Origin of the sequence: Helicobacter sp. 12S02232-10, from assembly GCF_002272895.1 — a bacterium.
In the GTDB taxonomy this organism is placed as follows: Bacteria; Campylobacterota; Campylobacteria; order Campylobacterales; family Helicobacteraceae; genus Helicobacter_J.
In genome coordinates this window covers 57,672-103,748 of the sequence record NZ_MLAQ01000007.1, presented here as the reverse complement: position 1 = coordinate 103,748, position 46,077 = coordinate 57,672, and the positions used below count along the sequence as shown (strand labels likewise).

The window sequence follows — 46,077 nt, the reverse complement described above, 5'->3', positions numbered from 1 at the left end:
TTTTATTACTAAAGGTTTGTTGTCTTTTCAAAGTTTTGTGATTTGTTATATATAACCACTGCCTTTTGAACTTTTTCAAATTAAAAAAATGTCTATTGCACTTGAAGTTAAATCACTTTTTTTATACAAACACCCTACCGAAACCCTAAGGTCAATTTCACTTATTTTAAAAATTACCAATTATACTATTATGCCCCCCCCCCCCCCGTCAAGGCTTTAAAAGCAAAAAGGAGAAAGAAAACGACAACTATGGCTGACTAAAACATTAAAAAACCAAAAATTATATGTTTTCTATACCACTTCCTTACCTAAGATAGATTTTAAATCTTCTTTTTTCTGGGGCATTTTTGCATATTCCCCTCCTTACTCATAAATAAAAACATCAAGTTGGTATTCTTTTTTTAAGTGGCTCTCTAAAGCCCAAGCTCCATAAAAATCGCATAAAGACTCAATTTCATTATCTTCTTCATCTCTAATTTTGTATTCAAAAACTCTGCCCTGCACATAATTTCAAGATACTTTTTCAAAGTGAAGAAAAAAATAACACATATGCATTTTAAAAATTGACTGATTTGAATTTTTTCTGGATTTTTAGAAGAAAAATAGTATAATTTAATCATTAAAATAATTATATTTCTTTTATCTTGCAAGGTAGTTAAATATGAAAAAATATACTATTTTTCCGATAATACTCTTTTTAATTCATTCTATTTTGCAAGGTGCACAAGATGATCTGCCAATCAAACAAGAAAAACCTTTCGAAGGCGATAATATCAAAGGTGGCTTATTTGTAGGTCTCTCATTGGCGGGCAATACTACTTCGCTTCGCTTTCAAACTGATCAAAACATATATATTTATGATATTGGAAACGACGATAAGAAGGTTAGAGACGCTGCAGATTCTTGGAGTATTGGTTTTGAAGCCCGAATCGGTTTTATCAAAACTTTTAAAACATTCGGTATCCGTATTTATGGCTATGGTGGAAAAAATTATGGATTTTATAAAACAATCGGCTTTAAACCCACACTTTTTGATAAAGATAACTATCTTGAAAATGAGGATAAATATACTCAAAATGGCTATATAGATATGACTTATTACGGCGGGATTGCTGATTTATTGTTTGGAAACTTTAAAGACACTAACAATACAACTTATGTCTTTTTTGGAGGTGGGGTTCAAATCACAGATTACAATTTTAATGGAAATCTTACCTTTGGTGAAAAAGTCCCGAATGCTTTTTCTGCTTTTGAGAGCGTTAATTTATATAAAATTCCAAATAAATATAGGCAAATTACTAAAGGTTTAGTTTTTAATGTAGGAGCTGGAACGATGTATAAAAAACACCATCTTTTTGAAATGTCAGCTCGAGTTTTGCTCGATAGCCTTTGTTTTACTACTGAAAATAAAGCCAAATATTTAAAAACCTATTCAGTTTTTTCCGAACCAACACACAATCAATTAAAATATGAAAATGCAACAATAAAAATCAAAAATATGGATTTGGTAAATTTGGGCGTAAACTTCACCTATTCGTATATTTTTTGATCAACAATCTTTAAAAACTCTTTTAAAAATCTTATCGACATTTTTAGTGTAATAGCTGTAATCAAAGCATTCTCGAATCATTTTTTCATCCATAAATTGATGCAATTCTTCATCAAGAAGAAGATATTCCAAATACAAACTCTCTCCTTTTGCATTCAAAGCACTTTTACCCTCTCGGAGATCTTCCCAAACCTTCATCGCATTTCTTTGGATAATTTGATAGCTTTTCTCTCGACTAAGCCCTTTTTTTGGAAGTTCTAGCAATATTCTTTGAGAAAAAACTAACCCACCTGTAAGATTGAGATTTTTAAGCATATTTTCAGGATAAATAACAAGATTTTCAATCAATCCCCTTAAGCGATCAAGCATAAAATCAGTTGTGATAAAGGCATCGGGCAAAATAAATCTTTCCACAGAACTATGAGAAATATCACGCTCGTGCCAAAGTGCAACATTTTCCATAGCAGGCATTGCAAAACTTCTAATCACACGACAAAGCCCTGTAATGTTTTCACTCAACACAGGATTGCGTTTATGAGGCATTGCAGAACTCCCTTTTTGCCCAGGTGAAAAATATTCCTCTGCCTCATAGACTTCTGTGCGTTGAAAATGCCTGATGGCTACAGCTATCTTTTCGCAACTGCTTGCCAAAAGTGCAAGATCACTTATTAATCTCGCGTATCTGTCGCGTTGGATAATCTGATTGCTAATTGGGGCAGGCATAAGCCCCAACTCTTTGCAAACCAATTCTTCTAGTTCCATAGGAGTGTGTGCCATATTCCCCATTGCTCCGCTAATTGCCCCTACTGAAATAATTTTTAATGTATGGTGCAATGCCTCTAAATGCCTGCTGATTTCATCATACCAAAGTGCAAGTACTAATCCAAATGTAATAGGTTCTCCGTGAATTCCGTGGCTTCGTCCCACCATCAGGGTATCTTTATGTTCAAAAGCTCTTTTTTTGATTGCTTCTTGGAGTGCTTGCACATCTTTAATGATTATTTTTAAGCTATCACGCATTTGCAACGCCACTGCTGTATCAATGCAATCGCTTGATGTGATTCCATAATGCACAAATCTGGACTCTTCGCCCAAACTTTCGCTCACTGAGGTGGTAAAAGCAATCAAATCATGTTTAGTAACTGCTTCAATTTCATTGATTCTTTGAATGTCAAAAGCAGCATTTTGACAGATTTTCTCACAATCCTCATCATTAATCAAACCTAACTTATTCCAACCTTTTACAACAGCTTTTTCAACCTCAAGCCACGCAGAATATTTTGCCTGCATATCCCACAATTTTTTCATCTGTTCTCTTGCGTAACGTTCGACCATAATGATTCCTTAAAAGTTTATTGCATTATAAATGATGGAGTTAAAAAATAGAATAAAAAGAATGTTTTTAAAATACTTATAAAAAACCAAAGTCACACTTTGGCTTCTTCTCGACGTTGCAAATATTCCCATCTAGCATCAACGTCTTTTTGAAATTGTTCAATAATATGCTCATTTTCAGGTTTAAAAAGATGCTTGAATCTTCCTTGTGCTCCTAGATAATCCCTAACAGGAACAATATTTTTGGGTCGATAGGTGATTTTTACTTCCGTTCCATTAATAATCTCAAATAACGGGAAAACCAAGCTATCTACAGCCAAATCGCTAACTTCTACGGTTTGATTAGAATCAAATCTCCACTCGGTTGTGCAAGCACTCATTGCATTGATAAAAGTAGGACCTTGCGTGTCAATAGCCTGCTTGATTTTTTTATTCATATCTTTCCACTTATTTGGAGCAACTTGAGCGACATAAGGGGATCCGTGAGCTGCCATTACAAATAAAATATCTTTTTTTCGCTCTTTTTTACCATAGCTGACTTTACCTGCAGGAGTGGTTGAAGTGCTTGCCCCAATCGGTGTCGATCCGCTTCGTTGCCCTCCTGTATTGGCATAAACCTCATTATCCAAGCAAATATAAGTCATATCATGACCTCTCTCAAAACACCCGCTAATCCATTGAAATCCTATATCATAAGTGGCTCCATCCCCTCCAAATGCTACAAATTTTGGCTTTTGTCCATTGTATTTACCTTTTTTTGCCAAAGCCTTATACATTGCCTCCGCACCTGCAACCGCTGTTGATCCATTTTCAAAACCGATATGAATCCAAGGAACATCCCACGAAGTATAAGGATAAACAGCTGTTGAAACTTCAAGGCAACCTGTTGAGTTTCCAAGCACTACAGGACCATCAACTGCGTTTAAAACCTCCCGAACAATCATTCCATGTGCACATCCAGGACACAAGAGATGAGCGCCTTCAAATTTTTCTGCCGATTTGCTAAATTGTTTCAGATTCTTAATTTCTTTTACCATTATCTTCTCCTTAGCAAAAGCTTAATTTAGGACCTCTGAGTCCTATAAATTGCTGGGTTGGATGAGTCAATTTTCCTGCTTGTGCATTTTCTTGAAGCTCTTTAAAAATGTTTTCCAAATCAACCTGAGTTAAATCCCTCTCTCCCAAACCATAAATATAATTGGACAGAATCGGATGTTTTGAATCTTTGACTTGATAAAGAGAAGTGCCGACTTCATTAAACAAAGCTCCCATAGCACCGGCAGGCAGACTTTTATCCATAATTGCAATAGCTTTAAGATTCTTAAGAGCATTGCCAAGCTCTGCATAGGGAAAAGGTCTAAAGGAACGAATTGTTGCAACTCCTGCCTTAATCCCGCGCTTTCTGGCATTTTTAGCTGCAACACGTGCAGATTCAACCGTTGTACCCAAAGCAAATACAGCAACTTCAGCATCTTCAATATCATAGGTCTCAATCAAATTATATTTTCTCCCCGTGAGTTTGGCAAATTCACCAAAAACTTTTTCTATCACACGACTTGAATGCATTAAAGCACTATGAAGTTGTGCTTTATGCTCAAAATGCCAATCTTCCTCGGCTTGTGCTCCATAAGTTGCAGGCTTATTAAAATCAAGAAGAGAATTTTTACTTTGGTAATCTCCGATAAATTTATAAGCTACTTCATCACTCAAAGGACGAACATTTTGAGCAGTATGGGAACTCAAAAAACCATCCTGATTCACAATGGTCGGAATCCGTACTTCCATATCTTCAGCAATCCTAAAAGCCATCAAATTAAAATCATAAGCCTCTTGAGGATTACAAGTGCAAAGATTTATCCAACCTGCATCCCTTCCTAAATACATATCCGAATGATCCCCGTGGATATTCAATGGAGAGGCAAGCGCTCTATTAACCAAATTAAGAACAATAGGAAGCCTCATTCCAGAAGCTTGATACAAAACCTCTACCATCAATGCAAAACCCTGAGAACTCGTGGCTGTAGCTACTCTTCCACCTGCTGCTGCAGCTCCTACACACGCACTCATTGCAGCGTGTTCGGATTCAACCATCACAAACTCTCCATCCACATAACCGTTGCTCACAAAACTGCCATAATTTTGAACAATCGGCGTGGAAGGAGTAATCGGATAGGCTGCTACGACATCAATTTGGGCTTGCCTAAGGGCATGAGAGGCAGCCATATTTCCATCCCATACCTCAATTTCTTGCAATTCAACAGCACTTGCCATCATCATCTCCTTTAGTTTTTCTTTTTTTCTTCTTTTTGAGGCCAATTTTTCAAAGCATTTTGATTGTCTTCGTGATCACTAAACATTAATAGAGATTTTGGGTTTGTAGGACAAACATCCACGCATATCCCACATCCTTTACAATGGACATAATCAACTCCTCTAAGCTTTTCATCTCTAGCAAGTATGGCCGCATCTGGACAATAGACCCAACAATTGAAGCAATTGATACAAATTTCACTATTATGCACAGGCTTTTCCACTCTCCAATGTGCAACACTAGCCTTAAAAGAGCTTTCAGGGGTATAGTCGCGTTCGTTATTATGGGATTCTAATGCTTCCTCTCCATTATTTGCAAACGGAAATAAAATCGCTCCGATCTCAAAATCATTCCAACCTTTCATCAGCAACTCCTTATTCAACTTCATCATATGCACGCTGGATAGCAAGCATATTCGCATCAATCAGCTTTTGAGGCAATTTTTTTCCTAATACTTTTTTAAACGCATCTTTGAAAAAATCAATCTCAAGCATTCCTGAAACTTTCATAAAAGCTCCCAACATAGGAGCATTAGGAATCGGCTTGCCCAAAGTCTCGATCGATATTTTAATACAATCAAGAGTATGGACTTTCTTCCCGTGTAGATCGGGCTTTTTGCTTAAAAGTTCCTCTTTGCTTAAATGTGTTGTAATGATATATGAAGTAGTCGGCTTCTCATCAGCACAAATATCTGTAATAAAAGTAAGTCCTGGATCAATAACTAAGATGTAATCAGGACTCATAAATTTTTCATGATTTAAAATAGGTTCAGAATCTATGCGATTATAAGCCGTCATTGCCGCCCCTCGCTTTGCAGAACCATATAACGCAAAAGCTTGAACTTCTTTGCCTGTTCCAGCAACAACATCTGCTAAACCTTTTGCGCCCGTTATCGCTCCTTGACCGGCTCGTGAATGCCATCTGATTTGCAGCATATATTCTCCTTTATAATGATTGTTTAGTTTGTCCAAAATTAAAAATACGAATCATTCAAATAAAATAACAATGCGAGATATTTCAAAAAAAATAATACACCGCAATAAACGATACAATTCTAAACTTTTTGTTTTAGAATTCTACTTAACTTAACCCAACAAACAAAATATTTAAAAAATTAAAGTTTAAATAATCATTTAATTTGAGAATAATCGTAACATTTAAAGGGTTTTAATGAATTCTACTGCTTCTAAGGAATCATTAAAAATATTCTTACAAATAAGACGCATATCTTCCAATTCTCCATATCCAGTCTTAACGCCTATAGGATTAATCCCAGCATTAATAGCTGACTGAATATCTAATATTGTATCGCCTATCATAAAAGCATTAGATAACAAACCCTTAAAATCAATTTGATGCATAGCCTTTAATACAGGTTCTTTGTGGGGTTTGGGAAATTTTACATCCTCAATCCCGACAACCGTTTGAAAATATTCTAAAATACCGAAATAATGCAAAATTTGCTTAGAAAACTTTGCTGTCTTGGTAGTGACAACTCCTAGTTTTCCAATTTTACTTGCAAGTAAAATAGAATCTGTTGCATTAGGTAACATTTTTGTCTTTTGTAGATAAATATTTCTGTAGTGATTCCTATACGCATCAATACAAGAAGAGATATCCTTCTCACTCACTCCAAAATTTAAAAACATATTCTCCAGTGTATGGCCTATAGATTCCTTTACATCTTGGAAACTTGGAATTTTAAGTCCATTTTGAGCACAAGCTGCACAAAAACTCTCATAAATAGCTTCTGCAGAGTCGATAAGTGTTCCATCCAAATCAAACAAAATTATTTTTTCTTTCGCCACAGTAAGCCCTCTCTCATAAAATTTTGTGAAAAAATACCTGATTTTTTTTCATACAAAATCACAATACCAACAACCAAAAATGCCAAAAATTGCGAAATTGGATAAGTTACCCATACTCCTTCCATTTGATATCGTCTGCTCAAAACAGGCAATAAAACCACCAAAAACACTAAAGTATAAGAAATTGTAATAATAAAAGAACTTCCAGTTCTTTGAACAGACTGAAAAAATATCGCACACACAACATTAATCCCCAACAAAATATATCCCAAATAATAAACATTCATCGCTTTAACCGTATCACTTAAAAGATAGGGGTCTCTATTGGCAACATCATCTTTTAAAAATAATCTCACCAAATGCTCATCAAAAGCATAAAAAATCAAATAAATAAAAATTCCCACTCCGATTGAAACGCCAATACCAAAAAGAAAAATATTTTTAACACGCTTTAAGCTACCAGCCCCATAACTAAAACTTGCAATAGGCTGAATACCTTGAGCAATCGCAAGTAAAACCGTAAAAAAAATAATCCCGCTATACATAATAATTCCATAAATAGACACGCCTCTTTCGCCAGCAATTCCCATAATTGTTGTATTAAACATCAACATCACAATAGCTGCACTCAATTCTGAAACCGATTGAGGAATTCCACTTTTTGCCGAAGAAATAACTGCTGATAAGCTAAAACGCCTCACAAAATATAGTTTTCCCCTTTTAAACAAAAAATGTTGCAATAATACTAAAAAACCTATTCCGTGACCCATAATCGTGGCTAAAGCGCTTCCATAAATCCCAGTTTCAAAAATAAATAAAAACAAATAATTCAAAATAATATTTGCCAACGAACCTACAATCATTGCAACCATTGCTAAAATAGGTTGCTTGTCATTGATGGCAAATACATCGCTCAAAGGGTGAAGCACCATAAAAACAGATCCGATAAAAATTATCTCCAAATATTCAATTACAAGAGGTTTAAGAACATCGCTACTTCCAAGAATTAGGGCTATTTCATCAATAAATATATATAAAATTCCCCCTACTATCAATGTACTGATAACAACAAAATAAAAAACAGAACTAAAAATCAATCTAGCTCGATGAACTTCATTTCTCCCTAAAAAATATGAAATAATTGATGCAGCCCCCAAACTAAAAAGCAATTCATATGCTATCAGTACTGGAAAAACCGGCCAACAGATACTAATGGCAGCAAGTGCATCTTCGCCTAGTTTTTTGCCGACGAAAATCCCATCTACCGTGGAATAAGTCGAAAGTGCTATCATCGCGCATAATGAAGGAATAAAATAATAAAAAAATAATTTTTTTATCGAATCGTTTCTCAAATCAATATTAAACATAAAGTCACCTAGAAATTACCATTGTTTCTCAAATTATGATTTATTCAAGATTTTTAAGAATAAACTGAAAAGATCATTAAAGTAGAATGCTCAAACCGATTAAAGTTCCAAGAATTAAAGTTAAGGACAAAATGCAAAGATTATAAAAATCTTTGCGTAGCAAGAAATTATCTTTTTGAGAATTGAGGACTTCGTCTTGCCTTTCTCTTGCCATATTTTTTTCTTTCAACCACCCTAGAATCTCTAGTGAGCAATCCTTTTGGCTTTAAAATAGTGCGGAAAGATACATCATAAGCATTCAATGCTTTAGATATCCCATGCCTTAATGCTTCTGCCTGAGCAGAATAACCCCCTCCTAAAGTAACTGCACAAATATCTACGGATTTATCCTGTCTAGTAAGTACAAGAGGTTGCATCACTTTCATTTTAATTGCTTCATGACCTCCAAGCCATTCACCCAAACTCTCGCCATTGATAATTATTTTTCCGCTTCCGCTAGTAAGCCAAACCTTTGCCACTGCAGTTTTTCTTTTTCCCGTTGCATAAATTTTTGCCATCTGAAATTCCTTTTATTTGCTTTTTGTGATTTGAGCTGTATGCGGATGTTCGCTACTTTTATAGACCTTAAGCTTTTTAATCATTGCTCTGCCCAATTTTGTTTTTGGAAGCATTCCTCTTACAGCAAGATGAAAAAGTTTTTCAGGAGATTTTTCCAACATTTCTTTAAGGGTTTTACTTTTTGTGCTACCAAAATAACCTGAATGCGTAAAATATTCCTTATCTTCAAGCTTCATTCCTGAAAATTTTACTTCTGTCGCATTAACAATCACAACAAAATCTCCACAATCCACATTTGGAGTATAGCAAGGCTTATGCTTTCCTCTCAAAATCGTCGCTACTTCTGTAATCAAACGACCAAAGATCTTATCCTTGGCATCTAAAACTACCCAATCACGTCTTATTTCGCTGACTTTAGCAGTCTTTGTTATATTCATATTTTTAACACCTTTAATATTGATTTTTGGCTACGTATTATGATAAATAAAAACTTATAATATACTTAAATTAAGATTATTTTTATTTAAAAGCCTGCTCTTGGTATTCCAAAATACGTTTGTTTTCTTTGCTGATAAGATATTCTTCGTCATAAGCTTTCTGAACAACTGAACGGATAATGTCCCTTTGGGTTTCATACCCATCATTCTTTAGCATATCAAGCACAATTGAATAAAATTGAATATCCTGCACGACTGCATTAAAAGCTCTCTCTCTATCTTGCATATAAAGTTTTTCATCTTTGATATATTCTGAGACACAAATCATCACACGATCAAAAACCTTTAAGGCTAAATTTGCAGGCTTAATCGTCTTGTCAATAATCATCTTGGCCTGTTTTAATTGTTCATCCAAATGAGGTCTGCCAACATAGACTAGCACAGGCAAAATTAACATCAAAATATCAATTTTTGAACCCAAAGAACGAGTCTGCCATTTGATCAAAAATTTTTGCAAATAGGTAAATTTAGCTTTTTGTATATCATTCATTTGTTTAAAATATTTCAGTCCCAATTCCTTTGCTTGTAAAAAGTTCTAACAACAAAGAATGTTCAATTCTTCCATCAATGATATGAACTTTTTGCACGCCACTTTTAATGCATTCAAGACAAGCTTCAATTTTTGGAAGCATTCCCCCTGTAATAACTCCAAGTTTTTTCAGTTCAAGAATTTTTTCTTCATTCAAAGCAGAAAATAAATTTCCTTGCGCATCAAGAACACCCTTTGTGTCGGTCAGAAAAATGACTTTAAATGCATTTAAAGACTTAGCAATTTCACACGCAACCATATCTGCATTGATATTATAACCTGGATGATTGACTTCCGAGCTTCCTGCAACCGGAGCAATTACTGGCACAAAACCATTTTGAAGCAACGCTGTCAATAATGAAATATCAACACGAGTGATTTTACCTGTGTAGCTAAATTCTTCTTTTGATATTGCTTCAAATATCCCGCCATCTTTACCGCTAATACCCACAGCTTTTATTCCGTGATGATTCAAAAATGCAGTAAGCTCCTTATTGATACTCCCGCTTAAAACCATTTCAACAATCGGCATACTCTCTTGAGTGGTGATGCGATGCCCATCTATAAATTCACTTTTTATATTCAAGATATCAAGCATCTCAGAAATATCTTTACCCCCACCATGAACAATAATGGGCTTGATCCCAAGCATATACATCATTACGACATCTTTGGCAAACTGCTCCTTAAGTCTAGGATTAGCCTGTGCAGACCCACCGTATTTGATCACAATCATCTTGCCCCTGAAGATTTTAATAAAAGGCAATGAATCAAGCAAGATGTCAGCAATCTTTATCCTTGTTTCCACAAAACCCCTTTTTATAAAACTAAAGTATGCTATTATATAGAAAACTTCTTAAGATTTAAGGACGAAATAAATGAAAATCGTAATCCTAGACGCAAAAACACTTGGAAAGTCAGATTTAAGTCCCATCAAAGAATTCGGGGATTTTATCATCTATCAAACAACTTCACCCGATCAAACCCTTCAAAGATGTCAGGATGCTGATATTGTCTTAACCAATAAGGTTGTCCTTGATGCTCCTATCTTAAGCCAATTGCCCAAACTCAAACTAATCTGTGTCACTGCCACAGGAACCAATATCATTGATTTGGAAGCAGCCCACAATCTAGGAATCGTCGTAAAAAATGTTGCCGGATACTCTACAAACAGTGTCGCCCAACACACACTGACAATGGCCTTGAATCTGTTGTCAAAAATAAACTATTATGACCATTACTGCAAAAGCGGAGAATGGTGTAAAAGCGACATTTTTGTGCATATCAATGGCGGACTTTATGAGCTTGATGGAAAAAAATGGGGGATTATTGGGTTTGGCACCATCGGTAAAAAAGTCGCAAGCTTGGCTGAAGCCTTTGGATCTCAAATCAGTTATACATCTACTAGTGGAAAAAATTCTGATAATACCTATCCTCAAAAACCTCTTGAAACACTCTTAAGAGAAAGTGATATTATCTCTATCCACGCGCCTTTAAACGAAACAACAAAAAATCTCATTACTCAAAAAGAATTGGCTTTATTAAAAGAAAATGCCATTTTAATCAACGTCGGACGCGGTGGTATTGTCAATGAAGAAGATGTGGCTAAAATTCTAGAATCAAAAAACATTTTTTTTGGCGCTGATGTCCTTGAAATCGAACCAATGAAAGCCAACCACCCTTTTTTAAACCCTAACATTCAAGACAAAATCATCTTGACTCCCCATATTGCTTGGGCTTATGAAAATGCTCGAAAGAAACTACTTGAGATGATCATTGAGAACATCAAAAGCTTTATCTTGCAAAAATAAAGTTTTAATCTTAAGGCAACATTCTCACTCCGATCCCAAAACGATTGGATCGGATATTATATTCATACAAACTATCCCCATACCCGTAAAAATATTGTGCATAAATACCTAAAAATTTACTGACTTTAAAGGTATAGCCCAAACGTATCGCCCCACGATAATGAGCATAGTTTGTAAAAATCGAATAAATTTCGACCTCACCTAAATGCCTTTTAGATCGATAAGAAAGTTTTAAATTTCCATAGCCCATATATTGATACAAATCCGGATTATCTTTACGTTTTGGAACATAAGGCCAAACACTCAAATCAGCTACAAAACCGCTTTTTTTCCAAAAAATATGGGCAAGAAATCGATTGCCCGCAGTGCGAGAGCGGCATTTGGGACCTGAAGGGATTTTCAAACTTTCACGATAACAATCTTCTCCGCCAATACCATTTGATAAATGCTGCACGCCCGCCCAAACCTGAGTGATTTTACCTCCCCATAAATTCCATTCAAGCGGATAAGAATAAAAAAACTCAGGCTGATAATTCGTATCCCTAACCGGATTGGAATACCTGATGTTATACATTTGAAACCACATTGTCTGAGTATATGCAAAATAAATACTCCCTTTTGTCCAAAATACCCTTTCAAATACAGGTATCTTAAAACTTATTTGAATTTTGATTTCATTGGGTTGATTGATTCCATAAACGCCACTAAAACTATGATAATAAGGCAGAATATAAAATCCGTTCAGATCCATAAGGGATAAATAATCTTGCGTAAGATCTTGGAATGAAGATTTTTTAAAAGGTTTTGGATTTTTTATATTGTCTGTTTGCTCGTTTTCTTGTTCTTTGTCTTTTTTGATTTGCTTGAGATTTCCTAAAGATTGTGTATCATTCGGATATTTTTTTAGAGAATGCAGTCCGCTCGATAAGATGCATAAAAAACATAAAATCACCAAACTCTTTTTAAGAATAAAACGAAAAAACAAAGCTTTCCTTCTTGATTGGTTGCTTTAAAATTATTTCTAAAAATCCCAGCAAATAGTTTTTTTTGCAAATAAATGCAAGACTTTTGGAATCAAAATCTTTGATTTGAGATATTTTCATATTTAAAACTAAAATAATACATAAAACTTTATCAAAAAAGAGCAAAAATAAACCTGCGTACAAAAGCAATACAAAAATTGAAATAAATCTGAACATTTTTAAAAATGTAATTTTAATGCTTTTAAAGATCTGCCTGAATCCATCGAATATATTTCGCTACAATACCACAATTTGAATGCCAAAATCGAGGAAAAATGCTTACAGGTAAAATCCAATCTCTTCAAGTCGCTCGTTTTACACCATTTGGCGCTTATCTCAAAGTGGGTGAGGAAGAAGTTTTGCTCCCCAATAAATTTGTTACAGAATCTTTAAAGATCGGTGACTTCTTGGAAGTTTTTTTATATACCGATTCTTTAGATCGTCCCGTAGCCACCACTCAAAAACCTCTTGGAGAGATAGGGGAAATTCTTGCTTTAAACATCGTTTCCATTCAAGATAACGGCTGTTTTTTGGATTTAGGGATTGACAAGGATATTTTTATGCCCTCTAAAAATCCCAAAAGATTCCAAATCGGGCAATCTGTCGTAGTGGTTTTAACAAATGACAAGCAAAACAGACTGATCGCAAAACTTGGAATCAAAGAGCGTTTATTGCCATTTAAGGGTTCTTTAAAATACAAAAAAGTAACCATACTCCCATTTGAAACAACACCTCTTGGAATCGGTTGTGTTGTAAATCAAAAATATTACGGACTTCTTTATAAAAATCAGATTTATTCTCCTCTTCAAATAGGAAAACAAAGCAGTGCTTATATCCAAAAGGTTCGATCTGATGGAAAACTTGATCTTTCTTTAAAGGCATTTGAAGATTTAAATAAGGAAAAAGAGAGACTCTTGCAAATAATCAAAGATAAGCAAAACTTAGAGCTTGATTTTAACTCCCCTCCTCAAGAAATTTACACCATTTGCCAAATGAGTAAAAAAAGTTTTAAAACTCTTATTAATGCTCTTCTTAAAGAATCCAAAATTATTATCGTTCAAAGCTCGCAAGATCCCCAAAGGAAATCTATCTGCCTTTCTTGAATCTATTTTATTAACCCACATAAATCATTGATTGCCTCACTCATAGAGGGGTGGGTAAATATCATATCTCTAAGTTTTTGATATGGAAGCCCTGCATTAATGGCGAGCGAAAAAATATTAATCATTTCAGATGAATCTTCACAATAAAGAGTTGCCCCCAAAATCAAATCCGTTTTGGCATCTGTAATCAATTGAAGTAATCCTGTGGTATTTTCTAAAATCCTTGCCCTTGGAATAGCAGCAGCAGGAAGTTTAGCAACTTTAATTTCATAACCTTTTTCACGCGCCTCCCTTTCTCTCAAGCCCACGTGAGAAAGCGGGGTATCCAAAAACAATACATCAGGAACTGCAGTTCGATTATTTGTATTCCTTTTACCTTCACCAAACAAGGAATCAAAAACAATCCTAAAATCATCCAGAGAAATATAAGTAAAAAGTCTGCCTCCCTTTACATCTCCCAAAGCATAAATATTTTCGACATTGGTTTTCAAAAACTCATCGGTTATAATCTCACCTCGGGAATTCAGTGCAATCTTGGCTTTGTCTAAATCAAGACCTTTTGTATAAGCCTTTCTTCCAATCGCAATCAAAGCAGCATCTGCATTGATTTCAAAACTCTTTCCTTCTTTTTCATAAGAAATACATGCCTTCTCTACCTTGTCTTTAATGCTCTTTGCATCTGCATTAAAAATCAAATTAATACCCATTTTTTCAAAAGAATCCTGCACAGAGCGCTCAATTTCTTCATCTTCTTTTGGCATCAAAGAAGAGCTACGAATCAGAATACTTACTTTTGAACCAAAATTGGCATACATACACGCAAATTCCAATCCAATGTATCCCCCTCCAACAATCACAAATTCTTTTGGAAGTTCTTCAAGATCAAGCAATGTCGTGCTGGTATAAACCCTTTTGGAATCAATGGGAATATTTGGCATTACGCTGTCTGCACCTGTATTGATGAAGATCTTTTTTCCTTTGATGCTTTGCTTTTCTTTTCCTGCAATTTGAATCGTGGATTTATCCAAAAAAGACGCATCTCCGTTAAAAATAGTAATATTTTTATTTTGTGCCAAATTTTCATAGTTTTTTGCCCTCAAAAACTCTACTAATTGGTTTTTCTTCTGAATGCTTTGTTGATAATTTGCTTCTGATTGCTTATTGCACCGACGTGCCAAATAAGACTGTTTAATCAAGGATTTCGTCGGAATACAACCGATATTAATGCAAGTCCCCCCATACATCTTTTCAGACCTTTCAATCAAGGCAACTTTCTTTCCCATCATTGCGCTTTTTAACGCTAATGTCTTCCCTGCTTTTCCAAAACCAATTACTACAATATCAAATTCTTGCATCCGGATTCCTTAATTTTTTATATAATGACTCAACTACAAACTGAATAATAATTCTTAAAGGATAACAAATGGTAGTTTTTATTAGTGGAGCTTCTGCGGGTTTCGGAAAAGCGATTTCAAAAAAATTCGCTCAAGAAGGGCATTATGTCATTGCAACTGCTAGAAGAAAAGAAAAGCTTCAAGAATTGCAAAAAGAGCTTGGAGAAATGTGTCAAATCATTGCAAGCGATATTAACGACACTTCTATGATTGAAAACGCACTCAAAAAACTTCCTCAAGAGTTCCAACAAATTGACCTACTTATCAATAATGCAGGATTAGCCCTCGGACTCGAATCAGCCGAAAAAACATCCGTTTCTGATTGGGAAAAGATGATAGCCACAAATATCAATGCCCTCATCAAACTCACACATCTCCTGCTTCCACAAATGGTAGAACGCAAAAAAGGACACATCATCAATATCGGCTCAATTGCAGGCACTTATCCTTATCCAGGTGGGAACGTATATGGAGCTACAAAAGCCTTTGTCAAGCAATTTAGCCTCAATCTGCGCGCGGATTTGTATGATAAAAATATTCGTGTTACCAATATTGAACCCGGACTTTGCGGGGGAAGTGAATTTTCACTCGTAAGATTTAAAGGAGATGCCTTCAAAGCTCAAAAAGTTTATGAAAACACTCATCCCTTATTGCCTGAAGATATTGCAGAAACGATCTGGTGGGTAGCAAATCTTCCTGAACACATCAATATTAATCGAATCGAAATGATGCCTACAACTCAAGCCCCTGCAGCCCTCAATGTGGCTAAATTCTAGAGGTTTAAATCATTTAAAATGCAAGATTAGTATCACTAAAATAACCAATGGCGCAATAAAACGCACAATAAAAAACCAAACTTCAAACATTCTTTTTGATAAAAAATGTTTGCTACATTCATACACACGCTGCTTTCCAATCACCCAACCCACAAAGATAACTGAAAATAGTCCGCCCAAAGGCATTAACACAGAAGAAGTAATGAAATCTGTCCAACCAAAAATATCTCTGTCAAAAAAAGTCAAGCTATTTGCATAACCTTTATCCAGAGAAAAAATAACCAAAAGACCAATCACATAAACAATAAAACTCACCAAAAAAGTAGCTCCAAGACGCCCAAAGTTAAAACGATTGATCAAAAAAAGTACGAATGGCTCAAGCAAAGAAACCGTAGAGGTAATCCCTGCAAATGCAAGCGCGCAAAGAAATAGCACTGAAATTACATTTCCGGCTAATCCCATCTTCCCAAAAATTAAAGGCAAAGAAACAAACACAAGACCCGCACCTTCTTCAGGCGTGCCCCCATATTCAAAGATAAAAGTAAAAATCATCAATCCTGCGATAAGTGAAATCAAAATGCCTGGAATAACAACCCATAGAGAACTCTTTAAAAGATTCTCATTCCGTTTTGTAAAAGATGCATAAGTGATAATCGTCCCCACTCCAAGACTCAAGGAAAAAAATACCTGCCCCAAAGAAGCGATAATAACGTTTAAATCAATCTTTTCAGGATGAAATTCAAACATAAAATCAAAAGCTCTGTTAAATGAAGGCATAAACATTGCATAAATCAACAAACCGATGAAAATCACAAACAACAAAGGCATTAAAACGAAATTAAGCTTTTCAATGCCATCTTTGATACCTCTTGAAACAATCCAAGCAGTCAAAAATAAACAAATGCTAAAACCCCCTACTTGCCAGAATATACTCTGATCTCTCAAGTTGGCAAATTGAGATTTTGAATATTCAAGACTCAAAGGTAAATCAAAACTCACGACAAAAAGATAATATAGCACCCAGCCAAGAACCACCGCATAAAAAGATAAAATAATCGGACCCCCGATTAAAAAAATTCCGCTTATTTTCCAAAACTTATATCGAGTCTTATCCAATCTCTCATAACAAGACACCATATCTTTTTGACCCTGATTCCCAATAATCATATCTGCAAGCAACATTGAAACACCAACTGTGAGGGTCAAAAATAAATAAAGCATTACAAAAGCACTTCCTCCGTTACTTCCGGCCATATAAGGGAATCTCCAGATATGTCCCAACCCGATCGAACTGCCCAAAGTCGCCAATATAAAACCAAATTTTGAAAAATTAGCCAAAATAAACCTTTATGAAAAAATTTCTAAAAATTTAGCAACCCAAATCACAATCACAACCAATGGTGCAATATAGCGCACAATAAAAAACCAAATTTCAAACATTCTTTCTGACAAAAAGTGCCTGCTATATTCATACACACGTCGCTTGCCAATCACCCAGCCCACAAAAATAACCGATAAAAATCCACCTAAGGGCATTACAATTGCTGAAGAAGAAAAATCCGCCCATTCAAAAAGGTTTTTATCAAAAAAAGTCAATCCTTCCTGATAATGCTTATTTAATGACAAAATCAATAGCAATCCAACGATATATATCCCCAAAGTAATTAGCCACGTCGCACTTGATCTTTTTAGCTTAAACTTATCAATGATATACATTACCGAAGGCTCAAGCAAAGAAATTGTAGAAGTAATGCCTGCAAATGCAAGCGCGCAAAGAAAAAGAATCGAAATCGCATTGCCTGCTAAGCCCATTTTTCCAAACACTAAAGGCAAAGAAACAAACACAAGACCCGCACCTTCAGAAACTTTTGCTCCGTATTCAAAAACAAAAGTGAAAATCATTAGTCCTGCTACGATTGAAATCAAAATACCAGGGATGACAACCCAAATAGCACTTTTAAGTAAATTTTGCTTTTTATAGGTGGAAGCTGAATAAGTAATGATGATCCCCACTCCAAGACTCAAGGAAAAAAATACCTGCCCCAAAGAGGCAATCAGGACATTAGTCGTGATATCTTCAATTCTAAAAGCAAACATAAAATCAAAAGCTCTGCTAAATGAAGGCATAAACATTGCATAAATCAACAAACCGATGAAAATCACAAACAACAAAGGCATTAAAACGAAATTAAGCTTTTCAATGCCATCTTTGATACCTCTTGAAACGACCCAGCCTGTAATTCCAAGTACCCCGCTAAAACCAAAAATCTGAGCCCAAATCGAATCGCTCAACAAGCTATTAAACTGAGCTTCAGAAGTCGCAATATCTTGAGGCAAATCAAAACTTACGACAAAAAGATAATATAGCACCCATCCAAGCACGACTGAATAAAAAGTCAAAATAAAAGGACCACCAATGAGTGTAATTCCAGCATAGCCCCATCGCTTTTGAGGACTTGGATCAAGCTCTTTAAACGCTTCGGTCGTATTTTTTCGGGTAGTATGCCCGATGATCATTTCTGCAACAAGCATCGAAATCCCTATGGTCAATGAGAGAAATAAAAATAAAATAACAAAGCCCCCGCCTCCCATTACGCCTGCCATATAAGGGAATCTCCAAATATGTCCCAGCCCGATTGAACTACCCAAAGTCGCCAATATAAAACCGAATTTTGAAAAATTACTCATTTTTACTGCCCTAGACAAAATAAAATAAAACAAACAATATACTAAATTATATTTTAAAACTCACACTGATTGAGAAAAAAATAAAAATTTAGGAGTAAAAATGATACAAAAATTAAAAATCCTCGCTGTTTTTTAGATAATATTAATGATGGGAATAGTTTTTTAATATGAAAATAAAAAACGGAGAACGAAAATCTAAAACTTGATGGACGACCATAATAAATCTATTTAATTTTCATGAGGCAATATTCAAGAGAATTCTTTTTTGCTTGAATTAGGTGTTCCTAAAAAGAATTTCTGGGATAAAGTCAAGGTAATCTCCCAAGAAAACGATATGAATGAAGTTTTATCTTATATGTTTCTACATTATCCAAAAAAACAAAAAAAGCGGGAAAGACCAAAGAAATTGAGACAGATGAATTTGAAAAACATGGGAAGAAAAATATTGAATTTTTTGATAGAATCAATAAAAATACAAAAGAAAGAAACATGGAAATCGAACATTATAGTTATTTCATTTGATACAAAAGAAATGATAAATGCCACAATAATTTTAGAAAGCATTTTAAAGAATTTATATATCATCATTTAAATGCGATGATATAGGCAAATAGCCTGTTTAGCCAGCACTTACTATATAATTACACAATCAAAACCTAATTTCTCTTAGGTTCAACAAGAGAATTAAAGGCGCTTGGGACAATTCTGAAATTAACAAATATATTCCGGAAAAGGAAAAAGCAATTCCTTTTGAGAGAATGATATATTTCGGTGATGGAGAAACAGACATACCGGCAAATGAAAGCAATAAAATCCGAAGGAGGGATTTCTATAGCTGTGTATGACGATAAAATTAAGGCTGTACAAATTTTACTAAAACAAAATAAAGTTAATTATATTGCAAAAGCTGGCTATAATGAAGATAGCGATCTTGACATATTAATTAAATCTATTATCAATAAAGAATAAATATGGACGATCCTCTATATATAAAACAAAATAAAACAGAAAATAAAAAAATGACTGAATCTGATTATTTGAAAATTCTACAAACCGAAGGCTTTAAAACTAAGTTTGGAGAATCTAGTGAAAAAACCAATAGAATCCATCTCAAAAAAAAGTGAATGGGACGATTATGGATATAAGACTTCTTTTTTATGTGGCACAATGGAGTGTTTTTAGGAAAAATCAGAATAGCTTCAAAAAGTCAAGAGCTTGGTATCTATATAATTGAAAAACTTCCTGAAAAGTTTGAAAAATTACCAAAAGGATTTTTCTCTAAAATAGAAAAAACTAAAGAAAAAATGTGTCTAATGAACAAAAATAAATCCTTAAAGTTTTATTAAATGATATCAGCAATACGAATTAATTTGACTGCGAGGATGTTATTAAAAATCTTTAAAATCAATGTCACTATAAATTACAAAATTTTTGGAATCCAAATGTTGTCTCACTCCAATATCTATCCGTAAAAGACAATAAGAATCCTCACAAAAATAAATCTTGTCTTGATAGTTTTTTTTAAAGATCTAAGGTTTTTACCACTTTGCAATGCCATATTTGAGCAATATCAAACACACACAAACTATTTTTCAATACGTTGTAGTCGGTATTTGTTTATTTATTAATCTATGGCAGAATTAATAAAAATTAAAATAATCAGGAAAAATTATGAAAGCACAAGAAACAATATTATTGAATCTCATTAAAAATGTTTCTCCTGGATTCACAATACCCATTTATCAGAGATTTTACAGTTGGAAACAAGCAGAATGTTTAGAACTTTGGGAAGATATTTTACGGGCAGGATTAGACGAAAAAAATAATACTCATTTTCTAGGTTCAATAGTCTATGTGCAGGATGGCATTTATTCTGCCACAGCTAAGTCTCATTTAGTCATCATAGACGGACAACAAAGACTCACAACTATAATATTATTATTGATTGCATTATCCGAGTTACTAGACGAAAAGCAAGAAATTATAGAAGATTTCTCAAAAAATAAACTAAAAGATTGGTACCTAATCAATCATCTTGAAAAGGATGATAAAAAATATAGGCTTATCTTGTCTGAAACAGATAAAGATACCCTAATAGCCCTTATAGAAAAAAGGGAACTGCCAAAAGAATATTCTATTAGAATAAATGAAAATTATATTTTTTTTAAAAATAAACTTGAACAGCATAAACATCAGCTTGAAATTATCTGTAAAGGTATAGAAAAATTATCGGTTGTAGACATTTCACTTGATAGAGATCATGACAATCCGCAGTTAATTTTCGAAAGTATGAACTCAACAGGCAAAGATCTTACCCAGACAGATTTGATTAGAAATTATATCCTAATGGGGGTAGATCACAAAACTCAATTAACGCTATATCAAAGTTATTGGCGACCGATGGAACTTGATTTTGGACAAGAAGGTTATCAAGATTATTTTGATGCCTTTATGCGATATTACCTTGCCATAAAAACAAAAGAATTTCCCAAAATAAATCATATTTATGAAGCATTCAAAAAATATCATAAAGAAAAAAGATCAAATATTGAATCTTTGATAGCTGATATAAGAGTTTATTCTCAATATTTCTGCAAAATAGCACTAGATCAAGAAGAGAACAAAAAATTATCTTGTGCTTTCAAAGACTTTAAAGAGCTTCAAGTTGATGTTGCTTATCCTCTATTGTTACAACTCTACGATGATTATAGAAAAAAATGCTTACCTATAGAAGATTTTGAAAAAGCTGTTCGACTAATAGAAAGCTATATTATTAGAAGATCCATCTGTGGCATCCCTACAAATGGACTCAATAAAGTATTTCTAAACTTTGCAAATTCAATTGAAAAAGACAAATATTCAATTGAAAAAGACAAATATTTAGAAAGTTTTCAAGCTAAATTAATTTTAGCACCTCATCAACAAAGATTCCCAAAGGATGAAGAGTTTCAAAAAGAGTTTATATCAAGAAATTTCTATGATTTTAGAAATAGTAAATATTGCCTAGAAAGATTAGAAAACTTCGGCAGGAAAGAAAAAATAAATGTTAATAATTATACAATAGAACATATTATGCCTCAAAATGAAAAGCTATCACAAGAGTGGCAAAATGATTTGGGGGCAAATTGGAAAGATATTCAAAAGAATTGGTTACATACATTAGGCAACCTAACACTTACGGGCTACAACCAAGAATATGGCGATAAACCTTTTAAAGAAAAAAGAGACTTAGAAGGTGGGTTTGCAAAAAGTCCTCTAAAATTAAACGAATATCTAAGAGATATCAATATTTGGAATGAAGAAGCCATAATAAATAGAGCTAATATTTTATCAAACCAAGCAATTAAGATATGGATTTATCCAAAGCTTGAAGAATCTGTTTTAGAAAAATATAAAAAGTAGCAATCATGACATTAATGATCGATCAATCTTAAACTTTTAAATCTCACAATAGAAAGCTTTGAAGAATTCAAAAAATATTATCTCTATGAAAAATAGCTTAAAAAAATATTAACATAGAATTTAAATAACTTAGAAAGAAATGAGGTTTAACTATACATGCTCTAAAAAAATATTAACTTTATACAGGAAATTAATAAATGAAAATCAGAGTCTATTACGAAGATACCGATTGCGGAGGAATTGTCTATCATACCGCTTATATCAGATACTGCGAACGTGCTAGAAGTGAAGCATTTTTCGCTGCAGAAACAGATCCGCAAACAAATACGGGCGGATTTGTCGTGCGTTCTTTAAATGCCGATTTTATAGATAGTGCAATGCTAGGTGATATCATAGAAGTAAGAAATAAGCCACTTAAAATAAAAAATGTCTCCATCTTGCTCCAACAAGAAATTTATAAAATATTTGATAACACAAATAAAAGTCCTTGTAACACTAAAATATTCCAAATGATTGTAAAATTAGGCTATATTGATTTCACAACCCATCACCCAAGCGTGATACCAAAAAAATTCTTGGAGATTATCAATGGAAAATAACAATATTCAAATACTGCAAGGAAAACCCGAAATTACCTATCCTTGTGAATGGGAATACCGAATTATCGGTGAAAACGAAGACAAAATCAAAGAAGCAGTCTTTGAAATAATGCCAAGACCCTACACTTTGGAAACAAAAAATAAATCCTCCAAAGGTAGATTTGTCAGTTTCCACGCCAAAATCATCACAAACACCGAAGAAGAGCGCAATGAGATCTATACTAAACTCTCCGCCCACCCTGAAATCAAGATGGTAATCTAACCCCTGATATCTAAAAGACTCTCTTCAAACTCAAACAAAGGTTCAATGTTTTTTTCCATACAAATCTGCACAACATCAAATCCTTTCAGTCTGTCTTTATCGGCTTCCAAAATCCTTCTAATACTCTCATACGCCACATAAATTTGGGCATTAACCCCATTTTCTCTAAGATACACTCTCCCGCGTATCGGTCCTAAATTAGGATAAAGTGCATAAAACTCCAGACTTTGCTTTTTGGATTTACTTACTTTAAGCTGTACCAAAGAATCCTGATTGGAATCAGAAATAACAAAAGAAAGCACATTTTTCTGCAAAGAAAGTAACAAATTCCCCAGACTTAAAAATTCATATCGAGTTTGTGCATTTACAAATTTATCCAGTAAAAAATCCTTATAAGAGTCTTGCAAATCCCCTTCTTTAAAGATTTTTTCCAAATCACTGAAAGAAAACTTCAATGGACTATTCTGCAAGGTTTCAAGCATTTGGGGCTGGTGTATGAGATTAGAAAGCACAATCGCTCCTACTGAACTTCTAGACATTTGTGCCCAATACTTTTGCCCGATAGTAAGTTCCTTTTGGCTTCTTGTAGCAATCGTTGCATTCCCTAGTCTTAATAAATACTCCCCATCACCTTTTTTTTCAAGGACTTTTAATAATAAAGGCAATGTAGCGTTAAACTCACTCACCCCTTTACCCTTAACTCCCAACGCATTCAAATGCGCCAAAGCCCTGATTTGGTCTAACATAAAAGCCTTTGGACAAAATCTGTAATTTCAAAACTTATGCTAAGTTTATCTTTGAGAGTGGCGTGGTGTGTGGCAGTTTTAGAAAAAAACATCATTTCATTATTTGAAGAACCAAACGGATTGTGTTTCCCAATGATGTTTAAACACACCACTTTACACCCTTTACCCCCATCGTGAATATCTTGCAGCATTTTTTGAGCTGACTGGATAGCTCTTGCCTCATCGCATTCAGCCTTAAAGCCAATTTTAATAAGATTAGGAAAACAAAGCTCTTTGAGAATATCAATATTTTTAACGCATTCTATATTCCAATTCTCCCCAATATTTTCTTTTTTCAGTTTGCTTTCAAAACGCTTCTTAGGGACATAATCACTAATCGCTCCAGCCATAAACAAAAATACCCTTTCTTTTTGTGGAATATTTTCTTTGATCGTTTTGAGATAAGACGCACTATCTGTGACTTCAAAACGCTTCACTCCTAATGGCAAGATGATAGGAAAAGATGAAGCGATCAAAACAACTTTTGCTCCAAGCAAATAAAGAGCTATCGCCAAAAAGCTTGCCTGCAGTCCGCTGGAATGATTAGAAAGATAGCGTACCGAATCAATATTTTCCACGCTTCCCCCGCCTGTGATAATCACTTCCTTATCTTGCCAAAAATCATTTGAAACCAATCGCTTGCACGCCTCAAAAATGATTTCTTCAATCTCACTCATCGCACCTTTTCCATAAGTATCGCAAGCAAGCAAACCAACTCGGGGTTCAATAATACCAAATCCATAATCTTTCAAATATTTTAAACAATGGCGTGTTTGAGGTGATTCAAACATAGCCGTATTCATCGCTGGAGCGACCATTTTAGGAGCTTTACACGCCAAAAGCGTGCTTAAAACCAAATTATCTGCAATCCCCCAAGCTATTTTTGCTAAAGTATTTGCACTTGCAGGTGCTACAATAGCAATGTCTGCCCACTTGGCATAAGCGATATGGTTGCAGGAAAGCTCATCTTTTGTTTCAATCCAACTCTCAGTGTCTGCGTGCAAAACCTTTGTATGCAAAATCGCCTCAAAACACAAAGGGGTTACAAATTTCTTTGCCTCTTCACTCATCACAACGCGCACATTCGCGCCAAGCTTTTTAAATGTATTTCCAAGATCAGGCGTCTTATAAGCAGCAATCGAAGCACTTACCAAAAGTAAGATATTTTTACCTTTTATAAACTCAAGCCCTGATAAAATAGAATCTTGCATATTTCCCCCATCGACAAAGAGTGACGCTAAATAGTTATATTTGCACTCATTGTCAAAATATCTTGAGCTTCTAGCCATTTGTCATTGCCGTTACTGCTATATTCAAATCCCTCTTTTACTCTTTTCCCGCATTCATTTTTAAGCGTTTTGGTATAATCAATCGGGGTTTGAAAACTAATCGCAGGAGTCAAGATAAAAAAATCATCAAATTCTAATGCTAAATGCGAATCATCTTTAGGGATCATCACCTCGTGCAATTTTTCACCCGGACGAATTCCGATGATTTTGACAGGAATATTTGGGGCAAGCGCTCTTGCCAAATCTACAATCTTCATACTTGCAATCTTGGGGACAAAAATCTCTCCCCCGTGCATTCTCTCCAAACTATCGAGCACAAATCTCACACCATCTTCAAGTGTGATCCAAAAACGCGTCATCTTTTCATCAGTAACAGGAATCTCTTTTGCCCCCTGATGAATCAAGCGTTTAAAAAAAGGGATTACACTCCCCCTGCTCCCGACCACGTTTCCATAACGCACCACGCTGAATTTAGACTTAGAGAGTCCTTTGATATTATTTGCACTTACAAAAAGCTTATCAGAACAAAGTTTGGTTGCCCCATAGAGATTAATAGGATTGGCAGCCTTATCTGTACTCAATGCCAAAATATGCCCAACCCCGCATTCAAGAGCAACATCAATCACATTGCTTGCCCCATAAATATTGGTTTTGATACATTCCATCGGATTGTATTCAGCGATAGGCACGTGCTTAAGCGCTGCGGCGTGAATGCAAATATCTACATCCCTAAAAGCGCTTTGAAGTCTTTCTTTATCCCTAACATCCCCAATAAAATAACGCATTCTTTTATCATCAAAAATCCGTGCCATTTCGCATTGTTTGAGTTCATCGCGACTATAGACAATGATTTTTTTAGGGTTATGATTTTGTAACGCCGTTTGAACGAATTTTTTTCCAAAACTTCCCGTTCCACCCGTAATTAAAATTGTCTTCCCATCAATCATATGCGCCATATTTTTCCCTCACCAGCGATAGCCTAAACTCATCGTAGCAATTTTGAGTTGCCCAAGACCATCAGATTGATACATACTGCGCCTATTGTCCTTAAAAGTTACTGAATATGCCAATCCTAAATCAAAACCCCTGAAATTATATTTAGCACCCACACCGACCATATACCCATCAGAATCGGGAATACCGATTTTATCTTGTGGGCTAGGTGCCTCATCATAAGCCAAAGATCCCATCAAGCGCAAGCTTTTGCCCTTATAGGTAACACCCAATCGATATGTGTTGGTATCTCTCCAACCCGCTCCCATATTCATCACCCCTGCAAAATCAGCCAACCCGACCATATTTTTTAAGGTATTACTGTTAAAAACATTTTGATTTGCCACCATCCCACTAAGCCCAGTATAAGTAGCATTGGCAAAGTCAGGGGTTACTAAAAACTTACTCCCCCGACTCCAAAATGTCCTTTCATATACACCCTCGACCCGCAAACGATCCTTGAAAAACGTTTGAGCATATGCAAGCGTTAAGATCTCAGGCATCGTAACAGCGATATTAAGATCCCCCGTCGTCAAGACATTTCCAATAGCTCCCCCAATATAGGTTGTCGCAGACAAATTTCCTTTCATATCGAATTTGACAGGAGAATTATACACCACCGAAAACATTCCGTGATCAAATACCTTCAAAGAAGCAGATACGCGATATCCTGTCGATAAAGCTTTCCCATCAGATTTTTGATAAACCTTAGCAGTTCCAAAGAGATTAGTGGTTTCTGAAGCAAGAGACCCCATCAAAGATTTGATTGTACAACCAAATACTTTGCAAGCACCCAACACAAGATTTATCAATGGATTGTCTTTAGGTATCAATGCATTCAATTGATCATCAGTCAAATTCATCACTTGGTCTTTACTTAGAGAAATTCCAGCCCCACTCTTATCCAACGGCACATACACGACATTATTAAAGCTTCCCATCGCATAGAGAACCCGTGGGGCAAAACCTACCGAAAATCGATCCCCAATCGTATAGCTCACACTTGGAGCAAACTCAATCATCATAATGAATACATCTTGCAAAAACTCCCCACCTTTGCCCGCCCAATTCATCGCCAAGCCTGAAGGTGCTACAAAACTCGCCCCGAAAGTAAAGCCATTATGTGTGCGGGATTTATAAAAAAACTTCGGCAAAATAAAATTCGTATCGCCCGTTGAACCTGATACAATCTGAGAGTCGGGTGAGGAATGATAAAGGTTTATAGGTGCATTCATTATGCCAGATGCTAATTTTCCTATGACACTATCATCAAATTTTAATGTCGTACTAGAATATAGTCCCTGATTGGTCGTGGGTACATCAAACTTAAATCCTGGGATAGTGATGAGGGAAGTGGCGATTTCAAACTCGCTTTTATTTTCCCCCCAGTCATTACTAAAGCCCATATTTGCTGGGTTATAATAACTTGCATCCGCCCCTCTAGCACCTGCCACATAAGCAGAACTGAGTGCTGTGCCATTAGTGCTTTGCTCTTGGATTTTAAATCCATTTCCAAAAACAAAAGAAGACAATAACGCCAACCATAAAACTCTTTTCATTGCATCCCGATAAAAGTCATTCATTTTAATGACTGATTTTAAAAACTTATTTTATCTTTTTTTGGTTAAAATCGTATTTAATGGAACCATTAAAGTTTATCAAAAAAATAAAAACGCTTGCTGAAGCTTGTTTCAATCACAAAAACAAAGAGAATTATTGAGAGTTATCATTATAGTCATCAATGGAAATAGTAACGCCTGTACTCATATTTCGAAAAAGAATATGTCCGGGCTTGCGTTCATAAAAAATAATTTCGCCACTTTTTTGAAATCTTTGAATCATTGTATCATTCGAAACTATTTGTTTGCCAATACCGCCAAATATATCCCGTCCAAGCAAAATATCTTCAAACAAATCTCCATAACTGACTTTTCCAAAGAAATTTTTAGCGGCAGGCCATTTGGGAGCACAATCATTCAAAAAACAAATTTGAGATTTTTCTATTCGAATAGTTCCGATACTTTTCCCTAGTTTGAAAAGCTCTAAATTGATCTCTTTTTCTTTTGGTTGAATATCCAAAACACCATAATCATAAAAGCGCAACATAGGGGTTTTAATATAGATAAGTTTAAATTTGGCAGGTTTTTGCTCCGCTTTAGATTTTTCAGCTGCAGCAACTCCTGCCTCTTTTGAGGGTTTATTTAAAAAAAAATCCCCTACAGAAGCACAAGATGCAAAAAAAATAGGGATCAAAACCGCCCCAAAAGAAATGAAGGCTTTTCTCAAGGACATTTTATTTAAGAGCATTTTAGCTACGAGTACCACTCAATGCACGATACCATACTCTACCATCAAGCTTTAATTCCATACTGACTTGGCACAGACCATCTTTATAAACGGTCTCTGTGATTTCGGCATTTCGAATCAATGCTTGAACTTTTGTTTTAATCGTAGAATTCTGAAGCACCATATCCCTAACGGTATCTTGAGCATTGACACGAATTCCATACATTTTTTCGCCCAACTGCCTATAAGCATCGACGATTGCAGCGCGCTTTGCCAAAGCTAAAGCCTGTGAAGGGGATATAGTTGATTCAGGTGCTACACCCATACCCACCGCACTAAGTTCAATAATATTAGTCGGAGTGAGGAGTGGAGTATTTGGAATCATCGGCTCTGAATTTTTAGGAGCTATAGATTCATTGGAATTATCAAAACGCGTATCTGGGAGCGGAAGAGGAGGCTCACTATTGCGTCTGACTATATTTCCGGCATTTAAATTGGGATTATTAAAACCTGCCGGAGGATAAACAGGAGCTTGAACCCCGCCAGGCTGATAAACTGCAGAAGGCGGAATAAGACTCGTTTCATCTGAAGGGGTCATCAATGAATTGCACCCCACAAACGCTATGCCTACTGCTAAAAAAGCCGAACCGTTTAATAACCTTCTTGTCATAAAACATCCTTTTAAAATATTGTTTCAGATTTTTAAGCAAAAGTCGTGCCATTTTTACAACAAAACAATTGAAGGATTAAACGCTTTTGCAACAACTGCCACAGAATCGCCAACTTTGAACCCTGCAGCCTCATTGGGGTCTAAAACGATTTTAATCACTGAACCATTTATTAAAATATCAACGATAAACACTAAAGAGTTTTTTGTGATTTTAAGGATTTCACCATTGATTTGGAGTTTGGCACTGAAGCGTTCGTTTAAAAACACCTCATCAGGCGTGCCGATTTTTACAATCTCCCCATTCTGCAAGCAAATAACTCGATCAGAAAGTCTAAAAACCTCCCCCAAATCGTGACTGACCAAAAAAGTTGTCATACCAAAATGCCTGCTCAAATGTTTCAGTTCTTCTTGAAGCTTTGCCCTCATTTCTCCATCAAGAGCGCTCAAAGGTTCATCTAAAAGCAAGATTTCAGGAGAACTCACCAAAGCTCTTGCTAAGGCCACTCTTTGAGCTTGACCCCCAGAAAGAGAATCAATCTTTTTTTTACACAACCCCTCCAACTCCATCAAAAAAATCACCTCTTGAATGCGCGTCTTATCACCCCTGCATCCAAAAACGATATTTTCATAAACATTCAAATGTGGAAAAAGTGCATAGTTTTGAAAGACAAACCCGATTTTTCTTTGTTGGACGGGTAGATTGATACGATTATAAGAATCAAAATAAACCCTCCCTCCGATTGCAATTTTTCCCTTATCTGGGTTTTCCAATCCCGATAAAATGCGTAAAATCGTTGTTTTTCCTGCCCCAGATTTGCCAAATATCGAGAAAAACTTCCCTTCTTCAAGTTTAAGACTGACTTTTAAGGCAAATTTTCCCTTGCTGCCATCAAGCGTTTTTGTAAAATCAAGTTCAATCACACAATTCCCTTACCGCCTGTTTTTCTATTAATAAAAATCACTGCAAAAAGTAAGATAAAGCTCACCAAACAAAGGCTTAAAGCATACTGATTGGCTAAAGTATAATTCGTCGCCTCCGCTTGGGTGTAAATAGCGATACTAGCCACTCTAGTCTCTCCAGCAATATCCCCTCCAATCATCATCACCACGCCAAACTCCCCGACCGTATGGGCAAAAGTCGTCACCATCGCCATCAAAATAGCAGGCTTAATATTAGGCAACAAAACAAACAGCAAGGTATAAAACCTGTTTTTTCCTAAGGTATAGCTTGCTTCTTTTAAGGACTTTGGAAGAGAAATAAGCCCACTTTTAACAGGATTGACCATAAAGGGTAGAGAAAAAATCACACTCCCAAGCACCAAACCCCAAAAACTGAATGCTAGCTTAATACCAAGAATATTTTGCAAAAATTCTCCGAAAACATACTGCGGGGAAAACGCCAACAACAAATAAAATCCTAAGACAGTCGGTGGCAAAATCAAGGGCATCCAAATCAAAGTTTCCAAAAAAGTCTTAAAAACTCCCCGTCCAAATGCCAAATAATTTCCCAAAACAATCCCTATGGGTAATAAAATAAGCGTTGTGACTAAAGCTAGGGCAAAAGTCAAACGCATCGTTTGAAAAAACTCTGGATCAATCATATTCAAGCATCACTTCAGAAGATTTCACAAACCAACCAAAAACTTTTCCTATATCTATCCCAAGCTCCTTGTAAGCTTCTGCTGAAATCAAAGAGGAAATTTCTCTACCTTCAAATTCAAAAATCACTCTAGCAATTGCGCAAGAAACTTCAGTTCTTAAAACTTTTGACACAAAACGATTTCTAGCGCTAATCTTAAAATAACTCGGATCACAAACCATCACTTCACTCTCTTTAAAAACAGCATTGAGTTGAAGACCCTTATAAAATGTATGCCCTCCGTCCAAAAGCATTGCACTTAAAAAATGGTTTGCGAATGCCAATTTTATAAAGATAATTCCCTCATCATATAAAATATTTTCAACTATGCAAGGAATTTTATTCATTCACTATATAACCGAATTTTTTGAATATCGCCTTTGCATTTGGGCTTAAAATAAAAGCTTCAAACTCCTTTGCCAACTCATTGTCTTTGCCATAATTAGTAAGAACTAAAGCCTGATCAATAGGAGAATAAAGGGATTTATCCACGATAATATAACTGATATTTTTATCTTTTTTATCTATCAAAGACAATGCTCCAAAACCTGCTTGCGCATTCCCGCTAGCAACAAATTGATGGGCTTGAGAAATTGATACGGCATTGATGAGTTTTGATTTTATCTTCCCTTCAAGGCGGGTTTTTTCTAAACTTTCTTTGGCCGCTCTTCCATAAGGTGCAAGCTTAGGATTTGGAATGGCTATATGAACAATATTTTTATCTGCAAGCATCTCAAGCGAAGTGATCTTGATTTTAGGATTTGCACTCCAAAGCACTAAAACACCTTGAGCATAAATCCTTTCTTCTTGAGGGGTTTTTCCCTCTTCATAAAGCTTATGGGGAAATTCCCTATCAGCTGAGACAAACAAGTCAATAGGTGCTCCTTGAGAAATTTGAGCATAAGCCTTGCCAGATGAAGAATAGCTGATATTAATTTTATCTTGAGGATGGGTATTTAAAAACTCTTTTTGAATCTCTTGAAGCGTATGAGCAAGATTAGCAGCAGCAGCCACATTGATCTCTCTACCAAATGATGCAACCACAAATAAAACACATAAAAAAAATAACTTTCTCATTCTTTGATCTCCTTTTTAATCATTATATAATATTTTATATAACGCTCTATAAAGATGCTAGCTTGTCTTCTAAAAAAGTGATTTTTTTTTCCAATTCATCTAAATTTTGGCTTTGGCTGAAATATTCTTCCAATCTCCCCATCGCTCTTTCAAGTTGTTTGAAAACAGCAATTGCCTCCTCACCCTCAGGGGTAAGTGCCGTGCCCCCTCCACCTTTGCCTCCGCTGATACTTTTAACCATAGGTTCCCTAGAGAGATGATTCATACTATCCACGCTATCCCAAGCTGCTTTGTAGCTCATTCGCATATTTTTCGCCGCCTTTAAAATCGATCCCGTCGTTTTAATGTGTTCAAGCAGCTCTATTTTACCTTTTCCTAGAAAATTTTTATTTTCTTTTTTTATCCAAAAACGCAAAAAGATTTTCATCTTCTAATCCTTATAACGATTGCTAATGACTAAAAACTCATCAATATGATCTAAAAACAAATCAACCAATTCAGGTTGGAACTGTTTGCCTCTAAGTCCTTTGATATACTCAATCACTTCAGGCAAAGGCCAAGCCTTTTTATATACCCTGTCATTGCTGATTGCATCAAACACATCTGCAAGAGAAGTGATTCTCCCAAAAAGAGGGATTTGATTTCCTTTCAAGTTATTAGGATAACCACCTCCTGCCCACCATTCGTGATGGCTTCTAGCAATCTCAGAGGCAGTTTTTAAAATCAAACGATTAGAGTCTTTTAATATATCTGCCCCTAAGGTCGTGTGTGTCTTCATAATTTCAAATTCTTCAGGAGTTAGCTTACCAGGTTTATTTAAAATATAATCAGGAATGCCCACTTTTCCGATGTCGTGCATTGGAGAGGCGATATGGATAAGATCCTGTTCTTGAGGTGTGCAGCCATAAAGTCTAGCAAGAAGTCTAGAATATTCAGCCACCCTTTTGATATGATTCCCCGTTTCTCTGCTTTTTCCCTCACAAATCGTTCCCATCGCAACGATAACGTCCTTTTGAATACTTTCTATTTCTTTTTGGGTTTCAATAATCTTTGTGACATCTATCCCTGTCGCCATAATTTCCATAGGCTTACCCTGAAGATCATAGATATAAACGGCCATACTATTGATATAAAAATGCCTTCCATCAGTTCGGCTCCAACCGATAATGCCCTTATAAACTCCTTTTTCATTCAATGTTTTGCCAATCTTTAAAAAATGTTCCTTTTGCGTATCATCTAAAAATTCATAAAGATTTCTACCCAAAACATCTTTTGATTCAAAACCAAAAACTTCCAAAAATGCGGAGTTGGTATAAATAAAATTACGATTCAAATCAAGACGAAATAAAATCTGACTCCTATCAATGAGACTTTCATACTGATTGAGTAAAGATTGTTTTTCTTCATCAGAATACTGCAAAAACTTAACATCATTTTCAAGTCTTTTTTGCCTCATCTCCTCATCTGTCCGATCAATTTCTCCCACGATATAAGACAAAACATTATGATTATTATCAAAAATAGCTTTGACAAAAACATTCACATAATACAAGCTTCCATCTGCTCGGATATGGTTCATTTTTCCACTCCAAATCCCATCTTTTTTGAGTTTTGGAATGACTTCAGTAAGGGTATAATGCGTTGTTTCTTTATCTAAAAAATCCGCTATATTTTTTCCTATTTGCTGCTCTTTTGTATAGCCTGAAACCTCAAGCATTTTTTTATTGACATTGGCAATATTTAAATTATGATCGACTTCAATATATTGCATTGCTTCAATAATCAATTCTTTATAACTTTTTAGCGAACTAGTAGTGATATCAAGCTCTCTGGAAGTAACCTGAGACAAATGCGTGAGTGCATTTAAAATCATTGATTCCTCACTCCGCTCTATCTCCAAACAATCCTCATTTGTCTTAAACTCAAAAGTATTCTCACTAAGCATAATACGAGTATTTGTAAGGTTCAAAATAGCATTAGAACTTCCAAAATGATAAATCTCACCATAGGTAAAAAACCCGCACGCAAGATCTGTATGAGTAAAGACGTCTAAAAGTTCATTGATCCCCTTCAAGCCTAAAAATGCAATTCTTCCCACGCACGAATACATATAAATCGCCTCAAGATTCTTGGGGCGATTAGCATCTTCAAGCACTAAATCTTCTTTAATATTTTCAAGAATTCCAAACGAAAACTTGACATACGCACCTTCAGGAACGATGCCTAAAAAAGAAATTCCTCCATCATCACAGACCTTATCCAAAACCCTAGCAATCATATTTCCTTGAGAATCTTCAAATATAAGAGGAAAATTCCAACCTGTTTTAGTCAGATCGCTTAAAATATTTTCTCCAAGATAATGGGTATAGACTTCTTTAATCGGAGTATCATTAATTTCATAGACAATATTTTGAACTGCCTTTGTAACCTTCAGACTCAAACCAATGGGACGCCAACCAAAAATATGACTGTTTTGGACGTTTAAGATATCTGAATCAATCGTTGCACAAACAATCCCATTCAAATAAACGCCTGCGGTGTTCCCAATCAATGTGCGGGACGCCTTTATGTGATTTCCCACAGCCGCCTTTCCCCCACATACAATTAAATCAGGGGCAAGTCGGTAAATTTCATTTAAAAGAGTTTCGCCTGAAACGCTAAAAAATTCAATAAAAATAATCAAAAGTTTTGTTTTGGGCGTTACAAGCTCAGAAATGATACGCGTAGCTATCTGCTCCTCACTTAAGGTGTTGGAAAAATATGCCGTTTTCACGCTCGAATGAGAAAAACACGAAATACCCAAACAAATTTCGCTAAGTGCTTTAAATTCAAACAATTGATAAGAACTTGAAGCAAGTAAGATTTCACAACCTGGCAGGATTTCATTTAAAATGTCGATCAAATATTCTGACATTTCACGACCTAAAGGTCCAAAAATTTGTATAAAATATTTTTCTTTGCTCTCAGGTTGGATATGATGACGTTTCAATTCGGCCTGAAGTTGATTTTTATCCTTAAAAATAATATTTACTAAGCGCAACACTTATCCTTAAAAAATAGTATAAAAAATATTTTAATAAATAATACCAAAAAAATACTTTTTTTAATTATGCAGATTATATCCAAAACCTAGAAACCCTAAATCAAACCTTAGTCGCCAAAAAGCAAATGCTAAAAATATGGTATCCCTGAATATAGGCATATTCAATCCTATAACGGTGCAAGAGTAATATTTCATTCACAATTGAAAGACCCAACCCGTGACCACTCACCGCATTATGTGATGCATCTCTGCAAAAAGGTTCCAAATAGTAACTGATTTCGTGCTCAAGCTTATCTCCCTTGTTTTTCACGACAATTTTATCTTGAACACATTCAATATAAATTTTTTCTTCTGCGGTATATTTTAGGGCATTTTCTACAAGATTTTTTACAGCCACAGATAAAAGTCTTAAGTCCCCTCGGACAATAAAATTTTTTCCAAAATTCACTTCGATTCTGCTTTCTTCATCAGAAAAGCTCGATAAAGCTTCAAATATCAATGTCTCACTCAAGAATTCTTCATTGGCAATGATGATCTTCCCACTATTGACACGCTCAAATTCAAGCATATTATCAGAAATTTTTTGCATATCCAAAACATAGCGCTCAAGTCTTTTGATCTCTTGGGTTTTATTTTTTTCTAGAGCTAATATAAGTTTCATCTTTGCTAAAGGGGTTTTGAGTTCGTGACCGATATTTCGCAAAATCAATTCCCGACTTTTAAGCATTTTATAAATCTTATCCCCCATAAAATTAAAAGCCCGAATCAAATCCCCAATCTCATCTTTGCGATTAGTACTAAAAGTCCTATCATACTTACCTTTTGCAAACTCTTTAATGGCATTGCTAAGTTTATTGAGCGGGGTTAAGATCGTGAAAGAAATGATATAAAGAACTGCCAAAATCAATATAATAGGTAGAAAAAATACTTTGAGTCGATTTTCCTCCCAAAAATCAGTCTCAATATCTTTGACTACAACAAAATTATCCCCAAAATAAGTCACGCTAAAACCAATTTTATTTTCAGTGCGAAAAATTTTTATTCCCAACATATCATCATTTCTAGCTTCGATAATTTTAAAAGATTGGGGCATAGAATACAGTTGGGTATAACCGAATTTTTTCACTGCAAGCATCACTGCATTTAAATTTCCGGTAGTGTAATTAGGCAAAATACTCTGAATAAAAAGCATTGTTTCATTCTTAATGCGTTCATTTTGTTTTTCGACAATGATTTTATCAGTCTGATACCACAACCCAATTACAAACAAAAATGCCATCCCAAAAAGGATACTAAACTTTACGCGAAGATTTCCTATAAACAAAATTTATAACCTATCCCCCAAACAGACTGAATGAATTTAGGCTCTTTGGCGTTGTCGTTTAATTTTGCCCTAAGATTTCTCACGTGCGTATCAATACTCCGAAGTAAGCTGTCTTCGTGAATAGCATTGATGGTATTGGCTATAGCCTCCCTAGAAACGGGGTGGAGTCTATTTTCTATCAAAAATATCAAAATATCAAACTCTGTATTTGTCAAATCCAACACTTGATCGTCCAATTTTGCTTCGCGTTTTTGGATATTGATCGAAAGATTATTAAATACCATTTCCTTTGGTTTAAATCTCCTTAACATTGCATTGATTCTAGCAATAAGCTCTGCGGGCTCATAGGGTTTAGCCAAATAATCATCTGCACCTTTGTCAAAACCCTGAATCTTGTTGTAAATATCCCCTCTAGCCGTAGAGATAATAATAGGAACTTGGGAAATGCTCCGAATTTTTTTACAAAGCTCAAATCCATCCATTTCAGGTAATGTCAAATCTAAAATTATCAAATCGATACTGCTATGATTTTCTTTGAGCAAAGCTGTTGCCTTGCTAGGCAAATCAGTAGCCAAAACCTCAAATTTTGCCTGTTCCAAATAGGTTTTTATCAACCCTTGCATTTCCAAATCATCTTCAATCAATAATAACTTGCCCAACTTTCTCTCCTTGTGTCAATCTTCCCCTCTGAAATCTTTTGATATCTTGCTCCTTTGCTCTTGGTTTAAAACAGAATGCAAATCTTTTAAAAACTCAAGATCAATTTGTATTTTTCGATCGTGAATGATTTTCATCTCATTTTTAATCTCTTTGGTACTGAGATCTTTTGCAACAAAAAGTCGCATCATTAAAGCATCAGTTTTTTCATTATTGCTCCACCATTCTTTGAGATTGCGATGGTATTCTTTAAAAAGCCTTTTAATCTCTTTTTCCTGATCGTGGCTCAAACCGACCTCCTTAAGATCTTTATGCAATTCGTTTAAATCCCTCCAGCTGTCTGCAAACAAAAAAGAAATAAAAAACAAACATAGAAAAACTTTTTTCATCGCAAACCTTTCTAAAATATCTTATCAAAAATTATAATCGCTGTTTTTATGGTTTCTGTCAATTATCAAACAAGTTTAATTTTTAATAAGATCATCAAAGCTGCCTGATCCTTTCATATTGCTTAGGTAAAATCATATCTTCTCCTAGTTCAAGTCCTGCTTGAATCGCCCAATAAGGATTCTTTAGTAATGCTCTAGCCAAAAATACCGCATCGACCGCACCGGATTTAACCAATCTTTGAGCCATTTTTACATCTGTAATCAAACCCCCGCCGATACAAAATACGCCAAGTGCCTCTTTAAGTATTCGCGCACATTCTATCTGATAACCCGGATATACTTTGATTACTGCTTCAACAACCCCACCAGTACTAACATCTAAAACATCAAATAATCCCTTGAGAGGCTCTAATAAATCCACAAAATCCATTGCCTTATTCCCATCTTTGTGGTAATCTTGAGCGGATATGCGCAAAAGAATAGGAAAATCTTGGGGTAAAACCGATTTTAATGCCTCAAGAATCTCCTTTAAAAATCTTGTCCTATCCCTACCGTATTCATCGGTTCGTCGATTGGAAAGTGGAGACAAAAACTCACTGATCAAATACCCGTGAGCTGCGTGTATCTCTATTGCATCAAAACCTGCTTTCAAAGCTCTGATAGCAGCTTGTTTAAAGTCTTCTATTACATCTTGAATATCTTTTAGAGTCATTTGTCTTGGCATTCTTGAACTATCTGAAAAAGCAATCTTTGAAGGAGCGATGATTTCTTGAGCTTTACATTCGCATTTTCTGCCTGCGTGACTGATTTGGATTGCCATCTTTGCACCATAAAGATGGCAGGCATCGACAATAGATTTTAACCCCTCTATATGTGCATCACTCCAAATCCCCAAATCTTGATCAGATATCCTACCATCCCTAGAAACTGCACTTGCTTCCACGATAATCAAACCGACTTGCCCGATGGCTCTAGTGAGATAATGTGTATAATGCCACTGATTGACCATCCCCTCTATTGCGCTGTATTGATCCATAGGTGCCATAACGATACGATTTTTTATTTCCAAATTCTTCACTTTCCATAGGGAAAAAAGCGTATTTTTCATCAATATACTCCTAACATTTGATATAAAAACCTTTTTCATTATAGACAACATCAAATTTTTCGCCACTTTTAAGATCAATCAGATAACATTGTTCTATAGTTTCAGCCTCCGCTCTTTGAATCGGAATCTGTCTTAGCCTTTGTTCAACTTCGCTGATATCCTCGCACAATGCCGAAAAACCAAACATCATCAATTTATACTGAAAGTCCATTGGGTCTGCCTTCGTGAAAATTATTAAATGTTAATTCTAAAAAATACTCTACCATAAAAATATTATATTTGTTAAAATCCCAAAATGATAAATCTTAATCAAGGCTTTTAATGAATAGTTTTACACAAACTCGGAGAAATGATGGTCTGCATCCCCAACAAGCAGATTTTAAAGAGGTGGTTTTAAATCCCAGTGCTTCTTTTGGAGGTCTATACACACTAGAACACATTCCTAAGATTGATTTTAAACCTTTTATAAACTTGAGCTATCCCGAACTTGTGAAAAAAATCTTTTTTACACTCAAAATCTTAGAAGATGAGGAAATATTAGAAAGTGCTCTTAAACGCTATAAAAATTTTGACGATCCCACAAATCCCGCTCCTTTGTCAAAAATAAAAGAAAATTTTTATATTCAAGAGCTTTACCACGGACCTACAAGAGCTTTTAAAGATATGGCTCTGCAACCTTTTGGGGTAATGTTTTCCAAATTTGCAAGTAAGCAAAATAAAAAATACCTGATACTTGCAGCAACTAGCGGGGATACAGGACCTGCCACGCTTGAAAGTTTTGCTGATCAAAAAAATATTTTTGTCGTATGTCTCTATCCAAAAGGTGGAACAAGCGATGTTCAAGCGCTTCAAATGACAACGCAAAACGCCAAGAATCTAAAAGTATTGGGCATTAACGGAAATTTCGATGATGCACAAAGCATACTCAAATCCCTGCTTAAAGATGAAGAGTTCAAAGAATCTCTCAATCAAAAACAAATTCTCCTTTCAGCAGCAAACTCTGTTAATTTTGGGCGTATCGCATTTCAAATCATTTATCACATATGGGGGTATCTGAATTTAGTCAAAAATAAAAAAATTACTTTTGGAGAGAATATCTGTATCGTTGTGCCTAGTGGGAATTTTGGCAATGCATTAGGGGCTTTTTATGCAAAATTAATGGGACTCCCGATTCAAAAAATCATCATCGCTTCCAATGCCAATAATATTTTAACAGAATTTATCCAAACAGGCATTTACGACATCAAAGACAAATCTTTAATCAAAACTGCTTCTCCTGCAATGGATATCTTAAAAAGTTCCAACATCGAAAGGGTTTTGTTTGCTCTTTTTGGTTCTGAACGCACACATCAACTGATGGAAAGCTTAGAAACAAAATCGTGTTATCAGCTCTCTCCCAAAGAGCTTTCAACCCTACAATCATATTTTTCAGCCTCATTCTGTACCGATACAGATTGTCTTAAATGCATTAAACAATCCTTTGAAGATGGTTATCTGCTTGACCCCCATACAGCAACAGGTCTGAAAGTCGCTAAAGAATTTTGCCAAGATATCCCTACCATCATTTGTTCGACGGCTGAATGGAGTAAATTTGCACCAACAATCGCACAAGCAATTTTTGGCAAAAAACTCAATGATCAAGAAGCAATTCGACGAATGTATCAAGAAAAAAATATTCAAATCTCGCCTCTGATAGAAAATCTATTTTCAAAACCGATCGTTCATAATGAGATTTTAAATAAAAATGAAATCAAATCAAATATTTTAAAGTGGCTTTCAGAAGAAAAATAAAAAACACAATCACAAATTAAATTTGTGATTGTGCAATATTAATGCAAATCTTTCCAGATTTTTCTTTTCCAAGCATAAGCAAGTAATGCCATCACAGCAAAGAATATCATAATCTTAATACCCAAAGCATCTCTTTGAGGCTTTTTACTATCACCTACTTTTTGGAGATACTCAATAACTTGTTTTTCAGCCTTTTGATCCAAGCCAACTCGTGGCATTGAAGTTCCCGGAAGAAGTTTTTGAGGATCATTGATAAAAACACTCAAGGTTTTTTCACCTCTGCTTCTGATCATCATTGACAAATCAGGTGCCTTAGCTCCCAAGTATTTTTCCAAATCTTCTGCAGGAGTGAGCGCATAAGTTTTATCATAAGAAACACTATGGCATCGTTGGCAAGCCTGTGCAAAAACTTCCTTATCTGTAAGACTTTTTGGAGCTATAGAAACCAAATAAGCCACGATATTTGAAATATCATCATTACTCATCCAATCATATGCAGGCATCGGATAAGGATTAGCATCACCAAATTTATGTGTGAGTTTAGTAGCCTCAATAGGATTTTTAATAAAATTAGCTAAAAAATTATGGTCAAACACAGCCCCTACATCGGATAAATCAGGAGGAACAACCCCATAAGCTGCACCAGCTGAAGCATTGTCCATAGGAGCTGGCATATTTTGAGATTTGATGCTATGGCAAGCTGTACAATTCTCTTCTACAAGTTTTTTACCTTTTTGAGCATCCCCTGTACTCAAATCCATTTTTTTCAAATCCTTAAAAGTATAATCTGCCGGAGCGACTTTAGGGTGCATAATCGAATGAGCCAAAGGCTCCACACCCCAATAAATAATCCCAATGACAACGATCAAAAGAATAAGTATTTTGAGCTCTTTCATTGAACACCTCCTTTTTTTCTTTCAACAATTGTAATGATGGGTAAAACAATGATAAACAAAACCAAAAATGCAATGGAAGCCACAAAGCCTACATAAATATTCATTCCCTCTGGAGGCAACTTACCATAAATGGTTAAGACGATCAAATCCAGCACTATCAACCAAAACCAAATGAAAAATGCAGGTCTTTTATGTGCAGGGGCAACCTTTGAACTTCTGTCAAGCCAAGGCAAAAAGAAGAAGATTATCTGAGCAATGCCAAAAGCAATCAAACCAAGATCAGCACTAAAGAAAAATCCTCTCAATACTTCATAACTCCACAAGAAATACCACTCAGGATAAATATGAGTAGGGGTTTTTAAGCTATCTGCAGGATCAAAATTTACCGGATCCATCGCAAAATCATAATGATAACAAACCAAATAAAAGAAAAATATCATAAAGGTGCAAATCACAAAAATATCTTTTGAAAGGAAAACAGGCCAAAATGGAATGACTTTAGATTCTTTTTTCTTGCCTTCAAGATATTTTTTTTCTTCAGCTTCAAAATCAAGAACTTCGCCATATTGGTTATTGACGTGAGGGACTCTGAGTGAATAAAAATGCACTACAATTAAAATTATAATCACAACTGGCAACAAAAATACGTGAAGCATAAAAAATCGCGTCAAAGTCGCATCAGCCACAACATAGTTTCCTCGAATCCATTCAACCACATCATTTCCAATAAAAGGAATGCCGCCAAACAAATTGGTAATAACCGTAGCAGCCCAATAACTCATTTGTCCCCAAGGCAACATATAACCGCTAAAAGCCTCTGCAGAAAATACCACAAATAAGAGCATACCACTAACCCAAATCATCTCTCTGCCATTTTTATAAGAACCATAATAAATAGCGACAAACATATGAATATAGATAATCACAAATATCATACTTGCAGCAACTGCGTGAATATGTCTCCAAAGCCAGCCGTAAGCAACTTCTTGCATAATTGTATAATTGACACTATCAAAAGCCATTTTTGCATCAGGCTTATAATACATCAATAAAAAAATCCCCGAAACCACAAGAACCGTAAATAAAGCAGTTAAAACTACTCCCATCGCCCACAAAAAATTAATATTTTTAGGGATCCAATACTCTGTCATCAAAACTTTTGTAAGTTTTTTAACCCCCAACCTCTGATCAAGCCAATCAATCAAGCCATCAGCTTTTCTAATTTCTGCCATTTTCTTCTCCTTATGCCTTGCCTATCATTTTTTGATACTCAGCCCCTGTTTCGCCAAAGACAATTTTTGTCCCATCGATTTTAAAAGGAGGGATATCAAAAGGTCTTGGAGGAGGAGTTCCGGGTACATTTATCCCATCAAGAGTGAATTTACCCCCGTGACAAGGACACAAAAATTCTTTTTCTTCCGGATGAAAAATAGGGATACACCCCAAATGAGTGCAAATCTGAATACCTACGGTAAAAACATCTTCACCTATTTTAAAATCCCTTTGTGGGTTAAATGGATCTGCCTTATTTTTTTTGATGATATAAACAGGCTTGCCGCGCCATTCTACTTGAGAAAGCTCACCTTCTTTCATATTACTGACATCTGCAGTTGTGAAACCTGCAGAAACCACACTTGGAAGAGGATCCCAAGTTTTTTTCATAGCGACAAGGGAAGCGATTGCACCTACGGCAGTAACGCCCCCAAGTGTCATCCCCAAAAAATCGCGTCTTTTAATTTCAGCCATTGTTGTTAATTCTCCTTTATTTAGTTTTGCAAGTCGATTTTATTGTTTCGCAGAAAAACCAGCTGTATTTTAGTTTATTTAGACTTAAATATTTTTGATAAGAGAACAATTTAGTTCTTAATTTCCTTATAAATGTTTCAAAGCGAAATCAAGCAAAATTTTTTGACAAAAAACTTTCATAAAATTACAGATCAAACGTAATCATAAACAAAACATTCTTATAATTATATTTAAAGTATTTGATTATTTATAATACCAACAAATATTTTTGATACAATTATCGGGAAATTACGCACTTTAATAAATAAACTTAGGAAAGAATTGATGAATAAAATTCCTGCTTTACCCCAAAATATTGTCAAATCGCTGATAAATTTTTTATACCAAGAAGCAAAAAATCGCGGTTTTAACAGAGTTGTTTTAGGCGTCAGTGGCGGCATAGACAGTGCTGTTGTGGCAGTGTTGTGTAAAATGACTTTCGGCAACCACCTTCAAGCCTTGCTAATGCCTTCAATTACATCATCTAAATCCAGTTTGACAGATGGCATAGCATTATGTGAGCAATTTGAAATCCCCTATCAAGTCCAATCAATCAATCAATATGATGAAGCTTTCAGGATGAACCATAAAGATGCTGATCTCATCCGTAAAGGAAATTTCTGCACCCGAATTAGAATGTCTCTTCTTTATGATCTTTCTCAAGAGATTCGCGCACTTGTAGTAGGCACAAGCAATAAAAGTGAATTAATGCTAGGCTATGGAACCATTCACGGGGATCTTGCTTGTGCTATTAACCCAATCGGAAATTTTTTCAAAACTCAAGTTTATGAGCTTGCAAAACTGCTCAATATCCCCAAAAATATCATTGATAAAAAACCAAGCGCGGATTTATATGCTGGTCAAAGCGATGAAGAAGAGTTGGGCTATAAATATTCAGATGTTGATCAATTACTATTTGATATTTGTAAAATTTATGATGATTTTTCTAAAATTGATATCAAAAAACTAATTCCGTTGGGTTACAATAAAGAAATGTTAAACTCTATTGTCCCAAGAATTAAAAAGAATCTGTTCAAACGCAATTTACCCATCACCTATAAGCTCGATTAAGAATGTTTCAGATTGATAATATTTCAAAAATCGCTTCTTTATAATGCGATTGATTGAACGTTATTTTTATAAACCTGCTTTTTGGCAAAAGGGGCTTGCCCTGCTTCTGCTGCCCTTTTCTTTTCTCTATTGCATCATTGCAACAATCAGGCGAAAAATAGCAATTTTTAAGGACTTTCAAATTCCTATAGTCAGTATTGGAAATCTTGTTGCTGGCGGGAGCGGTAAAACACCTTTCATCATCGAAATTGCTAAAGATTATAAAAACTTTGCCATTATTTCTAGAGGATACAAAAGGAAATCAAAAGGTCTTTTAATTGTGAGTCAAGAAGGGCAAATCCTGATCTCTCAAAAAGAAGCAGGTGATGAGGCATATTTGATTGCTAAAATGGCGAAAAATGCAACCGTTATTGTAAGCAAAAAGCGAGATCTTGCCATTCAAAAAGCAAAAGAACTCAATTGTAAGATGATTCTTCTTGATGATGGATTTCGATTTAAATTTAAAAAGCTTAATATTTTATTAAAACCAAAACTAGATCCTTATTTCAGATTTTGCATTCCTAGTGGGCTTTATCGCGAAAATCCCTCTTTGTATAAAAGCGCAGATATTTTAGCACTTGAAGGCATTGATTATAAAAGAGAGGTAGAAATCATAAATCCTACCGAAAGAATGTTACTTGTAACAGCTATTGCCAACCCTTCAAGGTTGGAAGAATATATCCCTAATATCGTGGGAAAATTGATTTTCAAAGATCACGCCCAATTCAATATCCCTTATTTAATATCAGAAACAAAAAAACACAACGCCACTTCCTTGCTTATCACCCAAAAAGATGAAGTCAAACTCCAAGAATGCCCTATTCCATTAAGCATTATGGAATTAAAACTTTGGATCGATCCTCAAATTAAGGAAAAAATTCGCCATTATATTGGCTCATATGCCTAAATTTCTAAAAGCTTCTTGTTTTTTAGGCGAAAAATCCGCGAACATTTTTTTGCAATTTCTTCATCGTGAGTGGCAAGCACAAGAATTCCATTCGTATTTTGTATATATCGGCACATTGTCTCCATCACATTCCAAGCAGTGGCTTTATCTAAATTTCCGGTAGGTTCATCAGCAAAAATGATTTTAGGTTTTTTTGTCAATACCCTCGCAATAGAAAGACGTTGTTGCTGCCCCCCGCTAAGCTCTCCTACGTTTTGATGGATAACGCTTCTGATTCCTAAGGATTCAAGCAAATCTTCCTCAATGGGCTGATTGGATAAAATCGAAGCAACTTTAAGGTTTTCACTCCCGCTAAAACCTCGAAACAAATAATGTGACTGAAAAATAATCCCCACTTCATAACGGCGAATCTCTAAAAGTTTAGTTGGGGGCAAGGAGTAAATATCATCGTATTCAAAAAGCTTCACACTTCCTTTGATCGGCTTTAGCATAGTGGAAAGATTGTTTAAAATCGTTGATTTTCCACTTCCACTAACCCCAAGAATCGCTACAGACTCTCTAGGTAAAATCTCAAGATTGAGATCCTCATACAACAATGTTTCAAAATGATGCGATAGTTGGGTGGCTTTTAGCATAATATTTCTCCTACAAATTCTCATCGCCCAAAACAAAAGGCGATACAATATAAGATGGGGATTGATTGATACTATGAATAATGGTTGTATCATAAATTCTAGCGTAGTATTTAATCAGTATTCTTTGCAAAAAAGGTTCAATACTAGGGACAAACCAACCATTATTGCTGATTAAAATGAGGTATTGAGGTCTTTTTTCATACGTGATTTTTGAAGTTCCCTCATAACAAATTGCACTTGCAAACAAACTTTTTCCTATTTGAAACTCTTCAAATGTTTTTCCCTGACTCAATCCGTATCCCTCTCCAAAAAAATACTTATAAAGAGGTCTTGCTATAAAATCAGGGAATGGAATCTTTTCGCCAAAAGGAGCTAAAACAACCTTATCGGCGTAAGTAAAATTTCCATTTTCAAACAAATAGGCACTATTATAAACCTTTTGTTTTTCTTTGCGTAAAGCCCCTACGACAATAGCAATTTCACGGCTCAAATTTTCCAATTCTTCCATCAAATAACTTTCATTTAAGGCAAAAGGAAAAGCAGTTTCAGGCAAAATAACAATATCCTTGCCATCTAAAATCGCCTTTTGGATCAAATTCAAATTTTGCCTGATAATGTTTTGAATATTTTCAGACTCCCATTTTGAATCTTGATTGACATATGTAGTTGTAACTGCCATCTT

The 46,077-nt window shown here is 35.2% G+C and carries 50 protein-coding genes and 1 pseudogene (1 of these 51 cut by a window edge); 13 read left to right on the top strand and 38 right to left on the bottom strand.

Annotation, left to right across the window (positions count from 1 at the left end; genetic code table 11):
- Positions 1–363: 363 nt before the first annotated feature.
- Positions 364–504 carry a hypothetical protein gene (locus BKH41_RS09810; RefSeq protein ID WP_180762763.1) on the bottom strand — a complete coding sequence of 47 codons (141 nt, stop codon included), beginning with the start codon at positions 502–504 and terminating at the stop codon, positions 364–366.
- Between the two features lie 157 nt (positions 505–661).
- Between BKH41_RS09810 and BKH41_RS06885 the strand changes: the two genes are divergently transcribed.
- Positions 662–1,549 (top strand): hypothetical protein, encoded by an 888-nt coding sequence (locus BKH41_RS06885; RefSeq protein ID WP_095298336.1) that lies wholly within the window; start codon positions 662–664, stop codon positions 1,547–1,549.
- On the opposite strand, the gene purB is transcribed toward BKH41_RS06885, so the two are convergent.
- The 11 genes from purB to argB all read right to left on the bottom strand — a co-directional run bounded on the left by purB (position 1,550) and on the right by argB (position 10,762).
- Positions 1,550–2,884 (bottom strand): adenylosuccinate lyase, encoded by a 1,335-nt coding sequence (purB, locus tag BKH41_RS06880; protein ID WP_095298334.1) that lies wholly within the window; start codon positions 2,882–2,884, stop codon positions 1,550–1,552.
- Positions 2,885–2,976: 92 nt separating this feature from the next.
- Positions 2,977–3,921, bottom strand: coding sequence for a thiamine pyrophosphate-dependent enzyme (locus BKH41_RS06875; RefSeq protein WP_095298332.1), 945 nt, complete (start codon positions 3,919–3,921; stop codon positions 2,977–2,979).
- A 10-nt stretch (positions 3,922–3,931) separates the two neighbouring features.
- A complete protein-coding gene (locus tag BKH41_RS06870; RefSeq protein WP_095298330.1) occupies positions 3,932–5,155 on the bottom strand; it encodes a 2-oxoacid:ferredoxin oxidoreductase subunit alpha in 1,224 nt (407 codons plus the stop codon).
- Positions 5,156–5,166: 11 nt separating this feature from the next.
- On the bottom strand, positions 5,167–5,559 hold the full coding sequence (locus tag BKH41_RS06865) for a 4Fe-4S dicluster-binding protein (protein ID WP_095298328.1): 393 nt from the start codon (positions 5,557–5,559) through the stop codon (positions 5,167–5,169).
- A 10-nt stretch (positions 5,560–5,569) separates the two neighbouring features.
- Positions 5,570–6,130 (bottom strand): pyruvate flavodoxin oxidoreductase subunit gamma, encoded by a 561-nt coding sequence (locus BKH41_RS06860; protein ID WP_095298326.1) that lies wholly within the window; start codon positions 6,128–6,130, stop codon positions 5,570–5,572.
- A gap of 222 nt (positions 6,131–6,352) precedes the next feature.
- Positions 6,353–7,003, bottom strand: a complete 651-nt coding sequence (locus tag BKH41_RS06855) for an HAD family hydrolase (protein WP_095298324.1) — start codon at positions 7,001–7,003, stop codon at positions 6,353–6,355.
- Positions 6,985–8,370 (bottom strand): MATE family efflux transporter, encoded by a 1,386-nt coding sequence (locus BKH41_RS06850; protein ID WP_095298322.1) that lies wholly within the window; start codon positions 8,368–8,370, stop codon positions 6,985–6,987. The genes BKH41_RS06855 and BKH41_RS06850 overlap by 19 nt, the downstream gene beginning before the upstream one ends.
- A 167-nt stretch (positions 8,371–8,537) precedes the next feature.
- Entirely contained in the window at positions 8,538–8,927 is a 390-nt protein-coding gene (gene rpsI, locus BKH41_RS06845) for a 30S ribosomal protein S9 (protein WP_095298320.1), read from the bottom strand.
- A 12-nt stretch (positions 8,928–8,939) separates the two neighbouring features.
- Positions 8,940–9,365, bottom strand: coding sequence for a 50S ribosomal protein L13 (gene rplM, locus BKH41_RS06840; RefSeq protein ID WP_095298318.1), 426 nt, complete (start codon positions 9,363–9,365; stop codon positions 8,940–8,942).
- 82 nt (positions 9,366–9,447) lie between these two features.
- A complete protein-coding gene (locus tag BKH41_RS06835) occupies positions 9,448–9,939 on the bottom strand; it encodes a hypothetical protein (RefSeq protein ID WP_095298316.1) in 492 nt (163 codons plus the stop codon).
- Entirely contained in the window at positions 9,920–10,762 is an 843-nt protein-coding gene (gene argB, locus BKH41_RS06830; RefSeq protein WP_095298314.1) for an acetylglutamate kinase, read from the bottom strand. Before argB ends, BKH41_RS06835 begins: the two co-directional genes overlap by 20 nt.
- A gap of 70 nt (positions 10,763–10,832) precedes the next feature.
- Between argB and BKH41_RS06825 the strand changes: the two genes are divergently transcribed.
- Entirely contained in the window at positions 10,833–11,765 is a 933-nt protein-coding gene (locus BKH41_RS06825; RefSeq protein ID WP_095298312.1) for a D-2-hydroxyacid dehydrogenase, read from the top strand.
- A 10-nt stretch (positions 11,766–11,775) separates the two neighbouring features.
- Here the strand turns inward: BKH41_RS06825 and BKH41_RS06820 are convergent, their stop codons facing one another.
- Complete coding sequence (locus BKH41_RS06820) at positions 11,776–12,750, bottom strand: phospholipase A (RefSeq protein ID WP_095298310.1); 975 nt, start codon at positions 12,748–12,750, stop codon at positions 11,776–11,778.
- A gap of 312 nt (positions 12,751–13,062) precedes the next feature.
- Here BKH41_RS06820 and BKH41_RS06810 point away from each other — a divergent pair, with 312 nt between their 5' ends.
- Entirely contained in the window at positions 13,063–13,890 is an 828-nt protein-coding gene (locus BKH41_RS06810) for a S1-like domain-containing RNA-binding protein (RefSeq protein WP_095298305.1), read from the top strand.
- 2 nt (positions 13,891–13,892) lie between these two features.
- Here the strand turns inward: BKH41_RS06810 and BKH41_RS06805 are convergent, their stop codons facing one another.
- Complete coding sequence (locus tag BKH41_RS06805; protein WP_095298303.1) at positions 13,893–15,245, bottom strand: FAD-dependent oxidoreductase; 1,353 nt, start codon at positions 15,243–15,245, stop codon at positions 13,893–13,895.
- A gap of 68 nt (positions 15,246–15,313) precedes the next feature.
- On the opposite strand from BKH41_RS06805, the gene BKH41_RS06800 reads away from it, so the two are divergent.
- Positions 15,314–16,060 (top strand): SDR family oxidoreductase, encoded by a 747-nt coding sequence (locus BKH41_RS06800; protein ID WP_095298301.1) that lies wholly within the window; start codon positions 15,314–15,316, stop codon positions 16,058–16,060.
- Between the two features lie 9 nt (positions 16,061–16,069).
- Here BKH41_RS06800 and BKH41_RS06795 read toward each other — a convergent pair whose 3' ends face one another.
- Both BKH41_RS06795 and BKH41_RS06790 read right to left on the bottom strand, forming a co-directional pair.
- Positions 16,070–17,398 carry a sodium-dependent transporter gene (locus BKH41_RS06795; protein ID WP_095298299.1) on the bottom strand — a complete coding sequence of 443 codons (1,329 nt, stop codon included), beginning with the start codon at positions 17,396–17,398 and terminating at the stop codon, positions 16,070–16,072.
- Between the two features lie 9 nt (positions 17,399–17,407).
- Positions 17,408–18,748 carry a sodium-dependent transporter gene (locus BKH41_RS06790; protein WP_095298297.1) on the bottom strand — a complete coding sequence of 447 codons (1,341 nt, stop codon included), beginning with the start codon at positions 18,746–18,748 and terminating at the stop codon, positions 17,408–17,410.
- Between the two features lie 265 nt (positions 18,749–19,013).
- On the opposite strand from BKH41_RS06790, the gene BKH41_RS06785 reads away from it, so the two are divergent.
- The 6 genes from BKH41_RS06785 (at position 19,014) to BKH41_RS06760 (ending at position 23,011) form a co-directional block, all read left to right on the top strand.
- Positions 19,014–19,340: a hypothetical protein gene (locus BKH41_RS06785; protein WP_095298295.1), complete on the top strand. Its 327-nt coding sequence runs from the start codon at positions 19,014–19,016 to the stop codon at positions 19,338–19,340.
- Positions 19,341–19,522: 182 nt separating this feature from the next.
- Entirely contained in the window at positions 19,523–19,717 is a 195-nt protein-coding gene (locus BKH41_RS09805) for a hypothetical protein (RefSeq protein ID WP_180762762.1), read from the top strand.
- Between the two features lie 2 nt (positions 19,718–19,719).
- Positions 19,720–19,872, top strand: coding sequence for a hypothetical protein (locus BKH41_RS09800; protein ID WP_180762761.1), 153 nt, complete (start codon positions 19,720–19,722; stop codon positions 19,870–19,872).
- A gap of 547 nt (positions 19,873–20,419) precedes the next feature.
- The gene (locus tag BKH41_RS06770) at positions 20,420–22,150 is read left to right on the top strand and encodes a DUF262 domain-containing protein (RefSeq protein WP_095298288.1); all 1,731 of its coding nucleotides are present in this window, start codon (positions 20,420–20,422) and stop codon (positions 22,148–22,150) included.
- A gap of 197 nt (positions 22,151–22,347) precedes the next feature.
- The gene (locus BKH41_RS06765; protein WP_095298286.1) at positions 22,348–22,749 is read left to right on the top strand and encodes a YbgC/FadM family acyl-CoA thioesterase; all 402 of its coding nucleotides are present in this window, start codon (positions 22,348–22,350) and stop codon (positions 22,747–22,749) included.
- A complete protein-coding gene (locus BKH41_RS06760) occupies positions 22,739–23,011 on the top strand; it encodes a DUF493 domain-containing protein (protein ID WP_095298284.1) in 273 nt (90 codons plus the stop codon). The genes BKH41_RS06765 and BKH41_RS06760 overlap by 11 nt, the downstream gene beginning before the upstream one ends.
- Here the strand turns inward: BKH41_RS06760 and BKH41_RS06755 are convergent.
- From BKH41_RS06755 to BKH41_RS06675, 17 genes and pseudogenes are all read right to left on the bottom strand, one after another.
- Positions 23,008–23,757, bottom strand: a complete 750-nt coding sequence (locus BKH41_RS06755) for a hypothetical protein (protein ID WP_095298282.1) — start codon at positions 23,755–23,757, stop codon at positions 23,008–23,010. The two genes, BKH41_RS06760 and BKH41_RS06755, sit on opposite strands and share 4 nt — an antisense overlap.
- A complete protein-coding gene (gene coaBC, locus BKH41_RS06750; RefSeq protein WP_257875435.1) occupies positions 23,751–25,085 on the bottom strand; it encodes a bifunctional phosphopantothenoylcysteine decarboxylase/phosphopantothenate--cysteine ligase CoaBC in 1,335 nt (444 codons plus the stop codon). The genes BKH41_RS06755 and coaBC overlap by 7 nt, the downstream gene beginning before the upstream one ends.
- Entirely contained in the window at positions 25,034–26,032 is a 999-nt protein-coding gene (pseB, locus tag BKH41_RS06745) for a UDP-N-acetylglucosamine 4,6-dehydratase (inverting) (protein ID WP_095298358.1), read from the bottom strand. Before pseB ends, coaBC begins: the two co-directional genes overlap by 52 nt.
- An 18-nt stretch (positions 26,033–26,050) precedes the next feature.
- Positions 26,051–27,637 carry an outer membrane protein transport protein gene (locus BKH41_RS06740; protein WP_257875434.1) on the bottom strand — a complete coding sequence of 529 codons (1,587 nt, stop codon included), beginning with the start codon at positions 27,635–27,637 and terminating at the stop codon, positions 26,051–26,053.
- 154 nt (positions 27,638–27,791) lie between these two features.
- Entirely contained in the window at positions 27,792–28,403 is a 612-nt protein-coding gene (locus BKH41_RS06735; protein WP_257875433.1) for a hypothetical protein, read from the bottom strand.
- Positions 28,387–28,938: pseudogene (locus BKH41_RS06730) on the bottom strand (hypothetical protein); the annotation flags it as partial. The pseudogene BKH41_RS06730 and the gene BKH41_RS06735, both read right to left, overlap by 17 nt.
- A 150-nt stretch (positions 28,939–29,088) precedes the next feature.
- Positions 29,089–29,955 carry an ATP-binding cassette domain-containing protein gene (locus BKH41_RS06725; RefSeq protein WP_095298276.1) on the bottom strand — a complete coding sequence of 289 codons (867 nt, stop codon included), beginning with the start codon at positions 29,953–29,955 and terminating at the stop codon, positions 29,089–29,091.
- Positions 29,952–30,632, bottom strand: a complete 681-nt coding sequence (gene modB / locus BKH41_RS06720; protein ID WP_095298351.1) for a molybdate ABC transporter permease subunit — start codon at positions 30,630–30,632, stop codon at positions 29,952–29,954. Before modB ends, BKH41_RS06725 begins: the two co-directional genes overlap by 4 nt.
- On the bottom strand, positions 30,628–31,020 hold the full coding sequence (locus BKH41_RS06715) for a hypothetical protein (protein ID WP_095298274.1): 393 nt from the start codon (positions 31,018–31,020) through the stop codon (positions 30,628–30,630). Before BKH41_RS06715 ends, modB begins: the two co-directional genes overlap by 5 nt.
- Positions 31,013–31,750 carry a molybdate ABC transporter substrate-binding protein gene (gene modA / locus BKH41_RS06710; protein ID WP_095298272.1) on the bottom strand — a complete coding sequence of 246 codons (738 nt, stop codon included), beginning with the start codon at positions 31,748–31,750 and terminating at the stop codon, positions 31,013–31,015. The genes BKH41_RS06715 and modA overlap by 8 nt, the downstream gene beginning before the upstream one ends.
- A gap of 46 nt (positions 31,751–31,796) precedes the next feature.
- A complete protein-coding gene (locus BKH41_RS06705; RefSeq protein ID WP_095298268.1) occupies positions 31,797–32,177 on the bottom strand; it encodes a LysR family transcriptional regulator in 381 nt (126 codons plus the stop codon).
- Between the two features lie 3 nt (positions 32,178–32,180).
- Positions 32,181–34,790: an HD domain-containing phosphohydrolase gene (locus BKH41_RS06700; RefSeq protein ID WP_095298266.1), complete on the bottom strand. Its 2,610-nt coding sequence runs from the start codon at positions 34,788–34,790 to the stop codon at positions 32,181–32,183.
- Between the two features lie 103 nt (positions 34,791–34,893).
- Positions 34,894–36,063, bottom strand: a complete 1,170-nt coding sequence (locus BKH41_RS06695; protein WP_180762760.1) for a HAMP domain-containing protein — start codon at positions 36,061–36,063, stop codon at positions 34,894–34,896.
- Positions 36,064–36,107: 44 nt separating this feature from the next.
- Positions 36,108–36,776 carry a response regulator transcription factor gene (locus tag BKH41_RS06690; RefSeq protein ID WP_095298262.1) on the bottom strand — a complete coding sequence of 223 codons (669 nt, stop codon included), beginning with the start codon at positions 36,774–36,776 and terminating at the stop codon, positions 36,108–36,110.
- Between the two features lie 15 nt (positions 36,777–36,791).
- Positions 36,792–37,163, bottom strand: a complete 372-nt coding sequence (locus BKH41_RS06685) for a hypothetical protein (protein ID WP_095298260.1) — start codon at positions 37,161–37,163, stop codon at positions 36,792–36,794.
- A 94-nt stretch (positions 37,164–37,257) separates the two neighbouring features.
- On the bottom strand, positions 37,258–38,271 hold the full coding sequence (locus BKH41_RS06680) for an NADH:flavin oxidoreductase/NADH oxidase (protein ID WP_095298258.1): 1,014 nt from the start codon (positions 38,269–38,271) through the stop codon (positions 37,258–37,260).
- 10 nt (positions 38,272–38,281) lie between these two features.
- Entirely contained in the window at positions 38,282–38,482 is a 201-nt protein-coding gene (locus BKH41_RS06675) for a hypothetical protein (protein ID WP_095298256.1), read from the bottom strand.
- Positions 38,483–38,592: 110 nt separating this feature from the next.
- Here BKH41_RS06675 and thrC point away from each other — a divergent pair, with 110 nt between their 5' ends.
- Positions 38,593–40,062, top strand: a complete 1,470-nt coding sequence (gene thrC, locus BKH41_RS06670; protein ID WP_095298254.1) for a threonine synthase — start codon at positions 38,593–38,595, stop codon at positions 40,060–40,062.
- A gap of 38 nt (positions 40,063–40,100) precedes the next feature.
- On the opposite strand, the gene BKH41_RS06665 is transcribed toward thrC, so the two are convergent.
- The 3 genes from BKH41_RS06665 to petA are packed head-to-tail and all read right to left on the bottom strand — an operon-like array spanning position 40,101 to position 42,704.
- Positions 40,101–40,958, bottom strand: a complete 858-nt coding sequence (locus BKH41_RS06665; protein WP_095298252.1) for a c-type cytochrome — start codon at positions 40,956–40,958, stop codon at positions 40,101–40,103.
- A complete protein-coding gene (locus BKH41_RS06660) occupies positions 40,955–42,190 on the bottom strand; it encodes a cytochrome bc complex cytochrome b subunit (RefSeq protein ID WP_095298250.1) in 1,236 nt (411 codons plus the stop codon). Before BKH41_RS06660 ends, BKH41_RS06665 begins: the two co-directional genes overlap by 4 nt.
- Before the next feature lie 10 nt (positions 42,191–42,200).
- A complete protein-coding gene (gene petA / locus BKH41_RS06655) occupies positions 42,201–42,704 on the bottom strand; it encodes a ubiquinol-cytochrome c reductase iron-sulfur subunit (protein WP_095298249.1) in 504 nt (167 codons plus the stop codon).
- Between the two features lie 324 nt (positions 42,705–43,028).
- On the opposite strand from petA, the gene BKH41_RS06650 reads away from it, so the two are divergent.
- The gene (locus BKH41_RS06650) at positions 43,029–43,814 is read left to right on the top strand and encodes an NAD+ synthase (RefSeq protein ID WP_095298247.1); all 786 of its coding nucleotides are present in this window, start codon (positions 43,029–43,031) and stop codon (positions 43,812–43,814) included.
- Between the two features lie 43 nt (positions 43,815–43,857).
- Entirely contained in the window at positions 43,858–44,760 is a 903-nt protein-coding gene (locus BKH41_RS06645; RefSeq protein ID WP_095298246.1) for a tetraacyldisaccharide 4'-kinase, read from the top strand.
- Here the strand turns inward: BKH41_RS06645 and BKH41_RS06640 are convergent.
- Together BKH41_RS06640 and BKH41_RS06635 are read right to left on the bottom strand one after the other, a co-directional pair.
- Complete coding sequence (locus BKH41_RS06640) at positions 44,757–45,395, bottom strand: ATP-binding cassette domain-containing protein (RefSeq protein ID WP_095298244.1); 639 nt, start codon at positions 45,393–45,395, stop codon at positions 44,757–44,759. The two genes, BKH41_RS06645 and BKH41_RS06640, sit on opposite strands and share 4 nt — an antisense overlap.
- A gap of 10 nt (positions 45,396–45,405) precedes the next feature.
- On the bottom strand, positions 45,406–46,077 hold the 3' portion of the coding sequence (locus BKH41_RS06635; RefSeq protein ID WP_095298349.1) for an apolipoprotein N-acyltransferase. 603 nt of this gene lie beyond the right edge of the window; only the last 672 of its 1,275 coding nucleotides appear in the window; the start codon falls outside the window, past its right edge; the stop codon is at positions 45,406–45,408.

Coding starts and splice junctions, on each gene's coding strand:
- BKH41_RS06765 (WP_095298286.1), top strand. CDS start 22,348: ATGAAAATCAGAGTCTATTACGAAGATACCGATTGCGGAGGAATTGTC.
- BKH41_RS06865 (WP_095298328.1), bottom strand. CDS start 5,559: ATGAAAGGTTGGAATGATTTTGAGATCGGAGCGATTTTATTTCCGTTT.
- thrC (WP_095298254.1), top strand. CDS start 38,593: ATGAATAGTTTTACACAAACTCGGAGAAATGATGGTCTGCATCCCCAA.
- BKH41_RS06660 (WP_095298250.1), bottom strand. CDS start 42,190: ATGGCAGAAATTAGAAAAGCTGATGGCTTGATTGATTGGCTTGATCAG.
- BKH41_RS06825 (WP_095298312.1), top strand. CDS start 10,833: ATGAAAATCGTAATCCTAGACGCAAAAACACTTGGAAAGTCAGATTTA.
- rplM (WP_095298318.1), bottom strand. CDS start 9,365: ATGAATATAACAAAGACTGCTAAAGTCAGCGAAATAAGACGTGATTGG.
- BKH41_RS06870 (WP_095298330.1), bottom strand. CDS start 5,155: ATGGCAAGTGCTGTTGAATTGCAAGAAATTGAGGTATGGGATGGAAAT.
- BKH41_RS06875 (WP_095298332.1), bottom strand. CDS start 3,921: ATGGTAAAAGAAATTAAGAATCTGAAACAATTTAGCAAATCGGCAGAA.
- purB (WP_095298334.1), bottom strand. CDS start 2,884: ATGGTCGAACGTTACGCAAGAGAACAGATGAAAAAATTGTGGGATATG.
- BKH41_RS06800 (WP_095298301.1), top strand. CDS start 15,314: ATGGTAGTTTTTATTAGTGGAGCTTCTGCGGGTTTCGGAAAAGCGATT.
- BKH41_RS06770 (WP_095298288.1), top strand. CDS start 20,420: ATGAAAGCACAAGAAACAATATTATTGAATCTCATTAAAAATGTTTCT.
- BKH41_RS06650 (WP_095298247.1), top strand. CDS start 43,029: ATGAATAAAATTCCTGCTTTACCCCAAAATATTGTCAAATCGCTGATA.
- BKH41_RS06685 (WP_095298260.1), bottom strand. CDS start 37,163: ATGAAAAAAGTTTTTCTATGTTTGTTTTTTATTTCTTTTTTGTTTGCA.
- BKH41_RS06705 (WP_095298268.1), bottom strand. CDS start 32,177: ATGAAAATCTTTTTGCGTTTTTGGATAAAAAAAGAAAATAAAAATTTT.
- BKH41_RS06860 (WP_095298326.1), bottom strand. CDS start 6,130: ATGCTGCAAATCAGATGGCATTCACGAGCCGGTCAAGGAGCGATAACG.
- BKH41_RS06805 (WP_095298303.1), bottom strand. CDS start 15,245: ATGCAAGAATTTGATATTGTAGTAATTGGTTTTGGAAAAGCAGGGAAG.
- BKH41_RS06885 (WP_095298336.1), top strand. CDS start 662: ATGAAAAAATATACTATTTTTCCGATAATACTCTTTTTAATTCATTCT.
- BKH41_RS06675 (WP_095298256.1), bottom strand. CDS start 38,482: ATGGACTTTCAGTATAAATTGATGATGTTTGGTTTTTCGGCATTGTGC.
- BKH41_RS06755 (WP_095298282.1), bottom strand. CDS start 23,757: ATGTTAGACCAAATCAGGGCTTTGGCGCATTTGAATGCGTTGGGAGTT.
- BKH41_RS06680 (WP_095298258.1), bottom strand. CDS start 38,271: ATGAAAAATACGCTTTTTTCCCTATGGAAAGTGAAGAATTTGGAAATA.
- BKH41_RS06760 (WP_095298284.1), top strand. CDS start 22,739: ATGGAAAATAACAATATTCAAATACTGCAAGGAAAACCCGAAATTACC.
- coaBC (WP_257875435.1), bottom strand. CDS start 25,085: ATGGCTAGAAGCTCAAGATATTTTGACAATGAGTGCAAATATAACTAT.
- BKH41_RS06740 (WP_257875434.1), bottom strand. CDS start 27,637: ATGAAAAGAGTTTTATGGTTGGCGTTATTGTCTTCTTTTGTTTTTGGA.
- BKH41_RS09805 (WP_180762762.1), top strand. CDS start 19,523: ATGGAGAAACAGACATACCGGCAAATGAAAGCAATAAAATCCGAAGGA.
- BKH41_RS06665 (WP_095298252.1), bottom strand. CDS start 40,958: ATGAAAGAGCTCAAAATACTTATTCTTTTGATCGTTGTCATTGGGATT.
- pseB (WP_095298358.1), bottom strand. CDS start 26,032: ATGATTGATGGGAAGACAATTTTAATTACGGGTGGAACGGGAAGTTTT.
- BKH41_RS06640 (WP_095298244.1), bottom strand. CDS start 45,395: ATGCTAAAAGCCACCCAACTATCGCATCATTTTGAAACATTGTTGTAT.
- BKH41_RS06715 (WP_095298274.1), bottom strand. CDS start 31,020: ATGAATAAAATTCCTTGCATAGTTGAAAATATTTTATATGATGAGGGA.
- BKH41_RS09800 (WP_180762761.1), top strand. CDS start 19,720: ATGGACGATCCTCTATATATAAAACAAAATAAAACAGAAAATAAAAAA.
- modA (WP_095298272.1), bottom strand. CDS start 31,750: ATGAGAAAGTTATTTTTTTTATGTGTTTTATTTGTGGTTGCATCATTT.
- rpsI (WP_095298320.1), bottom strand. CDS start 8,927: ATGGCAAAAATTTATGCAACGGGAAAAAGAAAAACTGCAGTGGCAAAG.
- BKH41_RS06790 (WP_095298297.1), bottom strand. CDS start 18,748: ATGAGTAATTTTTCAAAATTCGGTTTTATATTGGCGACTTTGGGTAGT.
- petA (WP_095298249.1), bottom strand. CDS start 42,704: ATGGCTGAAATTAAAAGACGCGATTTTTTGGGGATGACACTTGGGGGC.
- BKH41_RS06850 (WP_095298322.1), bottom strand. CDS start 8,370: ATGTTTAATATTGATTTGAGAAACGATTCGATAAAAAAATTATTTTTT.
- BKH41_RS06645 (WP_095298246.1), top strand. CDS start 43,858: ATGCGATTGATTGAACGTTATTTTTATAAACCTGCTTTTTGGCAAAAG.
- BKH41_RS06810 (WP_095298305.1), top strand. CDS start 13,063: ATGCTTACAGGTAAAATCCAATCTCTTCAAGTCGCTCGTTTTACACCA.